Source organism: Corynebacterium sp. HMSC063A05, assembly GCF_001809695.1.
In the GTDB taxonomy this organism is placed as follows: Bacteria; Actinomycetota; Actinomycetes; order Mycobacteriales; family Mycobacteriaceae; genus Corynebacterium; species Corynebacterium amycolatum.
On the sequence record NZ_KV798489.1, the window covers coordinates 1 to 57671 of the forward strand.

A 57671-nucleotide genomic window follows, 5' to 3' on the forward strand; every position below is an offset into this window, starting at 1 on the left:
TCCCCATTATCAGGGACACTCACAAGGTAACGGGGGCTAGCGGAATGAGACGAGGCTCCGCCAGAGTCAGGGCTACTGTACATGGGCGAAGTTTGGACCAGGGGTTTGGGATCTCAACCCAGCTGAAGAAATGATCGAGATTAAGCCACATGCTTAGGGGGAAAATCCGAGACAACTCAGTTTGGCTCACCGGCTGGTGATGGCGGGCTGGACTTCAGCTCGGTCTAGGATTCATTAATTGTCTGCCGGCATTTCCTGTGTGTACTCCGTATTTTGTTGACCATGGTGTAGATGATGTTTGCACCGAGGCTTTGCTGGGTACGAGACGTTCTTTCCTCCTTGTTCATGCCCTGAATAAGCACTAGCGCCTAGACACCAACCCGATTTAGATGATTGGGTCCAGCTGGGTTACCCAAGGCGAAGGCAGAAAAATGATGTGACGCATATCACTTCGAAACAGCCTTGTGTTGCGCGTCTCTTTGTTACACTCGGTCGCACCGAGGATTAACCTATAGGAGAAACGGTATCGCTTATGCGATTGGCTATCTTAGGCGTTGGCGCTGGAGGAGTATTCCTCCTCAGCCGCTTGGCAGAATTGAGCTCTTCAGACTGGGCAGGAAATGAGATTTTTCTGTTTGAAAGTCCGGAATGCCTAGGTGCAGGATCTGCTTTTAATCGAGATCTAGAAGAGGCGGTTATTAATACAGGGCGGTACCGACTTAGTTCTCTGTCTCCTTCTTTTCTCTCTCTCGATGGATACCTTTCTCGGACTCCTTTTGAAATTTCCGACCTAAATAATCGACCTCTCCTCCGTGAAGTATACGGCGGGTTTCTGATTGAATCTCTTTCCCGTGCCCTTCGAATCTTGAAAAAGCATGGTGTGCGAATTGCTCTGGTACCCCAAAAAGCAGAAGAGGTCACCTTCTCAACAGGGAAAGCCAAAGTAATCACCGAAGGTAAGCGTCAAATTGAAGTAGATAAAGTGGTTCTATCTATTGGAGCGTGGGGTAGAAATTGCTCTGTTCAGAGTGGTGAAGTTCCTTATATACCCTCCCCGTACCCGCTGAAGAGGACGTTGTTAAGTCTTGATACTATTCCCGTAGTGGGGGTTCTCGGCTCGGGGTTGAGTGCGATCGATATTGCGAGCGTTTACGGGAGAAGAGATGCCAAAGTGCACTTTTTTTCTCCGAGTGGTCGGTTACCCTGGGTTCAAGTAGAATCGGATACTGATATTTCAGAGCCAAAATATCTTACAGAGGAGAGTATTAATAACCTCCATTGTGATGGGACTCTTTCCGCTTGCTCTGTAATGGAGCTACTTGATGCTGAGCTTGCCAGATTCGAAGTAACTCGTTCTTCCTTCGACGATGAAGATAAAATTGCTCAGAATTGGGAAAACCCATATAGTGACCCTGCCGATCTTTCATGTCATCGAACGATTAGTAGAACCAATCATGCCTTGAATACTGCTTTCGCATATCTATCTGACGATGAATGTCTCAAGATGAGAGAATTACTCGGTCCGGGATGGTCTCGTTATCGCGTACGAGTCCCACTTTCTCGTTGGAGACAGATAAAGAAAATGATTGATACTGGTCAACTTACCCTTCACTCAGGTGTGTGGGCAGATTCCTCTCAATTGGAGTCTGTTCTGGGAGCTGCCGGAGTGAAGGGGTTGGTCAATGCAACCGGATTTTCATCCGGGTACGCTGATGCCCCTCAGCTACTTAGAAAACTAGCAGAAAGGGGCCATATCGGAATGGATGAATCAGGAAGAGGGCGGTCAGACTACTTTACAGGGCGCGCTATTAATACCGAAGGGAGGGCCCAAGACAACCTGTTTCTCATGGGGCAAGCAGCGGCTGGAGGCCTTTTGATTACCTCGGCGCTGGATGTAATTCATTGTCAAGCAAAAAATGTGGCGTTAAGACTGTCCGAAGATTTTCGGAAAATAAAGTAACCAAGGAATTTAGTGATGCAGGAAAAACATCTAGTTATTATCAGCGGAAATGATTCGAGTTTGCCCAATATTTACCCTCCCAACACGAGAATCACCCTTATTCAAACTCCAGACAGGGCCACTGATAGGCAGAAGGAATATGTTGATTCATATATAGAAGTCGAGGAAATAAATGAGGAAACCCTTCTTGACATTCTAAGAGGTCTTGAACTAAACCACCCTATTACGGCATTGGTTTGTTTTCTTGAGCCTGTTATTCTAACTGCGGCACGCGTAGCAGACATACTTGGAATTCGTTCTAACCCCTTGGACGCAGTATCTACAGCGCGGAATAAGGTACTAACAAGGCAGGCGCTGGACTCCGCAGACATTCCGCAGCGTCCATGGCGTGTGTGTGGTAGCCCAGAAGAAGTATTAGCTTTCCAAGAGGATCTTGGGGAAAAACGCATAGTGCTCAAACCGATAACAGGGGCGGGGAGTGCTGGTGTTCGCCGTGTTGAAAATGAAGGCGAAATTCGGGCGTACCTTTCTGAAATTTCTGGCCTGCATAGTTGGGCGCTTCTCGACAACCCGGACTTTCTGGTTCTCGCGGAAGCGATCTTGCCAGGTCAGGAGTTCAGTGTCGAGGCGATGACAGTAGCTGGAACTCATGAAATTATCCAGATTACGGAAAAAGTTACCTCTAGCCCTCCTTATTATGTTGAGTTGGGACATTGGCAGCCTGCCGGGTTAGATGAGAAACAGAAAAACCTTATCTCATTTCGGGTTTCTGAAATTCTTGACGCTATAGGGCATACCATAGGTCCCAGTCACACAGAGGTAATGGTGGATGGTGAAGATGTGTGGCTCGTTGAAACGCATACTAGGTTCGGAGGTGGCCAGATTTGGGAACTTACAGAGCTCACTACGGGAAGGCATATGGCCACGGAAACCATTTTTGCAATCCTTGACTTTCCAATCCCAACGCCGACTTCTCAGTATTCGGAAGCTGCAATCGTTTTCATGGCATGGGCGTTTCATCAACGGAAACCGGAAATACCGGGCTTAATTCGCATCAAGTATCCGTCTCAGCAAGAGCCTAGAGGTATGGAAAATATACGTGATTCTTCCGATTTTACAGGTTATGTGCTGACAGCAGGGAAAAACGCTGCCTCCAATGCCTTTAAAGCGGTGAAGTTTCTCCAAAAGGAAAGTTAATGTGTGCTGCACCTGTTTTGCTTATGTCTCCCGGAAAAGTGCTGGATCGTTTAGGCGGCGCAATACTGTCTAGCATCCTCCCGAAGGGGTCAGTAATTTTCACCTCAGATAAGATTGACGTGGATTTTGAGAAAATTGCGACTTTAGAAGTTTTTAATAATTACACATCTAATGATAATATTCCTCTACTTGCTTCTATCGCAATCGATCAGTTCTGTTTAGAGCAGGTAGTTGTACTAGCTGAAGCTGACGTCCTTAGGGCAGCAGAGCTTCGTGCTAGACATGGTCTTCTCGGACAGCAACCTCAGGAAGCTATGGCGTTCCGTGATAAACCCTTGATGAAGAGCCGAGTTGGTCAAGTAGGGATTCCTGTCGCACCGCATCGGGTTGCAACAACAGCGCTGGAGCTTGTGGAAGCAATATATGAGATGGGATATCCGTGTGTCGTTAAACCGCCTCATGGTCGCGGGTCATCGGGAGTAGAAATCCTTGCAGACTCCTCAGACTTGGATAAGTACCTGCAAAAAGGCCCTTTCAGCGATCGGGGAGATACCTCTAGGATCCTTGTCGAGGCTTATATAAGCGGCGACCAGTATCGTGTCGACGGTATCTGCAGAGGTGGAAAGGTATGTTTTTCGACTGTAGCCCTTTATGTCGGAAGTCATCTTGACTACCTTGCAGGAGGATACTTAGGGTCTGTCATTCTGCCTGAGGAAGACCCTAAAAGTCTCGCGATTTCCTCCTTAGCGCAGAAAGTTTTGGAAGAGGCATTGCCATCCTATACTGGCGCTTTTCACCTCGAAGCCTTCTGGACAGATCAAGGGGCAGTGTTTAGTGAGGTGGGAGCAAGGCTTGGCGGAGGATCAATATCCGAGGAGATAGAAGTCTCACATGGTGTGAATATCACTGCTGAATCTATACGAATCCAGTGTGGAGAATCCAACCACATGAAAAGCAATCCTCAGCGCAGTCTTGCAGGGCAGGTGCATATCTCTCCACGCGAGGGAACATTACTCTGCGCGCCCGAAAAGTTGAACAACTCTTCCATAGTGAAGAGCGAAATTGCTGCCCCAGGGAAAACGTTTAGCCGAATGTCGCATACGAATAGTGAATTTGCAAGAGCTGTCTTTAAGGCGGGAAGTGTGGAGGAGGCGAAAATGACTATTGAGGAAATAGTTAACGAGATAGAAAACGCCACTGAATGGTCTGTCGAGTCAGAAAGGGGAGTATAAGTGTGGAGAAAATTGGATTTAGATGAGATGTCGGCGGTCATGAGCTTGCGAGAATGTGTCCTCTCTTGCCTGAGCAACCCTGACCAATATGTGCGTGAAGACGATGAAGGGGCTTTTGTCAGAGGGCATCTTGGGGAATTTGGTGTCTCCTTCGGTAAATTCGAAAACAACATTTTAGTGGCATATTGTGCTCTTACTACTGATCTCTATGAAAGTGGAGAAATAAGTGAATTTGAAGTGTGCAATCCCAACTCTGGGGATTCAGTATTTGCTGCAGGCATGGTTCATCCCGAATATCGAGGCCGCGGATTGCAGAGAGAATCAATACGGATTCGGATTGAAGAAGCAAAGAGGGGCGGATTTTCACGGTTACTAGCTCAAGTATCACCACGCAACTTTAATTCTCTGCAAAACCTTTTCGCCGAGGGTTTTCAATGCACTCGAGTAGCTTCCTATGAGGATGGCCGCTCTCGTCTAATCCTCTCTTTAGAACTGGACAATCAGTCAACCGGAGATGACGTAATCGAGGATATGGAGTTAGTTCCTGTAAGGGAATTATCTGTAATTAATGATGAGCTAAGAAATGGAAGGAAAGGGCGCCATATAGTCCGTTCGGCATCGGAAGAGTTTATGGTGGTCGGTTCATGAGTCGCATACTTATTACGGTGGATGTGGATGCCGTAACTCCAATGCTGGACGAGCTAACGTATAGTGAAGCGCGCGCACATATTGATGAAATAGAGCAGAGAATGTTTGGCTTAGAAGTCGGTATTCCGCGTATACTTGCAGCATTCCGCAATTATGGTATCTCAGCCACGTTCTTTATTCCTGGTATAGTGGCGGAAAAGTTTCCCAACATTGTTGGGGAAATATATTCAGATGGCCATGAGATAGCTGCACATGGCTGGCGTCATACGCCACCGCGTCTACAACGTAAAGACGACATTAGGCGTGATCTTCAAAAAACTATTTTCGCATTAAAGGCAGCAGGAGTTAGCAAGATTTATGGCTATCGATCTCCCGAGTGGCAAATGACAATGGAACTTCTCGAAGTTTTAAATTCGAGTAATCTTTTGTACGACAGCTCAATGTCGAGGAGAGAGTCGCCGTATCAACTATGTGGGAGGGAGCATCCTTTGCTAGAGCTACCGGTGAGCTGGTCTCTGGATGATGCTCCTTACCTTCTATGCACTTCCCGCTCCTTTTCCCGCCCTGTAAGTGGAAAGTATTTGGGGGAAAAATGGTGCTCAGATCTTTTTGCGATTACTCGTAATGGAGGAACAGGAATTCTTACCGTCCATCCATGGCTAATAGGGAGAGCGTCGGCTTTTACGGCTTTGGAAATGGTTCTCGATTACATGGCACGTAATCCTGAGATTTGGACTGGAACTGCTGTCCAACTAATCAAAGACTCTGATACCTTGGGGTTTCCTCTCGTCGATCCCCGACAAGAAATTTCTTGGTGGGAGGTCCAATGACTGTAGTTTTAGCGGTAGGAGGGATTTCTTCTGCGCACAGCGTGGCACTCTCACGAGGAGCTCAACTCGTGCATGTCCGAACGCACAGGCATCATACTATGCTTGCCCCTGACCAGTACGCCGAGGTTATAGACGTTAGCCATCTCGCAAATCGGCCGTTGAGTCAATTTCGGTATGCGCTTAAGGAAATTGCGGGTATGTCGTTCGATGCCATGTTGTGCTTGCATGATGAATCGGTCGTCCTCGGTGCCCGATTAGCCGAGAGTCTTGGACTTGCTTTTGCTTCTATAAATACTGCGATGGCTACAGTTGACAAAGCCTTGATGCGTAACGTTCTTGCCCAGGATGGATTAAATTCAGTGAGGTATGGGGTCGTTGCTGATGGAGACATCATTTGGGCCACTGCTGCCCCTAAGGGGCCAGTAGTTCTGAAGCCTTCCAGCGGGCGCGCTAGTTTGGGAGTCCAACTGTTACCGGATGTAGATAGCGTTCTACATATTATTAAAAAGCATCCACTGGAATATGAAGGTTTTCTGGTTGAAGAGCGTAAGATAGGGACGGAGTATAGCGTTGAATCGGTGCTTCTATCTGTAGGAGAGTGGCACGGAATAACGTCCAAAATAACGTCTGGAGCGATTGAAACGGGGCATATCCACCCCGCACCCATCGATGAGATGTCGGCTCATACCGTTCGCTCTACAGTAATCATGGCTCTCGAATGCCTTGGCATTAAAAGTGGGCTTCTGCACACAGAAGTGATTGTCGATACTCACGGAAGCGCGCATATTGTCGAAACTCACTTGAGAGGTGGGGGCGACGGCATTTTGGATCTAGTGGCTCTTTCGACCGGTATAAATTTGACGGAGCTCTATGTGGACGACGTGCTTAAACGACTGCATGAATTCCCCCACAGTAGCCTAGAAAAAGTCGCTTGCTGTCAATACTCGCTTCCTAGCTGCTCGGGAATTCTCACAGGGTGGTCGGGGTTAGAGCGGGCTAAACATTGTGACGGAGTCGTTGATGTGGGAACAATCCCGTCTATAGGGGACTGGATACAACCTGAGCAAAAAAGTAGTTATACGCGTTTAGCATGGGCGATTGCTACTGCGGATGACGCACAATCAGCTCAAGACCGGGCTCTGGGAGCGGTTGACGGCATCGTTCCTCATGTGGTTAAGGCGAAAGAATGAAGTTACATCGTATACCGGGTGCTTCTCTCTTACTGGGATCAGGGTTTTTCAATTTTGCCTCTGGTTGCTACACAATCGCTTTAGGGCAATCCCTATTTGAAACGACGGGATCTGTCGGTGCTTTCACGGCCGTTGTAACTATTGAATATGTGGGTCCGATACTCCTGGGAATGCTTGCCGGGAGTCTATCGGATAGAATAAATGCGGCGTTGCTTTGTATGTGGGCCGCGCTGCTGGCTGCTGTATCTTTGTGCGTGTATTTATCAATTCCTGGGACGCTAAGCTCGGCAGGCATCGCATTGGGTCTGGCCATCAATATCCTTAGACCTTTTTATCGCGCGGGTATCTTTGCTGCAGGACCACGAAGTGTTTCTCCAGATAGTCTGGTTGATTACAATCTAAGGTGGACGGTATCCGTCCAAACTGGGCAGATTGTTGGTGGAGCCGTCGGAGGGCTCGTCTTGTCGGTCGCAGGGAGCAAGTTAGCTTTTGGCGTAGCGGCCAGTGCTTTTTTCATTTCTTCTGTGGCGATGTATTTTGCGAAATCTCAAGTAAAATGGGTGCCTAATTCATCTTCTACTGTGAAAAATAATTGGCTTGACGTATTGCGCTATTTTGCCGGCTGGCCTAAGGTTCTTTCTTTGCTTCTTGTGGGCGTTGATTTCGTGACTATTTCTATGTTTACGGTATCCTTAGCGCCCCTCGTGGGGGATATCTTTAATAGTGCTATTTGGTTAGGCATATTAGACGCGTTTTTTGCCTTTGGTGCAATTCTTATTTCATCTATGTCGGGCAGGGTATTTAGTATAAAAAGACGTTCTCATAGGAGGGTAATTTCAGTAGGATATATAATTCAAATCGCCGGGCTTTTGATGGTAGCTATCGGAATAAGGTGGGGTGCAGTCGGTCCTGTTTGTGCTTGTTTAGGATCTGTTGTTTTAGGGGCGGGGATGGCGCTCTCGGCAAGCCAGCAAGTAAGCTTCCTGCAAGATTCTGTCGGAGGTGAAGCTGCTGGTAAGGTTGGGGCACTTCGTCAGGCAGTTATAGGCTTGACTACAGCATCGGCACTTCCACTACTTGGTATGGCTATTGGTCTTAATCTTTTGGCGGCCTACTTAGGGCTGGCTGTTTTCCTAGCGATATGTATTTTTCTCAATTTTTCCCTTAGTAGGTTCGACAATGTTGCGTGGAAGAACTGCTCATAATGAGTAAGGTAAACAAGCGTTACTTTTGGTACAGGGCTGCAGCTTGGTTAAATAGGTCATCATAGTTCGACGATGAACGGTTTTATCCGTCACTGACTTTTCTGCCACCTAAAAATCCAACTCCATACCCCGGTTCGATTCCTGTATAGCAGTAGCATCGAATGGAATAGCAGCAGATTCTCCCTCGGCTACCCTGTCGGCGACAGCCTCAGCAGTGGTCACACCCACGCGGCTACGGAAAACATCGCCCGCAACAGCTCACGAGGCAACCCCACAGACTCCCCACGGACACCAATCCCTTTCCTCTAGTTTCATCACAGTGGCATACTATGGCTCCACAGCCTCGGCCAACTCCACGGCAAATGCGTGCAACCGCATGTCCGTCACTGACGTCACCGGCGGCATCATCTCCCGAGCACCATCCGGCTGCGGGCCACGAGGCGCAATCACCGCACCCAAATCCCGCTCCGGGCCGGCATCGCGACACACCTCATCAAGGAACTGGCGAGCATCGACCCTGCGCACGACGGCTACGTCGGCGTAGTCATCTCTGCCAGAGCCCGCACCGCACCGCCGTAGAGGGTTCCGGCTAGCTGTGGGTTCGCCTCATCTTCCATCAATTACGCGGCAATGTTGGTGGCCGTGACATTCGAACTCACAAAAATAAGCACCCAAAAACACCCTGACCAGCCTGAACGCTAAGCCGTACCCCGTTTTTGGCTCACTTTTGGCTCACCTAAATTCAAGTGCGCAACCTCCATCGCATCCGCCACCGCATCCAAATCCCCATCGAACAAATCAGCGTAAGTATCCAACGTCATCGCCGCCGACGCATGCCCCAACTGACGCTGCACAACCTTCACCGACGCCCCCCGACGACACCAACAAACCCGCCGCCACATGCCGCATCCCATGCACCGTCACCACCGGAAAACTCGAATCCTCCGCCCGCACACGCTCCAACGCACCATGAAAAAACGAACCATGCCCCGGCAACCTCAACGCACCACCATCCGCGCCAGGCCACACAAACTCCTCCGGACCACGCCCGGACACAATCGGCTCCAGCAAATTACACACAAAACGCGGAATGGCAACACTCCGACTCTCATGCGTCTTCAAAGAACCAATCTCAACCCGCCCACCAACAGTCACCGCAGCACGCTGCAAATACGCACGCCGACCACTCAAATTCACATCCCCAACCTGCAACCCAGCCAACTCCGACCACCGAACACCCGTCGTCGCCAAAAACCACACAATCGCCGGCTGACTCGACTCCTCCGCCAACGTCCGCACCTGCTCCATCGTCAAATACACCTTCACCGGCCTAGGCTTCCTCGGCAACCGTACCCCCTTCGCCGGATTCACCGCCACACACCCATCATCAACCGCCAAATCAAACACCTGCGACAACGCATTATGAGCGCGCCGGGCTGATGTGCCACCGAGGGGGAATGTGGAGATCCATTCTTGGATTTCGGAGCGTCGAACGCTGCCGACAGTGCGGGCTCCCCAGGTTGGTTTGACGTGGTTTTTCCAGACGCTTTTGATGGAGCGTAGCCCGGAGGGTTTCAGGTGGGTTTGCATGGCGAGCCAGCGTTCGCCGAGGGTATCGATACGGGTGTTTTCTTTAGTGGGGTCTACCCAGGAGCCTTTGCGGCGTGCGGTGTTTTGGCCTTCGAGCCAGGCTTGGGCGGCGATTTTGGTGGGGAAGCCGCGTTTGCGGGTACGTCGGCCATCGGGGCGGGTCCATTGGACTTCCCAGCGTCGGCCTTTCTTGGTGTTGTACGGGGAAACGGTGGCCATGGGTTTTCACCTTTTATGAAGACTCAGCGGTGTTACCAGACCGAATTTCTCTAATTTTTTGCCTAAACTCGGGCGAAGTAGCGTCGAGGACGCGCTGCTGCATTTGGTGGTTGCGTTCTTTCTTGCGTTGCTGCTTTGCTTCGTGGGAATTTCGTTTCTGCCAGAATGGGGCAGCGCTTCGGAGTTTATTGGGAAAGCATTTGTAATCGTGATCTGTGGAATTCGTCCAGATAATTGAGTTATTGGTAGATCGCAGGTTTTTCCAGACGTTGTTGGCGAGGTCGACTGACCAGCTAAATTCCGATGGGCTTGCGAAGTGGTAGTGAGTAAGTCGAGAGAGTAGTGCGCACGTCCAGTCTGCGAGTTGTACGGTTCCGTACATCTTGCTGTCAGCTTGAATAGGAACTTCAATCACGCTGTTCGTGTCAGGAATGGACCGAGAGTAGATCGCTTTGCCGAGCGTTGCGACTGCTCGTTCTCTGTTGTGAGCGTCAGTGCCGTCCATGATGACAAGCAGCTCTTCACTTCTGCTAGTTGCGTATGAACCGAGGCGTTGGATGGTCTGGAATAGGCAGTGCTGTTCACGATCTTGTGACGATTCGTGAGTTTCCTTTACAGAGCCGAGCGGTTTTTCCTGCCCGTAGAAGAATAAGCGACCTTCAAGCTTCTGCATGTAATGATAGATGCGTCCCAGAGCAGGAACAATTTCAGGACCGTAAAGCTCGATGTTTTTTGTGGTGAGAAGGCTGGCACCTTTCTTCTCCCATCGGCGTGGGTGGACGTCAGCCTTTTCTATCTCCCAAGATAGAAGGTTCTCTTTTGTGAACTCGAAGAATCCGCCCATTGATCGGACACTTGAAGAGGGGAGGATATACCCGGCATAGCCGAAGATAGGATGTTCGTTGTACTTCGGGTGGTTAGGTTCGATGAAGGGGCCTTGATGGCCGAACTCGTCGATGTATGCAATGAGCATTTTTCCGCCTTGATGTGCTCAACGGCCAGCGCTTAGAGCGCTGGCCGCCGGAATTAGCGCGTAACACGTGTTTCAGTGCCGCCACTACTGTAAAAATTACAGTGTTTCTAGGTGTTCCGCAAGCAGGGGGGCTAAACTGGGGCCGCTTAGTCGGCATCAAAAAGTTGAATGACATCGGCATCCTGGCCTGTTTGGGGTTCGTCCGGTGCAAAGGAAGGGGCCGGTAGTATCTCGTCAGTGTTAGGTATCCCTGCTGTGCGTTCGACTGCGGTTCTGACGGGTTCGTTAGTTCTCCAGCCGCGTGAACTGACGCATGGATAAACCTCCGATGTTTCAAATAGGGATATATTATCCACCGGCAGGTTATAGTTTTCCCAAGTATGAAACATCTACTGCCGAGATGCCTTATTGCTTCATGAATCTCACAGCTCGTCGATCTCGATGCCGTTGTCTTCAGCGAAGTGTGGTGTGAACTTATCGCCAAGCTATTTATCTGTTTCTTGCAGGTGTTTGAGGTTGCGTCGGAGAGCCGACTGGAGCTGTGAGTAGTTCTCTGCCTGCGTCACGATTGGAGCGATGTAGGCATTAACTGCTGTCGCGTAGCTGCGAACTGTGGTGATGTTCGGCCTCTTTGCTCCGAAGATTGCTTTCTCGAATCGTGTAACAGCAGACCTGTCGACGCCCATCGATTCGGCTACCTGCGCTTGTGACAGGCCTCGCTGCTTGCGAATAGCGATGAGTTGCTCGATGAGATCTACTTCCGCATCGGCTAGGTCGATGCCCAGCTGATCTTCTGGGGTAATCAAATCGTCCAAGAACATGCTATTCCCCCGTGTCTTCGCCTGCTCTTGGCTAGCAGCAGGCAGGTAGACATATGTGGTGTATCGGCAAAGTAGTCACCCATACCTACGTTCCTCTCTGTTCATCGCCACGTTGTTCAGCCCAATCTTCGTCGCTGCTATCAACTCCGTGCCATAGGCTGTTAGGAGTAGTCGATTTTGGGGGCGGCGTAAACGCCAGTTGATGCCTCCATCGTCAAGGTTCCAGAGATTCGTTGTATTACGCCTTCGCAAGATAACGTTGTTCCATCTCTGAACCATTTCAACAGCTCATCGAAGTATGCGTCTGCTATGGACCCTATTTTCACATCAACATGTGCATCTCGGCCGTTGCGCTTCGTTTTAAGCGTAATCGTGCTTCTGCCATCATCGTCTCGTGCTAGCGCTCTAATGGTGCCCTTGATGAATTCGGAAGAAGGGCATTCAGTAACGAAACGTTCGGATGCTTTTGAAAGGAGTTCGTGTGCTTCGCGTGGAACTACGATTCTTTCAGGCAACCCCTTAACGGGTTCTACCTCTGCGTGTGAAGGCGCCCATTCGAAGGTTGTTTCTGAATCGCCAGACTGAGTTCCATGGACTAGCTCTTCAATACCGGAGAGGAGTTCCTTTGAAACTCCAGCTTTGATGAGCTCGCGCACTTCACTTTGAGTCGGTACTTTCTCAGGTTGGATGATGAGCTTGTCGACTAAGTCAATCGATTGTGCAACCGTTCGGGTGATGGAACGCTCGGGAGAAGGGACTGAGATTCCTTCTTCAGGTGCCATTGGTTCTGTGACAGGTACGTACACGGGGAGAATGTAGGAGCCGCGTTCGGTGTAACCAGCTCTGATGTGTTCGAATCTCTGTCGGCTCGCCTTATCGAGGTTGCTGCCAATGTGGGCTCGCCTTTTCCGTGAGGTGAAAGCTGCTGACTGGAAGATTTTCCGTGTGCCTGACAGAAGTGTGCTAACTACTGACAGCGGTGCGCCGAACGTAATCTCGGGGTCTAATTCAATGTATTGGGAACGTATACGAGTGATATCGACGTTCCAGTGTTGAATCTGGGCATCAATGGTGCGGTAATCGGAGTTTAGAGCCGATGCGATGCGTTTGATTACGCCTTCATACGCAACGGGATCATCGCTGAGCTGAAAAGGAATCCCGACACGGGTTGGTTCTTCAAGATCGCCATTAGGTGCCCAAAGCTCTCCCACGGAACCTTGTGACGCCGCTGTCCAACCGTGCTGCGTGAGCAGCGAATGGATGGTCGTGACGAGTGGGTCGTTATCCACCGTATCCTCCTTCCAATTCCTTGATTGCCCATTGCCTTAGAGTGTCCTCGTGAATCCGATTCGTGTTTGGAATCAGAAGACTTCTGGTTCCGTCTGCGAGATTTGAGACGTTATACCAGTAGGCTTTCCCTTTTAAAACTGTCTGTTGTGCCTGATGCTCTACCCAGCTGTCAACTGAATCGAGCACTAGAACGATCAGATAGACAGGGAGTGCGGACCGATTCCACTTCTCGACCCACTCTGGTTTTATTTGAAATCTTAGCCCTTTATCGGTCGGCTGGATTGCACAAGTTGCTTTCAACTGCACGCGCAGAGGAGCCTCGACAAGGTCGATGGTTGCATCGACTCCGCCTATATCCTCGTCGATTGAGGTCTCTGTGCATGGATAACCGGCATCGGCGCAAATTGCTCGGAAAAAGCTCGCGCTCAAGCGACTCTTTCTGAGATTGCTGTTTAGGCGAGTGAAACTTGCATCAACCATCACGCGCCCCTGATGCTGGGACTTGACCCGCTTATCCCATACCCGGAATCAGCGTCAGGTGACGCCGCCGAATCGCCCGCCTCGCCTGCGGCATCCGCATCTGGTGACTGTCCTGTATCGTCTCGTTGATTCGATAGCGCCCCGCTGCTGAGAAACATATCCACCATCTCGGCAGCATCCACCCGCCGGCCGACACATTCCCGCTCGATGTGCTCCACGACCGAAGTGGGCATCTCATCCAAAGCGCCAAAGCGCTCTTCAATCATCGTGCTAGGCATTGGCCCGCCAACCCTGTCGGGAAACGGAGCATGCCCCGGCTCTGCATACAGGCTTCGAATCATCACCCAGCGCCCATCACCACAGAATTCCCACACGCGCGTACCGTCTCCGAGCGTCACCGCCAACCGCAGAGCAGAAGACTCCACATCTCCCATCTCATCCCACAACCCGAACGCAAACCGCACCAGCCGACCGCGACGCCCGCTATCCAACGCAGCAACCGCCCGCGGCAACTCATCAACCGCCTGATCTAAAACCACCCGCTGCGCATACACCGGCAACGAATCCAAATGACGAATCGACTCACGCAACTCACCCAAATCATCAACACCACCACCCGCGCTGGGCTGGGGTAGCGGTTGCTTAACGACGGGTGGCGTCTCAGATGGCTGTTGTAACTCCGTTGGCTCGCCGCCTTTGCGGATTGCGTCGAGGCTTCCTGGCTCCCATTGCAGAGCGCGTTCAATCGCAGGCCGATTCTTAGCTAAAGGCCAATTCTTGCCGGATTCAAGATTCTGAATAGACCGTGCTGATACCCCTGCGAGTTCAGCGAGGCGCTTTTGGCTAAGCCCAAGATGTCCTCGGCGCTCCTGAATTAGCGCTGCTGTCCGTTCGCCGTTTTTCATGCTTTCAGTGTGGCAGGAAACACTACGAAACAACAAGTGCACAGATATGCGAAAAACGACCTAAATATGCGAAAACCAAGATTGAAATTACGGCTTTGTGCGTTTCACTTGACCTGCATGTTTACGTACATTTCGCCATGTTTCGCATATTCTTCTTGCAGGTGTTTCGTATTGTTGCGCTAGTGTTGTGGCGTGAAGGGCGAAACGAGGTGAAAAGTTATGACGCCGGAAAAGAAGCGTGAAATGCGCCGTCGTGGTGCGACGATTCGTGCACTCCGTGAGGCACGCGGAGCGAGTCCGCAGCAACTCGCAAACAAAGTCGGTATTGCTCGCCCAACGCTTGCAAATATCGAACTAGGCCATAGGGACATTCGACCGGAGCTACTTCCAAAGCTTGCAGATGCGCTTGATGTTCCTCCATCGCAATCATGAGGGCTGATTACATGGAAACTGATCAGGGCAAAACAGCCGCCTAGCCAGCAACACAAACCGCGCCGGGCACTGGGGAAGGTGCCGGGCAACAACCGTCGACAAACGAAAGGAGGGAGGACGAGAGTGGACGATCTAGGAAACCTGAGAAAAGATAATGGCTCCGAGCTTGTCCTCGCGACAGCGCAGGCGGCGCTTAATAATGCCACCGCGCTCGCCACCACCGGGTGTTTTCCACGACATGACAGCAATGACGTCAAAAGTGATGGGATTGCGGCCGTTGTATACGACGCTGTCTCCGAACATTGCGACGATGTGGCGCTTCTGGGCTCGCGCCTTGGGAATCAACTGAGGGTAAATGCTCTCAATCTTGAAGAACAGTTGCGCACCGTAGGACACGTTATCAACGTGCCGATAGTGGGCATCAGCGGGAGCTATGGATTTGCCCGCGTGTTGAACCTCAACAAACAAGGTGAAGTCAACAGCATCGTGGGAGCTTTCGCTGGAGATGCAGATAACCCCATCGTTTTCGATCCGGAATCCCCAGTTGTACTCGAAGTCCTCGCTAGAGACTCGGAGCGCTCTTTCACTGACCGAGTTCGCATCCTCAGCCAGTTTGTTTGCCTGTATTGCGATGCGATTCGATTCGGCGGCTTCTTGAAGTGCCCGCTTAGCGATGCTGTTGGACTTCTTCGCCTTGCAATTAGCGATATGCGCGTACACGAGACCAGCGACACCGATGGGTACTCCGAGGATATCGATTCCGACTGACAGCCAATCCATACCAATAAATCTATGGAACCGAATACAGGGGTGGCGAAAAATGCCAGTCAAACAGCAGCCAGCAAACGAAAGGAGGAAGTAGCGGTGAAGTACATGGATTTAGCCAACGCTAGGGGTGAATTGCGTCAACGAATGTTGACCAGGCTCCATGACAGTGGCTTAAGCCAGTATCTCGTCATCAATGATGAAGAGTTGCTCGAAGATCTCGATGGTCTTACTGAGATACATTTCTGCGTTGGCCATTCGGTCATCGAGGCTCCAATCGCCGTAGCTGCGGGGAATTCGTTGGACCCAGTCGGCTACATCGAATTGGAGACGCCAAGTGATGTCTACTCCGTCATTCGAGTTGAGTTCGATGCTGTGGCGGAGCGCGATCCATGCGGCTTCCAACTCCTCATCACCCCGGATGAAAGCCTCGAACTGATTGCATACACCACAGCGCGAGGTGTCGATGGCTGGGCTGTTGGAATTGACCTGCAGGTCGATGATGCGCCACACGAGGGAATGCCCACGTCGATGGCGGTCAATTCGAGCGAGCTCATGAATCCACCACGGCGCACTTCCGCTGAATCCTTCGGTGGCGTGATAGGGCTGCGTGCGTTCAATAGTTCGGCGAATCCTATCGGAAACCCCATAGGTATTGCACGAGGCGAAAACGTCGGCAGATCTGCACAACGGGTAGGAAATCCGGCCGGCATTTGGCGGAGGGTCCAACTTGGTTTCACCGACAACGATTTCGTACATCAGCCCGTCGAGGGCGGCACGAAGTTGGTACAGCCACTCTCCGAAGATGAGGGACAGCTCGGTTGGCACAGGTGCGGTCGCATGGAGGCGAAAGGAACGGATATCGCCGTCGCTTACAACCCGGCGCTCAATCGGGTTCGCCTTCAGATGTTCGGCACCAAGACTCCACAGCTCGTGGCGGTGCGAAGTCGCTCGCTCTACTCGAGCGACGAGGCGCCTGAATTCGTTTTCACTCATGGGCAAATCGTAGCGGCTGACACTAATCCAACAGCGGCAACAAAACAGGGCAGTAAAGGGGGCCACACATGGAAATAAAAGCAGTAATCGGACGCATGAGAATCGACGCTAGCGAAAGCGGAATCACAATCACGAATGCGGACGACGATGCATCAGTGTCGATTCCTTATCGGGCAGTCGGCACCGTTGCCGAGGTATTGGAGCTCGCAGATAGGTGCATTGCTCCTCCTACACATCCATGGGGAACCAGAGCGGCCCCTTGGTCGGACACCAGCATAAAGGCAGATAAATAAATACAGCCCGAATGGTTACTCAGAGGTTCGATTCCTCTGCCGGGCACTGGCGCGTAGGCGATATGAGAATCGGTCGCCGCAAGCCAGCCACAATGCCGTGGACCTTTCGCACGGCGGTTTGGCTGCGCGCCTCACAAACCAAATAGAAGGGCCCGCCCCCGCTAGCACCAGGGACAGGCCGAAAGTGTTGAAAGGAACACTGCCATGAAGCATACCGCAAGGAACGAGGTCACCATGCCAACGCAAGACCAAGTGATGTGGACGCCCAAGGAAGTCGCCACGCATTTCCGAGTACACGTGAACTATATCTACGCGCTCTTAAACGCAGGTCGCATGCAGTACGTGGGTCCTCGCCGGCCACGGAAGCGATGCTCCGTGTGGAGGAAGACCGGACGCATCTTCTTCGCCGTGGTCTCACGGACGCGATCGATTGTTTGCGTGAGTTCATTGACTGGGCGCGTTGTGGTGCGGAGGGTGCTGCTCCGGAGCCGGACTTGGCGAGGCTGACTGGGCTTGTGGGGGATTCACATGCACTTCCGAATGCCCGGAATCCACCGACCGAGGAATAAATCAAGCATCTTTGCCCCGCTGGGTGGAGCTGTTCGGTATTCCCGAACGGTTCGCCGGCGGGGCACTTTTTCATGCCTCGAGTCTGACAAGAGGGAATCGTAAACAGGTTCGAGCTGCCCATGATTGCAAAACCGCAGGACTCAGCAGGCAATACGTGGTGCATTTTTGGTGCAAAATACCCGTAAAAGTGTGTGAAAAAGAGTGAAAGATAGTGAATACTAACCCAAGCAAAAACCCGCCCCCACCAGGCTAAAAGTCAGGTGAAAGCGGGTTTTAAAATCGTGCCCCCGGTGAGACTCGAACTCACACTGGACGGGTTTTGAATCCGTTGCCTCTGCCAATTGGGCTACAGGGGCGCAAAGCCGTCGATAAGCGAAAATGCTCTATCGAAGCAACTTTGACTAGTCTAGTCCATCGACCCCGAATTAGAAAAACGGCGCTGCGCATAAGCGACGACGCTGACGATTGCGGCGCCGAGAATGAACAGTCCGAGGGCGAGTCCCCAGTCGGAGCCGATGCCCTGGAGCTCGTTGTTTTCGGTCTGCCATGGCCAGAGAGCGCGCAGCGAACCGAGCATCAGGCCGGACATGGCGACCAACGTGAGCGCCTGGTGTGTACTCAGCAGCCATTCGAGGAAGCGGATGAACAGCACGATGCCAATCAGCGCGCCGACGAAGAACGTGCCGATGTAGGCGAAGTTGCGGTCGTGAATCGCGCCCATGGTCGGTGCGTAGAGGCCGATGACCAGCAGGAAGAAGGAACCGGAAACGCCTGGCAGGACCAGCGCACACACGGCAATCGAAGCGGCGATGAGCACGAGCCAGAGAGGCGGCTGCGTCGGTGCGGCCTGGGGGAGGGAAGTCAGCGCAAACAGGGCGATGCTGAAAAACAGGAAGACAGCGATGGCCTTGCCTCGCATGCCCGGCTGACGCAGGGCACCCGGCTGCAGCTCGTTCAGCGGCATGGTGATTGAGGCGGCAATCATGCCCATGAACAGTGCTCGGGAAGCGACCGGCTGATTGGTGACGAAGTCCTCCATGATGCCAGCCATGGAGAAAACTATGGCAACCATGCCGATAGCCACCGGGATGAGCAGCCACCAGTCAATCCTGCGTAGGTCCTCTTTGAAGGTGCCCTTGGAGATCGCCCGCGGCAGGTCGGTGATGCGCTTTGCCGATTCAATCAGGCGTCCGTAGATGCCCGTAATCAGCGCAAGCGTACCTCCGGAGACACCCGGAATCGTCTCGGCGAGACCAATGAGGCCACCACGAACTGCGTTAGCGATGACAACCAGCGGGGTCGGCTTCGGGATTTCAGAGTAGGGGCTCGTGGTCGGCAGCGTAGTCGACTCTGCACCAGGAGCGCTCATATTTTCAGTAGACATCGCAGGCCATTGTATGTCTTCCACCTGAGAAGAAGCGTATTTCCGTGTGTGTATTAACAGCTTCGGGGTGCGATTAAGAACACAAAACAAAAAAGCAGCGCCTGGGGAGGCGCTGCTAATTCAGTGAGTCACGCAGGAGTAGGCGGTATGCGGTGGGTGGTGGAGCTGCTTCCTGAGCTGTTGAGCCGTGCTCGGACCCTAGCCGTGCTCGATAATCTGCTGCAGGCAGCTACCTAGGGCCTCCACCGAGATTTTCGGCGCGTTGGTCTCGTCGATCAAACCGGTGTCGGAAAGAACTAGGTATCCGACGCAGAGGGAAATAACCATCTGGCTGCGGTACACAGCAGTTTCGTGGCTGATGTCCTCTGGGCCGTCTTCTTCGACGCGGTGAATCAGGTCGTCGGCGATAGCTTCATTGAACCGTTCGGCGATGACTTTTGCAGTTTCCTCGGAGTCAAGGGATCCGACGATCAGCGGAATCATGGACTGTCCGGCCATTCCTTGACCAGTCAAAATAGCGCTGGCCATCCGCTGGCCAAGTTCATTGAAGGGAGCTCGGCTGAGCGTGCCTTTGAACTGGCTGAAGTCAATCAGTTCGGCCATGAGGCCTTCTTTGGAGCCGAAGTACTTGATGATGAGCGGCGCGCTAACGCCCGCATCGCTGGCAATCTCCTTCAGTGGCACGCTTCGCAAAGGCTTGCGCGCGAAGTGCCGAGCTGCAGCCGCGATAATGCGCTCGCGGGTGGAATGGGCACTCCGTTGGAAATTGGTCGAATCGAACTCACTCATGCTGACGAGTCTAAAGCCATGAAAGCGTAACTTCGCCAATTGCTTTCAGGCGCACGCGCAGGACGTGGCGATATGTTTTCGCGGCCACCTCAAAGAGGGGGTAATTTCTAGATGCCTCATTTTGGGCAGGTTCTATGCATGTTGTTGAACAATCGTTGGAAAATATGGAAAAACTCCAGGAAAATAAGGCGAATATTAAAGTTGGATTACAGCATTTCGGAAACTGAAACCAAGTGCCAAGCGACGCTCGGGAGGCTCCCTCTTGCGAATCACTGTTCAGGTGGACTAAGGGGCTGCTGAATCCGTTTCAAAATACAGCCTGATTACCGTAATTATTGTTCACCGAAGCTGGTCGGCCAACAGCTCATCCTGCGCAGCCCGCGAGTCCCCAGCGCGAATCTCAGTTTTCCTACGCTGTTCAATATTTTCCTACACTGGGATGTCATGAAGAAGACCCTCATGCTTATCGACGGTCATTCCATGGCCTTCCGCGCGTTTTTTGCCCTTCCGGTGGATAATTTCTCAACCACCGGCGGACAGACAACGAACGCGGTGTACGGCTTCCTTTCCATGCTGTCCAATATCCTCAGCGAGGAAAAGCCCACACACGTGGCGGTCGCCTTCGACGTCGCCCGCGAGACCTTCCGCAACGAGATTTTCCCGGAGTATAAGGCCCAGCGTGAGAAGACTCCTGAGGAATTCCGTGGTCAGGTGCCACTTATTCAGCAGGTGCTGAAAGAAATGGGCATTGTCACGCTGGAAAAGGACAACTACGAGGCCGACGACATCATCGCGACGTTGGCTACCCAGGCCAAGCCCGAGGGCTTCGAAACTCTCATTGTCACCGGCGATCGCGACTCGTTCCAGTTGGTCAACGACACCACCACCGTGCTCTATCCAATGCGTGGCGTCACTACGCTTCATCGCTTCACGCCAGAGGCTATTGAGAAGAAGTACGGTCTGACACCGACGCAGTACCCGGACTTCGCGGCACTCCGCGGCGACCCCTCCGATAACCTCCCGGGCATTCCGGGGGTCGGCGAGAAGACCGCGACCAAGTGGATCGTTCAGTACGGCACACTGGAAAATCTCATCGATCACGTCGACGAAATCCGCGGCAAAGTCGGCGACAACTTCCGCGAGCGCGTCGCAAATGTCCAGCTGAACCGTGACATCACCGAAATGGTCAAGGACCTGCCCTTGCCGTACGGTCCGAACGAGCTCGAGCTCCGGCCCGCTGATGCCCAGGGAATCATCGACTTCTTCGACCGCCTCGAATTCGGCGATAACCTCCGCGAGCGCGTCTTCCGCACCCTTTCTATCGAAGGCGCGGGCGTCACCGCCTCCACCAGTGACAGCGCGACAAAGCTCGAGGCTGTCTCGCTTGACGACGGCGCCCTGGCTGTCTGGCTCGATGAACTGCACGAGCCGGCCGCGTTGCAGGTCGGGGAGCATACCTTGATGATTGGCTCCGCTGATGAGAAGGGCAAGACCTCCAGTCAGGCCGTTTCTCTCGACCTCGGCGAGCTATCCGCAGAAGATGCCGACACACTGCGCGAGTGGCTCGCAGGCGACCACCCGAAGCTGGTGCATGACTGTAAATCGGCCATGCATGCGCTCTGGAACTATGGCTTCGAGCTGGCGGGGGTTATCCACGACACTTTCTTGGCCGCGTACCTGCTGCGCCCAAGTCAGCGCAGTTACAGCTTGGACAACGTCGTCCAGCGGCACCTGGGGCAGACTCTTTCGCAGGCCGACGGTCAGATGACCCTGCTCGATGGCCCGGCCGAAGACGCTTCCCATGTCGCCGCCGTTATCGACCTGGCTGAACGACTGGCGGTCGAACTCGACGAGGCCGGGCTCTACAGTGTGTACGCCGACCTGGAAGTTCCGCTTGCTCCAGTGCTTGGCCGGATGGAACGCGTCGGTATCGCTGTGGATGTCGATGCGCTCGAGGAGCTTCGCAAGCAGGCGCAGGCGGCTACCGATGAGGCGGAGAGTGAGGCTCGCAACCTCGTCGATAAGCCTGAGCTGAATCTCGGATCGCCGAAGCAGTTGCAAGAAGTCCTGTTTGACCAGCTGGGAATGCCCAAGACGAAGAAGACGAAGACTGGCTATTCCACGGCGGCGAAGGAAATTGAGGGGTTGGCGAAGGTCAACCCACATCCGTTCCTGGATTACCTGCTGAAGTTCCGCGAGTCGCAGAAGATGAAGTCAACCGTCGAGGGGTTGATTAAGGCCGTCGCCGATGATGGCCGTATTCATACGACTTTTAATCAGACGGTCGCGGCGACGGGGCGCCTGTCGTCGGCGGAGCCGAATCTGCAGAATATTCCGGTGCGCACGGAGTTCGGGCGACGGATTCGTGAGGCGTTCGTGGTGGGCGATGGCTATGCGCAGCTGATTACCGCGGACTACTCGCAGATTGAGATGCGTGTGATGGCGCACCTGTCGCAGGATCCGGGGCTGATTGAGGCCTACCGACAGGGCGAGGATCTGCATAACTACGTCGGCTCGAAGGTCTTCGGTGTCGGCATTGATGAGGTCACGCCCGAGCTGCGTCGTCGTGTGAAGGCGATGAGCTACGGTCTGGCTTACGGTCTGAGCGCTTTTGGTCTGGCTCAGCAGCTGGATATCCCGCAGCGCGAGGCGAAGAAGCTCATGGAGGACTACTTCGAGCGCTTCGGCGGCGTGCGCGATTACCTGCACAAGGTTGTTGAGCAGGCGCGCAAGGACGGCTTTACGGCCACGATGTTCGATCGGCGCCGCTACCTGCCGGAGCTCAACGCCGACAACCGCATCGCTCGCGATAACGCGGAACGCGCGGCATTGAACTCGCCGATTCAGGGGTCCGCTGCAGACATTATTAAGATTGCGATGCTCCGGGTCGACGATGCTTTACGACGCGGCGGGTTGCGCTCGCGTGTCCTCCTGCAGGTTCATGACGAACTGGTTGTGGAAGTTGCAGATGGGGAAGAGGCGGCAATCAAGGAGCTGTTGCATCGGGAGATGGACTCGGCGGCTGAATTGCTGGTACCGCTGGATGTTTCCATCGGTGCTGGTGTGAACTGGGATGCTGCTGCGCATTAGTGGTGCGAAGGCGGGGCGGAGGTCGCGGCCGGCGGACCTTTTGCGGACTCACCGAGGGCGTGTTGCGGACTTGAATGTCGCAGCTCAAATCGGTATTGTTCGCTAGGTATGCATTAGCATGCCGACTTTGCAGCCTCGAGTTCCGGGGGACATCGGGTTAACTAATTGCCAATGGCGAGATTCGCCGAAAGCGGATTTGGCCCGGTTGTCCAGGAGTTTCTTTGAGGGGCAAGGCCGAAATTGTCCGTTTTTCGATTTCTATCCGCTTCGGAGCACATCTTATATGTCCACTTCTAACGTCCCTCAGGTTGCCATCAACGACATTGGCACCGCTGAGGATTTCCTGGCCGCTGTCGACTCGACGATGAAGTACTTCAACGATGGTGACATCGTTGAGGGCACCGTCGTTAAGGTTGACCGCGACGAGGTTCTTCTCGACATCGGCTACAAGACTGAAGGTGTCATTCCTTCCCGCGAACTGTCCATCAAGCACGATGTCGACCCTGACGAAGTGGTCGAAGTTGGCGATGAGATCGACGCGCTGGTCCTGACCAAGGAAGACAAGGAAGGCCGCCTCATCCTGTCCAAGAAGCGCGCTCAGTACGAGCGTGCTTGGGGCACCATCGAGCAGCTCAAGGAGAACGACGAGCCGGTTACCGGTACCGTCATCGAGGTCGTCAAGGGCGGCCTGATCCTCGACATCGGCCTGCGCGGCTTCTTGCCGGCTTCCCTCGTCGAGATGCGTCGTGTCCGCGACCTCCAGCCGTACATCGGCCAGGAGATTGAGGCCAAGATCATCGAGCTCGACAAGAACCGCAACAACGTCGTTCTGTCCCGCCGTGCATGGCTCGAGCAGACCCAGTCTGAGGTCCGCTCCGAGTTCCTGCACCAGCTGCAGAAGGGCCAGGTCCGCAAGGGTGTCGTTTCCTCCATCGTCAACTTCGGCGCATTCGTCGATCTCGGCGGTGTTGACGGCCTGGTTCACGTTTCCGAGCTGTCCTGGAAGCACATCGACCACCCGTCCGAGGTTGTCCAGGTTGGCGACGAGGTCACCGTCGAGGTTCTCGAGGTCGACCTGAACCGCGAGCGCGTTTCCCTGTCCCTGAAGGCTACTCAGGAAGATCCGTGGCGCGTCTTTGCCCGCACTCACGCAATCGGCCAGATTGTACCGGGCAAGGTCACCAAGCTGGTTCCGTTCGGTGCGTTCGTCCGCGTCGAGGAAGGCATCGAGGGTCTGGTTCACATCTCCGAGCTGGCTTCCCGCCACATCGATGTTCCGGACCAGATCGTCTCCGTCGACGAGCAGGTCATGGTCAAGGTCATCGATATCGACCTCGAGCGTCGTCGTATCTCCCTGTCCCTCAAGCAGGCTGACGAGGACTTCACCGAAGAGTTCGACCCGACCAAGTACGGCATGGGCGACTCCTACGACGAGCAGGGCAACTACATCTTCCCGGAGGGCTTCGACCCGGAGACCAACGAGTGGATGGAGGGCTTCGAGACCCAGCGCGCAGAGTGGGAGGCTCGCTACGCAGAGGCGGAGCGTCACCACCAGCTGCACGCTGCCCAGATCGAGCGTCACCGCGCTGCAGCTGCCGAGGCTGCAGAGACCGCTTCGAACTACTCCTCCGAGTCCGGCGAGGCAGCTCCGGCTGCTCCGGCCGCACCGGCTGCAGACAACGCAGGCGGCACCCTGGCTTCCGACGAGCAGCTCGCTGCTCTGCGTGAGAAGCTGGCTGGCAACTAAGCTAGACCGCTAAGGGCTTATACGTCCCTTTGAGAAATGGCCCCGGCGAGGTTTTCCTCGCTGGGGCTTTTTCGTGCCTTCTTTGCTTTACGACGGGCACCCGCTCGGCCTTTTTTCTAGTGGCGGCTTGGGTGCTTGCTGCATTTTTGGTCCTGGTGTTGGGACTTTGGGCCATGAAGGTGGCACCGCTGTTGCCTAAGGCGGGCTTGCGCTTCACCAGAAGTGGCTTGCTGCACAGTAACCGGCTGCTGGCGAAGCTCAAGCCGTCCTAATGGCCTTGGTGGCCCTTATGGCCGTGGTTGCCCTGTCGATTTTGGTGGCTCTGTCTGTTCTGGCCGCCGTTGACAGCCTGTCTGCCTACCCATATGGTTGATGATATGACAACAAAGTATGAAGCTAACCAGATAGAGGACTCCTCCCATTCCACCGGCGGTGTGTACTCCCAGGAGGGCAAAGACTTTAACCGCGATACTCGCTATATCAATGACCGCATTGTTAAGAACGGTCGCGAGGTAGGCGAGGGGATTAAGACGTGGCCCGTTGAAGCCGGGCGCTACCGTCTTGTTGCGGCTCGTGCGTGCCCGTGGGCACACCGCACGCTTATCGTTCGCAGGCTGCTCGGCTTGGAAGATGCAATTTCGGTCGGAATTCCAGGGCCGGTTCACGATGCCCGCTCCTGGACATTCGACAAGGGGCCAGGTGGCCGCGACGAAATACTCGGCTACGAGCGCCTGCAGGAGGCATTCCTAAAGCGCTTCCCGGACTGCCAGCGGGGCATTACCGTCCCGGCCATCGTCGAGATTGAATCGGGCGAGGTTGTGACCAACGACTTCCCCTGGATCACCTTGGATTTCATTACCGAGTGGACCGAGTTTCATCGCCACGGCGCCCCGGATCTCTACCCGGAGGAGATGCGTGAGGAAATGGATGAGCTCATGGGGTTCATCTATACCGAAATCAATAACGGCGTCTATTGCTGTGGCTTCGCGGGTTCGCAGGAGTCCTATGACAAGGCTTACGACCGCCTGTTCAGCGCCCTAGACAAGGTATCTGAGCGCTTAGAGACCCGCCGCTACCTCATGGGCGACCACATCACTGAGGCCGACATTCGCCTTTACACGACCCTCATCCGCTTCGATGCGGTCTACCACGGCCACTTCAAGTGCAACCGGAACACGATCTCCGAGATGCCGGTTCTATACAACTACCTGCGCGATCTCTTCCAGACACCTGGCTTTGGCGACACCACTGACTTCGTCGACATCAAGCGCCACTACTACGAGGTCCATCGCGACCTCAATCCTTTAGGTATTGTCCCGAAGGGCCCGGAGCTCTTCGACCTGCTCCAGCCGCACGGTCGTGAAGACCTTGGTGGCAGCCCATTTGGTAACGGTACCGCTCCGGATTCAGTCAACCCGGATCCCGTTGAAGAGGGCCACCGCATCGAGGATCTCGTCGTAAAGCACTAACGTGCCGGGGCGTGTCGACGTACCCTTAGAGACATGCTCAAAGTAGGACTAACCGGTGGCATGGGCAGTGGAAAATCTACGGTCGCCCGTAGGTTTGCCGAGCTCGGTGCCGCCATCATCGACGCTGATCAGATTGCTCGTGACGTCGTCGAACCCGGCGAACCGGCGCTGGCCGAACTCGCCGAAGCTTTCGGCGAGGGCATTTTGCTTGACGACGGCTCCCTCAACCGCGGTGAGCTTGCGAAGCGGGCCTTCGTATCCGCGGAGAAGACGGAGCTGCTGAACTCCATCACTCACCCGCGTATTGAGCAGCGCACCGAAGAGCAGTTCAACGCGGCAGGTGACGCCATCATCGTGTTCGACTCGCCGCTGCTAATTGAAATGGGGCAGTCGGAAGTGCAGGACCTCGTCGTGGTTGTGCATACCCCGGTGGAGGTCCGTCTCGACCGTCTGGTGGAAAGCCGCGGTGTAGACCGAGAGGATGCGAAGCAGCGCATCGCTAAGCAAATCAGCGACGATAAGCGTTTGCAGTTCGCCGATGTGGTGCTGGAAAACTCAGGTACCGAGGAGGATCTCGTGCGCCAGGTCGACCGGATTTGGGAGCGGATTATTCAGCCGCTGAACCAGATTCGTCAGCTACAGGCCGGGCAATAGCAGTCCGACCAGTAAACAGTTCCGCAAGCAGACTGACCAGCGGAAGCCCATCTAGGAGGAAGACCGACCGGCAAGATAATCCCGCAGCCGCGCGATCGCCTCCTCAATCACCTCGGCGCGCTTGCAGAAAGCGAATCGCACCAGGTCGCGGTATTTTTCTGACTCCGGGTCATCCACAAAGGCGGTGACAGGGATAGCTCCGACTCGGCATTCCTTGACCAGGCGGGTGCAGGTCTCCAGTGCGTCGCCAAGCCCCCAGCTCGAGACATCGGCGACGACAAAATACCCTGCCTGCGGCGTGAAGACGTCGGCGCCAAGGCCCTCCAGCCCATCGGCGAGGAGCCGCATGTTGCCCTCGAGTTGGCTCGCTAGCTCATCCACCCATGGAGCACATTCTTTCAGGCCACGGGCGACCGCCGGCTGGAGGGGAGTAGCACCGACATAGCTCAAGAACTGCTTGGCCTTGACCACGCCATCGAGCAACTCGGCCGGAGCGAGCGTCCAGCCAATCTTCCAGCCGGTGACGTTGAAGGTCTTTGCGGCGCTGGACACGACAATGGTGCGCTCACGCATGCCCGGCAGAGTGCTGATGGAAGAGTGTGACAATCCGTTGAAGTACAGGCGTTCGTAGACTTCGTCGGCAAGCACAAGCAGATTGTTTGCGATGGCGACATCGGCGATAGCCTGCAAGTCCTCGTTTGTGAGGATGGTGCCGGTGGGATTGTGCGGCGAATTGATGATGATCATGGCCGTTTCGGCGGTGACGGCATCGGCAAGTGCACTGCGGTCGAGCGACCAGAAGCGTTCGGTGTCCGAGGCCGTGGGAATGAGCGGCACCGCGGTATATGTGCAGTTAGCCAGTGCGATGGCGGCTTTGTACGAGTCGTAGTACGGCTCGATGACGATGACGTGGCTGCCGGGTTCGAGATGCCCCAAGGCGGTGGCGGCAATCGCTTCCGTGGCGCCGACGGTGACCAGGCATTCGGCGTCGGCATCGTAGACCTGTCCCGTGCGGCGGGCGCGATCGGCGACGATGGCCTCGCGGAGCACCTTCATACCGCGGCCGGGTCCGTACTGGTTATTTCCGCCAGCTATCTGATGCTGCGCCTCAGCGAGTACCTCCGCCGGCCCGTCCCAATCGGGGAAGCCCTGCCCAAGATTGATTGCATCGTACTCAGTGGCGAGGCGGGACATGGTGGCGAAAATGGTCTCGCCGAAAGGGCGCAAGCGGGAAACGGTCATGGTATCTACTGTAGGTGGAATCTCATGAGTTCGAAGCATGAAGCTGCAGGATGTGATGGTCGTCAGTCCGCGAAGCTGTGTACACCAGCTTTGGCGTGCCATCTCTGAGCGCTACAAATCGAAGCGACAATTCTAGATAAGAGCTTCAGATATTCTGTGCATTCTCTTCCTTTTAAAAAATAGTCTTTACCGCATGCAAGATTGGTCGTGGTACGCCCTTGAGGCTGCCAAATTGGTACAGCTGCGTGGCAGAGTTCCAGAAATTATCGCAGTTATACTAATGCTGCTGACTCTCGGGTTTCTCCTTTGGCTGGTTGCAAAGGGGAACAGCTCTAGAAAACCGGGACTAATTCAAGTTTGCGCGATTGTAGTGGCTGTCTCTGTGGTGAGCACCATCGGCTGGTATGTGCTTAATAAGGTGTGGCGACCGATCCCGGACTACATCGGTATTGAAGTTTTCGGACCATTCGCATCTGGCTTGTCCGGCATCGTTGCTCTAGTTGTAATTGCGTCTTCCAAGAAGCCTAGGCGCATCATTGCGGGTCTTCTCGTCTGCTCACTATCAGTACTCGGCGCCTATGCCGTTCCCAATATTCACTATGGCACGTATGCAAACTTGGCCCAGGTGCTACGCGGACCAGGCAAAGTGCAGGCTTTTGGCGAGGTAGATGGGCTCGCGCCGGTCGCGGATGTTTATCGTCCCGATGACAGTGGTTCGGCAAAACAAACATCCTTGGAACAACGGTGGCGGCCACGCCAAGCCGAAAATATAGGTACTGATAGTAGCGTTCTCGTTCAAGCCGATATCCCTGCTACTAACTTCTCTCCGCGCCCCTCCATCGTCTACCTTCCTCCGGCATATTTTACTCGACCGCGTCCGCTGCTGCCTGTGCTTGTGCTAATGCCAGGACAGCCGGGTACGCCTAAGGATTGGTTGGTAAACGGTGACCTAAAAAACACTATGGACCGCTTTGCTGAGCAACACAATGGATTGGCGCCGATTGTGGCGATTGCTGATCAGCTTTCTTCGAGCTTCAAGAACCCGCTCTGCTCCGATACTGAAAATGGGGCGGTCGCAACCTATCTGGAACATGACGTACCGGCGTGGCTAGAGGAACACTTCCAAGTAGACACTCGACCGCAATCGTGGGCTGTTGGCGGATTGTCCAATGGAGGTACCTGCGCAATGCAGGTTCTCAGCCGTAAAGGTGGGCCGTACCGCACCGTTTTGGACATGTCGGGTGAGGAGTTTCCAAATCTGCACAACCTTGAGACGACTATCGACAAGGGATTTGACGGTGACAAGGCCGCATTTGAGGAAAACAATCCACTTTCGATTTTTTCCTCGGGGGAGGATTTCACCGGGTATTCCGCATTTTGTTCCATTGGCGATAAGGAACCTAGAGACGTCATCGAAGGGCTCTGGAAAGTCTGCCGAGCCGGGCATAGCCAGGGAATGGACGTACAGGAGCGCACCTATTCTGGAACGCACGAATGGAAGGTGTGGGAGAAGTCGCTTGACGACGAGCTTCCCTGGCTCGCGGCGAAAATGAATCTTATTCGGACGCCGAGCCACTAAGTCGCAAGACTACTAAATATGTTTCCCAATACGCCATTAAAAGTGGGCTGTCTGTTTAGATCAACTTCGAGATAAAAGATTGGATTTCAAGGATATGGCGCTACAATCGTTATTTCAGTGGCTTAGGGCGCACGGAAAAATCTTAAAGATTGTTTTCTATATTGCGATAATCTCCATTATCGTGCTTGTCGCTCGTGACCAGTTTGCCGCTATTTCAGGAAGCCAACTTCGAGAAATATTTGTTGATACGTCGATGCACGTAAATGCAATCATCATGGCATTGGGACTGATTGCGTTCAGCGCGACGGGGCTCTACGATTTGGTCGCTTCCAAATACGCCGGTGTGGAGGTGTCACCGCGCGAAGCGTTGAAAATCGGTTGGATTGCGCAGGCCTTTAATAATTTTGCCGGATTTGGCGGTCTCACCGGAGGCACAATTCGCGCAAAATACTATACCTGGGCGAGTGCGGACCGAGATAAGTCCATTGGAGTTTCGGCCAGTGTGTGGGCTGCCAACCTACTTGGATTATTCGTACTGTTGGCAATAACTTTGCCGTACGCAGTGCATTTCGATGGCTGGTTAATTATCGTCGCGATAATCTCATGTATGTATCTACCGCTGTTTTTCTTGGCGGACAGATTGAAACTTGGGGTGATCGATTTAAGAAAAACGACGTTTGCGCAGATAGGAATGCGCGAAAAATGGAATCTTCTCGGCGCCTCTGTTATCGATTGGGCCGCAGCTGGGCTATTTTTCTGGGCATGTGTTCGTGTCTTCACACCGGATTTCTCATTCCCAATTGCTATCTTTATTTTTGCAACCGCGACTTTGGCCGGATTGCTATCTTTCCTGCCCGCGGGTGCCGGTAGCTTCGACCTCACGGTGATTGCACTGTGCGCCAAACTTGGCCTCGACACTAATCAAGTTTTGCTTGGGCTGGTACTGTATCGCGTTTTCTATTACATCGTTCCGTGGCTGTTGGCCACGGTCGTGTGGGTCGCCGACAGCGTGAAAGAACTCGAGTCCGATTTTCCGCACCGTGTCATGGCGCGGGTGCTGGCTTTAGTAACCGTTTTTTCTAGCCTCCTGCTCTTTATCTCAGCGCTAACACCTGAAATCGCCTCTCGTATTCAAATCATCCAAGAGGTTTTGCCAAGTACTGTGCGGAAGGCATCGCACTTGACAGTGTTATTTACCGCAGTCATGTTGCTTATCTTGGCGCGCGGGATTAACCAGCGAGTTAGGCGTTGTTACCAGCTGGTCTTGGTCTTGCTCGGTGTGGCAGCTGTTGCTTGTTTAGCCCGCGGAATCGACTATGAAGAGGCTATTTATCTCGGGGTCTTTGCACTAGCACTATTTGCATCGCGCAGTGCCTTTGACCGAGATCCACTCCCATTAAAGTGGAGTAGTTTCGTGCCGACGGCAGCTCTGGCGATTGCTATTCCAATCGTGCTTTCGAGTTGGCATGCGCTTCGGGTAAACAAGGTGGTCAATGTACCCGCACCATCCCATCATGCCAATACCCACTGGCCAATGATTCTTTTCTACGTAATGCTCGCCTGCGCAGTGGCAATTGCGGTATTGTTTTCTCGTTGCCGCGCTCCAGAGTTTGAGGAGCCATGCGAAGAGCAGACACGTCGTTTCGAGAAGCTGATTGCAAAATGGGGTGGAAATGCTTTCTCGCACCTATATTACCTAGGCGACAAGCAGGTCTTCTTTACCGTCGATAAGCGAAATGGTGCGGATAGAGCAGCACTGTTGTATCGCCCGCAGGGTACGACATTGATTGCACTCGGTGACCCATTTGGCGACCCGGATTCTTTCAATCAATTATTCGCGGACTTTATTGATTATGCAGACACCTTTCAGTGTTCCGTCGCATTCTATGAAGTGGGCGAAGAGCATTTGGCGCGGTGCGTCAATGAGGGGATGAGCCTGGTCAAATTAGGTGAAGATGCGACGGTTGATATTTCTGGCTTCACGAGAGTCGGTAGTAAAGGCAAGACCTTCCGGCGCATGCACAACAAGTTGGAAAGCTCCGCTTGTACTTTTGAAATTGTCGAAGCACCGTACAGTCCAGACCTCATTACGGAATTGCGAGATGCATCGCAGGCGTGGCTCGGAAAGCGCACAGAAATGAGTTTTTCTCTCGGCTTCTTCGACGAGAATTATCTATCTCGTGCACCGATTGCCATAGTCCGATCGGCAGACTCAGATCGTATTGAAGGGTTCGCATCGCTAATGCCGCAGGGGTTAAGCGTTGCGTCGGTGGATTTGATGCGCATTCGCCCCGATGCGCCAGATGGCGTGATGGATGGCATTTTCGTGAATCTGATGGAGTGGGCAAAGAACCATGGATATACCGAGTTCAATTTTGGCATGGCACCAATGTCAAACACAGGTGCCCGACCGCATTCTAGGCTCAGCGAAAAAACGATCTATTTGGTGTACAACTACGGCGGACGGATTTATAACTTCCGCGGGCTGCGCAATTACAAGGAGAAGTTCAAGCCTGTATGGAAGTCTCGGTACTTGACCTACACCGATGTGAAATCGTTGCCTGCCATTACCGCAAGTCTGTCGAAACTGATCAATCGGCCAGGGCAGTATTCAGCAATTGCGCTGTCAACGAGTGAAGACGAAATGCCTGCTCCCGAAATGGCAATCAACGCTAATTGATATAAATCCGTGCGTCGTTTCCGCCGCTGCACGCCACGACACCATCGCCCTGCGTGCCGCAGCTGACATCGTAGGTCTGGCCGGTCGCAGGGCTCGTTGCCTGAATATTCGGCTTCAAATTATCGCGAATGTTATCAGCGGTGGCGTTGAGACCGTCGGTCTGCTGATGGAAGACCTCGGTGGCAAACTCACAGCTGGTATTCGGCCCGGCAACGACCAGATTCGTGCGGTAACCATCGCCATACACGCAAACAGTCATCTCCTCGCCCCCGGTAAACGTGGTCCCCGGCGACGAGTTGCTGTAGATGATGTCCCTCATCGCCTGGCCGATGTCTGCATTTTCGCTTGACGACGAAGACGTGGTTTCCGTATCCCCATTGGTTTGTCCACCATTTTGTGATGGGGCCGTCTCGGAAGAATTTGCATCGTCGGAGGTGTCGTCGGAGTTTCCGGCAGCGCCACCGTTATTGCTGCCGCCAGCATCAGAGTTTGAGCCGGTTGGGTTCGGCCTATTCTCTGAGTTTGCGTTTGATGCGTTGCCGTCAGTCTGAGTCATGGTGGCGGTGTCAGCTGCCGATTGGCTAGTTACTGCGCCGTCGTTTTGAGAGCAGGCGGTGAAGGTCAATGCGGTTGTGGCGAGGATACCGGCGATGAGTGCACGTCGTGAAGCAAAGGTGTGGTGGGTGTTCGTAGGCGTCACGCAGTGGGCAGTAGGGAGTTTTCGCACTATGAAAGTAATAACGATTCGATGAAAATCAGGGCGGTATTTCGACCTGTTTTCTAGAGCCAACCATTGTCGCGAGCAGTTTTCGCGGCCTCGACGCGGTTTGAGGTATTCGTCTTCGTGATAATTGACGACACCTGATTGCGCACCGTGCCCTTGGCAATGAAGAGCTGGCCGGCGATTGTGCCCGTATCAGCGCCTTGGAGAATCAGTCGAGCGATCTCGACTTCGCGGTCGGTCAGGGGAGAGTCGGCCGTGAAAAGTGAGGCCTCGGCCAAGGCCGGATCGATGACTCGGAGGTCGGAGTGGATGCGTCGAATAGCTTCTGCGAGCTGCTCAGGAGGCGTGTCCTTTGCCAGGAATCCGCTGGCACCGGCCTGAAGTGCGCGTTTGAGGTAGCCGGGGCGAGCAAAAGTAGTGACGACGAGGCAGCGGCAGTGGTCAGAAATTTTCGCGATGGTGTCAATGCCGTTGAGGCGCGGCATTTCGATGTCAATAAGCGCGACATCGACGTCCTGCTCGATGACTTTTTGCGTTGTTTCAATGCCGTCGGCGGCTTCAGCCACGATGTCCAAGTCCGGTTCGGTTTCCAGTAGAGCCTTTAAAGCCCCTCGAACTAGGTGCTGATCATCAGCTATGAGAACGCGAATCATCTATTCTCCCGCGCATATTCGGTGACGGTTGTGTCAGTGAGGTGGTTTTTGGAGCTTGTGGTGGATGAACGGCCCGCGTGGTGGGAGCGGTGCGAGCGCTGCAAGCGTGACTGCGTCATCGTGGCCACAAGGCGAGTGCCGCGACCTGGTGCGGACTCGATAATGAGGTCACCGCCAGCATCCTGGACACGCTGCTTCAGCCCAGCCAATCCACCAGCGGCGACAGTTTGGCCTTCGCCCGTGGTAGCCGCGGAGGAATCGCAGCCTAGGTCGGAAATGTCGAAGCCGATGCCATCGTCGATGATTTCCACGCTGGATGGTGTGAGTTCGATTGAGACATTCTCCGCCTCAGAATGCCGAATGATATTGGTGGTGGCCTCGCGAATCACCCAGGAGAAGAGTTTCGCATTGGTGGTTACACCGCTGGAATCGTCGGGAAGCGAAGCCTCAATGTGTGCGGTGTGGAATGCCCGCGCGGCGGCGGCGAGCTCGCCTGCGAGATCCGGCTGGCGCATGCGTGTGACTGTTGAGCGGACTTCGGCAAGCGATGTGCGCGACAGAGCGGTGATGGCCTCGAGTTCGGCAGCGGCGGCATCGGGGTTGGTGTGGACCAAACGCCGCGCGACTTCAGATTTGAGCGAGATGACCGTCAGCGAATGGCCCAGCACGTCGTGGACATCGCGGGCGATGGAGTCGCGCTGCTGGCTGAGCTCAATTTCCTGGTTGAGCTGGGCTCGTTCCTGGGAGAACCTGCTGAGTTGAACAACGCAGCAGACAACGACGGCCCAAAACAGGGCATCGATGGGTAAGATGAGACCGCTTTCCGGAGCCAAGAAATGACTAATGGTAACGATTGTTGCGCCGAGCACGCCAATGCTGAGGATGGCGGGGATGATGGGCAGCATCCAACTGAGCAATGCTGCGACAAATGGCAGGAATGCGCTGGCGCCGTTTCCCACAAGCGGGATGGAGAGCAGGCCGAACGCTGCGACTATGCACAGGGCAAGTATGTTGCGAGCTCGTTGCAACCAGCCGCGAGGATAGTAGTGAAGTGAGCCCCAGATGAAGATGTACACCAGCGCAAAGCTGACAATCAGCGCAGTTATCTGAGCGACCTTTTCGGCGCCGAAACCGAAGAAGACGAAGGGTAAAACCACAATCCAGATGCCAGCCGACAGTGCGGAGTAGACATGGAATCCCTGGAAGGGATGGCTGAAGCTGCGTCGCAAAGTGGTTGTCATAGATGCCTAGGCGGTCTCGGTCGGTGGCAGAGGGAAGTTGGTCTAGTTAGTCACAGGTTAGATGGAGGCGATGGCTATCGCTTGGGTTTGCTATCTAGCCGTGTTTCGCCGCGCTATTTACAGCCGCGACTTCTCGCGCTTGTTCAGATATATGCAGAAGCCGATTAGCAGGATGCTCCACACTGCAACATTGACAATGGGCACCCACAGTGGCTCGGTGTAGAGTCCTGCACCAGTATCCGTGCTGGGAGTAAGACCTGCGGTCAGCGGATACCTCGACAGAGTCACAGAACCGAACAGCGGCGTGAAGCGGCTGATTGCCAGCAACGTGCCCTGCATCGGGATAAAGAGGTTACCGAGGTAAGACAGCACGACAATCGAGCCCGACGCGATACTGAGCGCTGACGGCTTCGGCAGCAGCAGTGCCCAGGCATAGCCGTAGAAACCAAACGGCAGACAGGTTACAACACAGAGAATGAAGCTGACAATCCAGGCCCGTGGCTCCATCTCGGCGCCGATGACGAGGCCGAGAAGATACATTGCCGCAATCGGCAACACTGCGGCGAAGAGCACCAGAATTGCCTGGCTTAGTACAATACGCGACGTCGACATTGGTGTCAGCGCAAGCTGGCGACCCCATCCCGTGGTTTGCTCCATAATCGTTTGTCCGGCGCTGGCCACCGCTGCTGTGACGCCGCCGTAAATAGCCATGCCAATCATCACGTAGGCGGTGACATTGCCGTGAGGGAAGGCATCGCCGCCGCGGTCGAGCGAGGCACCGAACACCAGAAAGAACAAGATGGGCAGGCCGATGGAGAAGAACAGGTTCGACCAGTCGGACAGATAGCGTTTGATCTGAATGGCGATGTATGTCGACAGGCCGTGGGATTCGGTTAGCTTTGTTGCGCTGGTACCAGCAGTCGCGCCGGGTATGTCGGACGAAGTTTCAGTCGCGGTGTACGTCATGGTAATCCTTTCCAGTTATTTCCTTTAGTTCCCAGCAGCCACGGCGACATCGGGCGTGGCATCAGCTGCAACATCTGCGTCACGCTGCATAGAAATGAAAATGTCATCAAGCTTCGCGCGCTGGACCGTGAAGTCGGTCGCATCCGTCTCCGTTACCAAGTGACGAAGCAGTGAGTCCGAATCCCGTGTCCGCAGCCGCACGCGCCTACTGGTCCCGGCCGGTTCCCCAGCAGCGCTACTCAACCAGGTGACCTCATCGACCTCAGTGCGCTCTGAAAGCTCCGGTGCCGCACCCGGAAAATTAGCCTCAACCAGCACTGATTTACTCAGCGCAAGCATGCTCGGCGTATCCAAGTCCGCCATGATACGCCCCTTGTGCAGCATGATGATTCGCTTCGAAAAATCCTCCGCCTCATCCATGTAATGCGTGGTGAACAACACCGTCGTGCCACGCTCCGCCCGGGCATGAATATCCGCCCAAAAATTGCGCCGCGCACTCGGATCCATCCCCGCTGTCGGCTCATCCAACATAATCAACTCCGGATCACCGAGCAGGGCCAACGCAAACTTCAATCGCTGCTGCTCACCGCCCGAGCACTTACCGACTTTCCGCTTCAGCAAGGGTTCCAGCCGCGCTTGCTTTACGACGTCCGCCAACGCCACATGCTCCGAATAGCCACTGGCAATCATCTTGAGTGTGTCCTCGACCGTTACGTCGGGAAGCAAACCGCCCGTCTGCAAGATAGCGCCGACCTGCTGAGCATTGACCGCGTTCCTGGATGATTGGCCGTTGACTTCGATGCGGCCGGCGGTGGGTGTGGTCAGGCCGAGGATGAGATCGATAAGTGTGGTTTTGCCTGCGCCGTTTTCACCGAGGATGGCGACGACCTCACCGCGGCGGACGGTGGCGCTGACATCATCGAGTGCGGTTACCTGGCCTTTGCTGAATTGCTTGGTGATATTGGAGAACTCGAGAATTACGTCCGGATTCATAGTTCCAAGTTCAGCGCGGATTAGAGGTATGGACGTATAGGTAATGTCACGAATTGCCCATGACAGGTGTCATTGCTTGTTGGCGTAGCCAACCGTTGGATTCCACTCCCAGACTTTCTGGCAGGCAGGCCATCCTGGTTTATAGTCCACGCGGGGACGGCGCTTTTGTACCCATCGGATTGCCTGCTCGATTTCGTCGAGGACGCTGTCGAGATTCCAATTGATGCATGAGTCTGTGAACCGCAGGACTATCCAGCCGTGCAGCGTGCCGGAGTTGGTCTTCCAACGATCTGAGATGAATGAGTCCTCGTTCGCGTGGTACTTCTCGGAGTCGACTTCGATGGCTATTTTCCACTGGTCAAGTAGGATATCGAAGCAGTAGGGGTCGATGAAGTGGTTCATTCGGATCCGGTACCCGCGCTTAATCAATGGGCGAGCCAGCTTGCGCTCGAGTTCGCTGCATGCGCCGATCGGCGTGGTGGCGATGGTTTCACGCAGCCATGCGGGGACTTTCCGCATCCGGCTGAGGTCGTGGTTGAGTCGCTTCTCGCCGTCCCGGCCGGCGTAGTGTGTTTCCAGGATTCTGCGTGCATAGTCTTTTGAAGCTCGTGCTGCCCAGAGTGCTTCGACAACTGGAAGGCCATTGATGCTGGTGCAGGCCGGCAGGCGGCTATGCCTAATAGAGAAGGTTTCGGCCTGAACTGATCCCGCGCCTTCCGTCTGGATAGGAAATGTCAGGGGAAGTCTCAAGTGGATTTGAGCTGCGCTTTTACCGCTTAGAGCAATCTTTTTGTAATGCCCTGTGATTGCTCGGGCGACTGAGGCGGGAGAGTGGTCGTCAATGTAGAGGCCACGTACTAATTTAGTTAGTCTGCCTTGTTGTAGGAGGGCTCTGGTCTTTTTCTCTCCGATGCCGAGTGCACGTAACTCGGCCGTGGTGAAACTTCCCATGGTCGGGACTCTAAGCCTTTTTGATTCAGGGGCTTTTCTTTGAGAGAGGCTCCGCGTCCAATCTGTGGACAACTTTCAAGGTGTGGATAATCCAGGCCGCCCGCAGCCGCGCAGCCGCAGCCTCAACCTCAACCTCGTACCCGCGGACCATCGATAAGACGGCTTGCGCTTCACCAGGAGCCAGTCGCTGCGTACCAAGGGCCAGCTGGTGAAGCGGAACCCCGCCTGCGGTGCCTGCGGTGCCTGTGCTGGCCCCAAATCCCCACAGCCACCCCAAAGCCCAGGGAAGCGAGCATAACCAGCCCATGTAAAGCAGCCTTCGCTACGCTGGGAACTATGGCATTTGCAGCAGAGCAACCCGTCCTCGCGCACTCGGAGTTCCGTCCCGTCGGTGAAGTCGAGCGCGCGGAGGGAACCTTCGAGGTCATCAGCGAGTTCGAGCCCTCGGGCGACCAGCCGCAGGCAATCGCGGAACTGTCGGAACGCCTGGACAGAGGCGAGCGCGAGGTCGTCCTGATGGGTGCCACGGGTACCGGTAAATCAGCCACTGCGGCGTGGCTGATCGAAAAGGTGCAACGGCCAACCCTCGTCATGGCGCCGAACAAGACTCTGGCGGCTCAGCTGGCCAATGAGCTCCGCAGCCTGCTGCCAAACAACGCGGTCGAGTACTTCGTTTCCTACTACGACTACTACCAACCAGAGGCCTACATCGCGCAGACCGATACCTATATTGAAAAGGATTCCTCCATCAACGAGGATGTGGAGCGCCTGCGCCACTCGGCTACTTCAGCGCTGTTGTCGCGTCGCGACGTAGTCGTCGTCAGCTCTGTTTCTTGCATCTATGGCCTGGGTACCCCGCAGTCTTACCTCGACCGTTCGGTGTGGCTGAAGGAGGGCGAGGAAGTCGATCGCGACCAGTTCCTGCGCCTTTTGGTGGACATTCAGTATGCCCGCAATGATATCGCCTTTACCCGCGGCACCTTCCGAGTAAAAGGCGACGTGGTCGACATCATCCCGGCCTACGAAGAAAAGGCCGTGCGAGTGGAGTTCTTCGGCGACGAGATTGATTCGCTGTACTACCTCAATCCAGTCACAGGCGACGTCATCGACCAAGCCCCTGAGCTGCGCATTTTCCCTGCTACGCACTACGTCGCCGGCCCGGAGCGCATGGAACGTGCCGTCGCGGACATCAAGGCCGAGCTCGCCGAACGCCTGGCAGACCTAGAAAACCGCGGTAAGCTGCTGGAAGCACAGCGTCTGCGCATGCGCACGGAGTACGACCTCGAAATGATCGAGCAAGTCGGCTTCTGCTCCGGTATTGAGAACTACTCGCGCCACATCGATGGTCGCGCGCCGGGCTCGGCCCCCGCGACGCTCATCGACTATTTCCCGGAGGACTTCCTCACTATCATCGATGAGTCGCACGTCACTGTGCCGCAGATTGGCGGCATGTTCGAGGGCGATGCCTCCCGTAAGCGCAACCTCGTCGACTTTGGTTTCCGCCTCCCGTCGGCGCTGGATAACCGGCCGCTGACGTTCGATGAATTCGATGCCCGAGTGGGCCAGGTCGTGTTCATGTCCGCAACGCCGGGTGACTATGAGCTCGAGAAGGCCGGTGGTGAGTATGTGGAGCAGGTCATTCGTCCGACTGGGCTGGTGGATCCCAAGATCGTCGTTAAGCCGACTGAGGGACAGATTGATGATCTGATTGGCGAGATCCGAAAGCGCACCGAGCGTGACGAACGCGTCCTCGTGACCACCCTGACGAAGAAGATGGCGGAGGACCTGACCGACTACCTGCTCGAAAATGGCGTGCAAGTGCGGTATATGCACTCGGATGTGGATACGCTCAAGCGCGTTGAGCTGCTGCGACAGTTGCGTCTCGGTGAGTACGACGTGCTGGTCGGTATTAACCTGCTGCGCGAGGGCCTCGACTTGCCCGAGGTTTCGCTGGTGGCAATCCTCGACGCTGACAAGGAGGGGTTCTTGCGTTCGGAGCGTTCGTTGATTCAGACGATTGGTCGTGCCGCGCGAAACGTTTCCGGCGAGGTGCACATGTACGCCGACAAGATCACCGATTCCATGCAGTTCGCCATCGATGAGACGGAGCGGCGCCGCGAAAAGCAGATCGCGTACAACACCGAGCATGGTATCGATCCGCAGCCGCTGCGCAAGAAGATTGCGGACATTCTGGATCAGGTTTACGACAACGCTGACACTGATTACGAAGGCAAGACCGGTGCGCCCGCCGATGCGCTGCTCTCGCGTGCCGACGGCTCGGGCGCGGCCGATGGTGCCAGCGGTAAGCAGATGCCGCGGGCTGAGCTCGAGGTTCTTATTGCAGATTTGTCGGAGCAGATGGCCGCGGCTGCGCGTGAGTTGAAGTTCGAGCTCGCGGGGCGCTTGCGCGATGAGATTTTCGACCTCAAGAAGGAACTTAAGGGGATGATTGAGGCCGGTGTCGAGTAGTTTTTTGCTACTGTTGTGGGAAGTAAAACAGTGTATTCGCGAAAGTGCCTCTGGCCAGTGGGTTCGGGGCAACGACGGCGTTACGCACGATGAACTGTTTTAATGCAACTTCCACAGTGAGGGATAGTTTTCATGAGTGATTACAAGACCATTGTTGTCGGCACGGATGGTTCTAAGTCGTCGCTGCTCGCAGTAGAGCGCGCTGCCTCGATTGCTGCCGCTTTCGATGCCACCCTGGTTATCGGCTGCGCTTACTACGAGACTGCAGAGGATGCGTCCAAGACCCTGCGCCAGGATTCGGTCCAGGTCCTCGGTGATGACCCGGCTCAGAAGAACCTGGCTGCTGCTAAGGAGGCCGCAGAGGCCGTCGGCGCGACCAAGGTTGAGACTGAAGTTCGCTCGGGCTCCCCGGTTGAGGCTCTGATGTCGCTGGTCACTGACCGTCGCGCGGACCTGCTGGTGGTTGGTAACCGTGGTATTAACTCGCTGACTGGTCGTCTGCTGGGCTCCGTGCCGGCGGATGTTGCTCGTCAGTCGGACTGTGATGTCATGATTGTTCACACTGTGAGCTAATAAAACCGTGAGCTTACAAAACGGTGAGCTAACAATTTAGCTTTCGTTTTAAACCGGCGCCTCTGAGTTGAGGTGCCGGTTTTTCTATTGCCGTCCGGTGATAACTCCTTCTTCAACTACAAAAGGCCAGCTAATTCCATTTCTAGTTAAGACCTGGTTGCGAAGGGATTCAGGAAGAACTTCGGTACGGCTGCCATAGCCCATGAGGTACTCGTCAAAAGCGGGCAGTCGAAGCGTCAGTGAAAGCGCGGCTTCAAGCTCGGCCTCAGTTACGTTCTGCTGCCATGCCGGCATGAAGTACTCATTTTGCGTGAGGGGTTCGCCGGTGAATTCTGTGTCAGTTGGCGCGTGCGAAGAGGCGGAGGAATCGAGGGAGAAAGGAACTATTAAGTGGTCGATAAGCTTAAGGGCCTTTTTCGCTTGAGTTTTCGTCAGTCCCAGCCACCACGCGAAGTCAGCTACACAGATAGGTCCGCGGGAATCAACATAGCGCCAGGCAATGTCGGCCAGCGTGGATTCAGCTGAGTGTCCTGTGCTGGAGCCCTCTGTGGTTTTTTCTGAGAGGCCGCCTTTGAAAGTTACGTCGGTAAGCAGGACGAAGGTATCTTGGGCTCCTTTTCGTGGCCCTTGGATGACAGCGCCTTCGCCGCCGAATGTGCGCAGTAGGTGAGGGCCTCTTTGTTCCGTGGGGTCTATTCCATGATCTGCGAAAACCTCATAGGCTTCGGTCCGAGTCAGCGGGTCGGACAGACCACGTGAGCGCAATTCGGAATGAAATGCTGCCCGTGCGGTCTGCACATCATCTTGAGAAAGTCCGAGTGTCGTACGGCGTCTTGCTGCCGCCTTTTCGATGCGCGGATTCGTCAACCTCATAATTGCTTCCGCGTCTTGTGCTGAAACAAAGTGCAGGGTGCCTCGTTGAGACCAACAGCGAACGATGTCGAAAGAAGAAATGGCTGCTAAAACATCGTCGGAGGTGCTGCCACTGCGTAGGGCGATGGCATTAACACCGTTCGAATAATTCTGCCCTTGTAGAGCAACCATGCCATGCGTTGCTGATAATGCAGGCGACTTGAGATTTGTATTCCAATCGCTGCGTGCTTGACTTGCAGCTAACCTCTGGGCAATGAGACGGCGTGCGCGAAGTTCAGCTAACTGAGGTAGATAGTTTTGGGACATTATGTCTCACTCATTCTGTACGGCACTATCCTCGTCATTCTAACCATTGCAGCTCCGGCAAAACGCTCGACTGCTGAGGCGCCACAACAATTAGTCCCTGGGTCGCACGAGTCAGTGCAACATACAGGTCCTGTAGCCCCTGCGGAGATTGCGCCACAATCTGGTCGGGCGCGACGACGATGACCTCGTCGAATTCCAGGCCCTTTGAGGTCGTGATGTCGTAGACCGCGCAGTTGGTGAGTTTGTTGGGGCGAGTAGCAGGTGCGTCATTGGCGCTAGTCGCGTCGGCAGCATTAGAGCCACCAGCCCCGCCATCTTCGCCATCTCCACCAGTTCGACCAGCGAGAAAATCCCGCACCTCCGCGCGCGTGGCTTCGAGCAACTCTGCCGGGGCGATGACCGCGACCAGGCGATCCGGTTGTGCAACCCGCTCCACATGTGCCAACGCCTCCGTCACGGTGCGAGCCTGAACAGGCTTGCGGCCGGTCGCGCGAATCGACTGCGGCGCCTCCAGCTCCGAATCAATCTCAGCCAGGACGCTGGCGGCAACCTCCATCACCTCAGCAGGGGTGCGGTAGTTGACGGTCAGCTCGTGGAGATGCCACCTCGAGCCGATGATCGGTTCCAGCACATCGTCCCAGGTCGCGGCACCTGCGGGTGAGCCCGTCTGGGCCACGTCGCCGACGAGGGTCATCCAACCATTGGGGCTGCGGCGGCGCAGCATGCGCCAGGCCATCGCGGAGAGTTCCTGAGCCTCGTCGACGATGACATGGCCGTAGGCCCACAGGCGATCCGCCGCCGCCCGCTCGGCGGTGGATCGCAGGTCGCGCTCACGGTGGCGTTCGGCCAGTGCCTCGGCATCGATGACGTCGTACGCAGATAGAATCTCGGCCTCGAAGCCGTCGTCAAGGTCCTGGGACGCAGAGCTGGACAGGGTATCCAACGCGCCCTGCGCCTCCTCGACGCGGGCCTGCCAATTCTCGTCATCGGTCTCCGCTTCACCAACCGGACCGAGGAGCTCCGCCAGCTCGTCGAGAAGCGGGGCGTCGGAAGGCATCCAGTCGGTGCCTTCCGGCCGGTAGAGAGCCTCGCGCGTCAGCTCGTCGTAATCGCTGGCGGCGTAGTCGATGGCCTCGCGGGAACTCAGCAGTTCCGACAGCACCTGCTCGGGTGTGAGTGCGGGCCACAGCTCGTCGAGGATGTCAGCGACTGCTCCGGATTCGTCAATTTCGTCGCGCAGGTCGGCAACGTCGGTCACGGACAGCAGGTTTTCGCCGCCCAGCGGGTCGGCGCCAATGACCTCGGCCATCTGTGCGGCCAGGAGTTCCACCACGTGATCCCGGAAAATCGGACGTGCCAGATTGTGTGGTTTACGAGTCCGCCGCGCACGCGTTCGCGCGGCTTTCACCATCTCTGGCGTGATGGTCAGGATGATGTTGTCGTTATGGACTTCAAGCGACTCCGCGGGGAGCTCCTGGTAGGCCCGCACGGCTTCGCGCAGGATAGTGAGCATCTCAATCGAGCCCTTAACTTCCTGCGCAACCAGGGGTTCGGGGTTGTGCCCGTCGATAAGCGCGTCGGAAGCGTGCACGCCGGGGTAGAGATCGGCGATGGTGGTCAGCACCACGCCTGTTTCGCCGAGGCTCGGCAGCACGCGCGAGATATAGTCGAGGAAGGTCGTGTTCGGGCCGATGATGAGGACACCGGTTTTCGCCAGCTGATCGCGGTAGGTGTAGAGAAGCCACGCGACGCGATGCAGCGCCACCGCCGTCTTGCCCGTGCCGGGACCGCCCTGGACGACCAGGGTGCCGCGGGTGGAGTCGCGGATGATGAGGTCCTGCTCGCGCTGAATGGTCTCCACAATGCCGCGCATATGGCCGGTGCGCGCTTGATTCATGACCTCGCGCAGCACCGATTCGCCACCGACACCAGCCTCGACTTCGGTTTCGTGTGCGCTGTCGGCTTCCTCGCCGGAGAGCCATTCGTCGTCAATGCTGCGGACCTTCCGGCCGTGCGTGCGCAGGTGTCGACGCAGGCTGACTCCCTCGGAATGCGCGGTCGTGGCCAGGTAAAACGGGCGCGCACCGTCGGCACGCCAGTCCATGATGACCGTGCGGTAGTCGTCGTTTTCATCGGACAGGCCGATTCGCCCGATGTATCGCTTATCGACGGTCGCCCCCGGCCCTTCCTCTGCCAAAGGATTGTCGGGGTCTGGGTCATCGATATCGATTCGACCAAAGACCAGGCCAATCTCGGCTGAGCGGTAGCGGTCCAGGTTAGCCTGTAGTCGGTGGTATTCCACCTCGCGTTCAACGCGGGCTTGCGGGTCTGGGTCGTCGATGAGCATGACCTGTCGCAGGTACTCCTGGTCGCGCTCGCGTGCCCGGTCGAGGAAGCTGAACGCACGATCGACGTAGGCCTGTTCTGCAGCGAGGGTGCTCTCTTCTTCTCGCTGTGGTGCTGAACTTGCCTGGTCCGGCAGACCTGCCTGGCCAGTGCGGCCAATGCGGCCTGTCTGGTCCTGCCCGGGCTCGGATGCGAGCGACGCCAACCTGGTCTCCTCAACAGTTCGTTAAAACTAGTGCTAATTGATGTGCTGAATGAATATAAAAATATGAAAACGCCCCCGCACGCGTAGTGGCGTGGGGAGCGTTTAAGTATACCGCTTTAACTGCGGCAGCAAACTTACTGCAGGCGCTTCTGCGCCTTCTTTGCAGACTTCTTGGCCTCCTTGGAAGCCTTGGCTGCGCGCTTGCGCAGTTCCTTGCGCTGCTTGCGAGTGTCCTTCTTGAGATCCTTGCCCAGGTCCTCGGCGTAGTCGCGAGCGTCCTCAGCGAGCTCGCTAGCCTTGGCAATCCAGTCGTCCTTGTTGTCCTCGACGTAGCTCTTAGCGGTGTCGAAGGCGCCGGTGAGCTGCTCGCGCCAGCTGTCCTTGTTGTCCTCGACGTATTCACGAGCCCCATCGGTGGCCTCAGAAGCGCGGTCGCGGAGCAGGCCGGCCTTTTCTCGGACGTTCTCGCCGGCGGAAGCGAAAGCTGCGCTGACTTCCTCAGTGCGCTGCTCGGTTTCAGACTTGGTCGGCAGGGCAGCCTGAACCTTCTTGTTCAGCTGCTTGCCAGCCTTCTCAGCGCGCCAAGCGACACCCGGCTTGCCGTCGGTGTCAGCGGTAGCCAGGAAGAGGCCACCCAGCAGACCGATGTCGGTCAGGAATCCAGTGCGGCGAGCCGCCTTCTCCTTCGAGTCCTGGGTCTCCCAGAATGCGTGGCGAGCCAGCATCGTCGGAATTTGTGCAGCGACCAGAGCCGTGGCGGACAGGCGTGGGGCCTTACCCAGAGCGTAGAGGGAACCGGCGGCAACCTTGGTACCAGCGACGGCCTGAACAACCAGCTTCTCGCTATTTGGCACGTACTTGTTGTACTGGTTCGGGGTTACGGAGCGGACGCGGGCAATCAAGTCGCGTGCGCCCTCTTCATGATCCTTCTGGTTCATCAGCGTGTCGACACCGTCGGCAACGAAAACCGAGGCCAGCATTGGTCGGGCAAACTTGCGAATCATCTAAATTCCATCTCCTTTGTCGTCCAGGTGAAACCGTGTTTTTGGCCACCTGGTCGCTGTAATTCACTATTAATCCTACGCAGCCTGGCCTATTTATGTCGTGGGAATGACGAGTTTTTCAGACGCTGCGACTGCATCTAGCGCTACCAACCACGCTCATCCAGCACTACCAGCCGCGCTGGCGCCAGTTCTCCACCTCGGGGCTCTCGACGCCAACTGTGGTGTCCTTGCCGTGGCCGGGGTGAATCACCGAGTCGGCGGGGTAGACGTGGAAGACACGGCTCTCGACATCGTCGATAAGCTGCGAAAAATCCTCGGGCGAGTACGTTTTACCGACTCCGCCTGGGAAGATGCTGTCACCGACGAAGAGGTGGTGTGACGGGGTGTCGTCGGAAAGCGCGCCGGTTACCTTGGCGGACAGGTCGAGACAGAGGCCGCCTTTGGTGTGCCCGCGCAAGATGAACGTGGGAAGCGTGATGCCCTCGCCGAAAGTAATGGTCTCGCCGCCGTCGAGTTGCTGGTCGGCGGGTTCGGGAATGGCTGCAGCGTCGAGGCATGACGTGATGTGGCGAGCCGGGAATGCCTGCAGGAGCTCGCCGAGCGCCTGGACGTGATCGCCGTGGGAGTGCGTGGTGACAATCGTGCGGACCCGCGCGCCGACGTGCTCAACCAGGCGGACTAAATGGTCGGCGTCGGTGGCGGCATCGATGAGTAGGGAATTGTCGGGCTCGCGGGAGTCGACCAAAAGGTAGACGTTGTTTTCCATCGGTCCGACGGAGGTTTTATAAATAGTGACATTGCCGTAGTCAATGCGCTCAACGCCGCGCGTGCTCGGCGCGTTGGAGTAGGGGCTAATTGTAATGACGTCGTTCATGCGCCCCAGGGTAATGAGGTGTCTGTCGGTGCGCTAGGAACGCGACTTAACTGCGAGTCTCTGAACACATGTGCGAAAAATTGGTTATGGACTGTAGACTGGTCGGCAGTGAATCGTCGACGAATTGAGGTTTCCCACTGTGGCTGAACGTCTAGTGGTCAGAGGCGCCCGCGAGCATAACCTGCAGGGTGTTGACATCGATTTGCCCAGAGACAAGATGGTGGTTTTCACCGGTCTGTCGGGGTCGGGTAAATCGTCACTGGCATTTGACACAATTTTCGCCGAGGGCCAGCGCCGTTACGTGGAGTCGCTGAGCTCCTATGCGCGCATGTTCCTGGGGCAGATGGAAAAACCCGATGTAGAGATGATTGAGGGGCTCTCGCCGGCGGTGTCAATCGACCAGAAGTCGACGAACCGCAACCCGCGCTCGACCGTCGGAACCATCACAGAAGTGTATGACTACCTGCGTCTGCTCTACGCACGCACCGGTACTCCGCACTGTCCGACCTGTGGGGAAGTAATCTCCTCACAGACTCCACAGCAGATTGTCGATCAGGTCATGGAGATGCCGGAGGGCACCAAATTCCAGGTCCTCGCACCCGTCGTGCGTACGCGCAAGGGTGAGTTCGTCGACCTGTTTGAACGCCTCGCATCCGAGGGCTACGCGCGTGTCATCGTCGACGGCGAAATGCATCGCCTGACGGATCCGCCGAAGCTGAAGAAGCAGGTCAAGCATGACATTGACGTGGTTATTGACCGCCTCCAGGTGAAGGAGTCACAGCAGCGCAGGCTCACCGATTCCGTCGAAACGGCGCTTCTGCTTGCCGACGGCGTCGTGGTCATCGACGCAGTCGGGCTAGAGGCAGATGACCCGCGTCGAACCCAGCGTTTCTCGGAGAAAATGGCCTGCCCGAATGGGCACCGCATCGCTATCGATGAGCTGGAACCACGGTCGTTTTCGTTTAACTCGCCGTATGGTGCCTGCCCGGAGTGCGACGGCATCGGCACCAAGCTGGAGGTGGACACGGACCTGGTCATTCCAGATCCGTCGCTGCCGACGATTGAGGCGATTGCGCCGTGGCGGCAGACGCTGAACAAGAAGTACTTTGAAAAGCTGGTCGAGGGGCTCGCCACCGAGATGAGCTTCGACCCGACCACGCCTTTCGAGGATCTCACAGCGCCGCAGCGTAAGGCCCTGCTGCATGGTTCCAGCCACAAGGTCACGGTGCGTTACCGCAATAGGTACGGCCGTACTCGCCAGTACACCGCGCCGTTTGAAGGCGTGATGCCGTACCTGCACCGCAAGCTGTCGCAGGCAGAGAGTGACTCTCAGAAGGATCGCTTCCAGGGGTACATGCGTGAAGTGCCGTGTCCTGCGTGTAATGGCACGCGTCTGCGGCCAGAAATTCTTTCGGTGACGCTGGATTCGGCGGAGTTCGGGCAGAAGAATATTGCCGAGCTCACAGAGCTGTCGGTCCACGATGGCTCGGCATTCCTGAATTCGCTGACTTTGGGCAAGCGCGAGGAAATGATTGCCGGTCGCGTTCTGCGTGAGGTGCAGGCTCGTCTGAAGTTCCTGCTGGATGTGGGGCTGGACTATCTGTCCCTGTCGCGTTCGGCGGGCACGCTGTCCGGTGGCGAAGCGCAGCGAATTCGTCTGGCCACCCAGATTGGTTCGGGGCTCGCTGGCGTGCTTTATGTCTTGGATGAGCCGTCGATTGGTCTTCACCAGCGCGATAACAATCGTCTAATCAAGACTCTGAAGAACCTGCGCGACCTGGGCAATACCCTGATTGTGGTCGAGCATGATGAGGACACGATTCGCGAGGCCGATTGGCTGGTCGACATTGGGCCAAAGGCCGGTGAATACGGCGGCCAGATCGTCTACCAGGGTGACCCGTCGGGCATTGTTGACTGCGAGGAATCACTGACAGGTGCGTATCTCTCGGGTCGTCGGGTATTGGCAGTGCCGGAGAGCCGGCGTGCGATTGATAAGTCGCGCATGGTGACGGTCAAGGGCGCTCGCGAGAACAACCTGAAGAAGATTGACGTGAAGTTTCCCCTCGGTGTGCTGACCTGTGTGACGGGGGTTTCCGGATCAGGCAAGTCGACCTTGGTCAACGAAATTCTGGCCAAGGTGATGAGCAACGAGCTCAACGGAGCTCGTCAGGTGCCGGGTCGACACAGCCGCGTGGAGGGGCTGGATCACCTGGACAAGCTGGTGCAGGTTGATCAGTCGCCGATTGGCCGCACCCCGCGCTCCAACCCCGCGACGTACACCGGCGTGTTCGACAAGATTCGTAACCTCTTCGCCGAGACGCAAGAGGCCAAGGTCCGCGGCTACAAGCCCGGTCGCTTCAGCTTCAACGTCAAGGGCGGTCGCTGTGAGGCGTGTAAGGGCGACGGCACCATCAAAATCGAAATGAACTTCCTGCCGGATGTCTACGTGCCCTGCGAGGTCTGCCATGGCGCGCGCTACAACCGCGAAACGCTGGAAGTTCGCTACAAGGGCAAGACCATCGCCGAGGTGCTCGACATGCCCATCTCCGAGGCAGCGGAGTTCTTTGAGCCGATTCAGTCGATTGCGCGTTATCTCAATACGCTTGTCGACGTCGGCCTGGGCTATGTCCGTCTCGGACAGGCGGCAACCACGCTCTCGGGTGGTGAGGCTCAGCGCGTGAAGCTGGCCAGTGAGCTGCAGAAACGCTCTAATGGTCGCACCGTTTACATCTTGGATGAGCCGACCACGGGTCTGCATTTTGAGGACATCCGCAAGCTCATGCTGGTATTGCAGGGTCTGGTGGACAAGGGCAATACCGTCATTGTCATTGAGCACAATTTGGATGTCATCAAGTCTGCGGATTGGATCATTGACATGGGACCGGAGGGCGGATCCGGCGGTGGCACCGTGGTTGTAGAAGGCACGCCGGAGGACGTCGCGAACTGTTCCAGCTCCCACACCGGGCAGTACCTGAAGCCGCTGCTTAAGTAGCTTAGGTAGTCGGCTCGTTTCCGTCGGAAATTCCTGGACCGTCGGTGCGGGTGACGCCTTCCAGTCTGTCAGCAACGGGGTCGGCATCGGCAGCATTGGCATCGGCGGCAGCGGCAGCGCCGACAGCGGTGGCAGCGTCAGAATCGCTGGCGGTGCCGTCACGGTCCGATGCCGCTGGTTCCTCGGCATTCTTCTGCTTTGCTCCGGAGACCGCCATGGCTAGCAGAATTAGACCACAGCCGAGGAACGCCAAGGCGCGGATAACGCCATCGAGTGTTGCCATGTCGTAGAAGATCAGCTTGACGATAGACAGCGCCGCAATGGTCAAACCCGCTGCCAGTCGCGCCGGAATGTGGTGGAACCTCTTCGATAGCACCAGCATGCCAGCTATCGTGGCCCAGAAAATACTCAGCAACATGTGTGCAGCGTTGAAGCTCACGCCAATAGTTGTGAGCAGCACGATAAATGGCATACCCAGCGCAGCCAGGCCAATCAGTGCAAAAGCTGGCGGCAGCTGCGACCTTGCCGCCGTCACGGCCAGGCCGACGTCGGCGCACAGCAGGAACAACAGCGAAAGCATTTCTGCCCACGTTGCCGAGTAGTCAGCCGCAGCACCGGCATTCAACGCTGCGGGCAGGATGTAGAGGTGTACTACCGTTGCGCCGAGCAGCCAGGTCAGCGCCGCAATCTTTGTATAGGGTGCGACGGCATCCCGCGTTGGCTCAGGAGCTTGTAGTCGGGTGCCAAGCGCGCTGTGCTTCGGTGCTGTGGCCAGCGCCCAGACAAAGAGCGCGGCACCGATGGAGATTGGGATGAGACCCCAGGCGTGGGTTCCAGTACCGGCTCCTGCGTCCCCTTCTGGGCCCGCTACCGCGAGTGCAAGCCAGGGCAGAATTGCCGTGGCCAAGGCCATTGGGGCGAGATAGCTGAAGATGGCACGGTTCCAAAGGAATATCGCAGCAATTGCGATGAACAGCACGAATCCGCCGTAGAACAGCAACCAGAGGCTGGAGGTGGACTGTGCGGCGTTGACCGTTGGGACTGCAGCTATAACCGGAGTCGAGAAGGCAACTACTGACGTGGTGGTGACCAGATCGTCTTCCCAAGTGCTGGTCTCCGAAGGCTCGTCGTCAAGCTCGGGAGTGAGTTGGCGAGCCAACGCCAGCGGGCCGAACTGGGCAAACACGAAAAGGGCAATGGTGAGTGCGGCGATTGCAGGCAGCACCAGTGCATTGTTGGTCGTGATCGCGCCGATGAGAACGTTTGCGCCGAGCAGGAATGCGACTACGTACTTCCGGAAGGGGATGTTCAAGAAGCAGACGGTAGCGGCGATAACCATCAGTTGAAGGGTGATTTGCGCGAGCGAGGAGCTCAGCGGGCGGGCGTGGAAGTTGAGGCCGATCGTCGCCCACAGCATTAATCCGGTGTTGATTGTGATGGCCCACGCGGCGGTTGCGCTCGACTTTGTCCACCGCGCGCCGTATAGGCCGACGGCGGCGAAAGGCAGCATGATGACCAGCGTCGCCGCCACCGGAATCCAGTCGAGGAGGTAGGACATCGACATCGTTGTCAGGTGTGCAGCGGCTAGCGATGTCGCAATCAATGCCGTTACGCCAGCAGGCGGTGCTTGACGACGGTGCGCTCGCACAGCCGCGACCGCGAGCACGGCGGCCAACAAGTAAGCCAGGACCACACGCCCGGCCGGTCCAATCAGGCCGGATTGGATTGCGACCGCGACGAAGAACGCGATACCGGCAGCGGTGATGAGACCGCCAAAGATTGCAATGATTCTGATGATTGCCTTCTCGTTGCGCCACCAGGGTTCGCGGGGCTCGCGAGGTTCACGCGGTGCCTCTGGCAGTTTCGGCGGCGGGGCGGAGCCGGTTGGGGAAGACTGCGGTGAGGGAGAAGACTGCGGCGACTTCGAATCCCGCCGCCACTGGTGGGCAGAGGGGAAGCCGAACATCGGCTGCGCACCTGCGTCGCTCTGTGGCAGGGGAGCTGGTTGATTCCGCCAGTCCGCTTGTGTTGGCGGTGGCTGCGGATTGTGTTGATGTGCCCCTTGGGGCGCAGCATGGGGCGGCGCTTGAGGTGTCCGCTCAGGCGCCGATTTAGGTACCGCTTGAGGTACCGGCGCAAATTCCGTTCCCGTAGTTTGAGGCGCGCTCGGTACAGTCGGCGCTTGTCCGCTTGCCTGCGAAAGGCGCACCTGCCAAGTTCGGGTGAGTTGAGCCAGCCGAAGCGAGCTGGCCTCCAAATCTGCCAGAGCATGGGAAAGCTCTGAGACGGAGTCGCCGGTCAGGACAAAATCTCTGGTCGGGGGCTTGTCGTATCGGGCGGAATGCTGATTAGGGTTGGTGTTCTCGGCTTTAGGGCCAAAGCCGTTGGAGCCAGTATTCATGGTGACGACTTTAATCGTGTTTGACCTAAAAACTATGGAGAGAATCTACCAATCTGATTACAATTCCGATTGCACTTTTTAACGCTCGGTAGTGCGCCGGGGGAGCTGATGGCGAATAACCTGGCGTAAGAGTCGGTTTTGGTATGCGAGAACGCTTGTGTTAGCATCTCGTGTACGACCGCCAGAATGTGATGCTTCTTGCTGCCTTCGGGGAGCATTTAGTTGCATTCGGCAGCGAAGAGGATTTAAGTCCCACCCTAGGTGCGCCAAAGAATTACGGTAGCGCCGGGGTCCACCCTAATCGGTGATGTCACATCGCACGATTGGAAGGCGTCCTTATACAGTGTGTAGTAATCCGCTGTAGACGCGTGGCTTTTCTTCCTTTCCCGCTTGCTATCGCGGTTTGAAACGAAGATTGTTCAGGTTCAACCTAGGAGGCCACATCAGCGCTGAAGCTCGTATTAACGAGGATATTCGAGTACCGGAAGTCCGCCTTGTAGGACCGAATGGTGAGCAGGTGGGCGTTGTCCGCACCGGTGACGCACTCAAGCTCGCTTACGAAGCAGACCTTGACCTGGTTGAGGTTGCTCCGCGAGCAAAGCCGCCGGTCGCCAAGATTATGGACTACGGCAAGTTCAAGTACGAACAAGCCCAGAAGGCACGCGAGGCTCGAAAGAACCAGCAGCAGACTGTGGTCAAGGAGCAGAAGTTCCGTCCGAAGATTGATGACCACGACTACGAAACCAAGAAGAACAACGTTGTTCGTTTCTTGGAGAAGGGTTCGAAGGTCAAGGTCACGATTATGTTCCGTGGCCGTGAACAGTCTCGTCCAGAACTGGGATTCCGCCTGTTGGAGCGTCTGGCCGCCGATGTCGAAGAGTACGGCACCGTCGAGTCTCGCCCGAAGCAGGACGGTCGCAACATGACTATGGTCCTGGGGCCGGTTCGGAATAAGGGTAAGAAGTAACCGACCTGACCAGAAATGGTTGTAAACGAGATCTTTGCGCCATGAGCGTCAAAGATCGGTAGGGGAGAGTTTTAACATGAAGCAGAAGACCCACAAGGGCACCGCAAAGCGCATCAAGGTTACCGGTTCCGGCAAGCTGCGCCGCGAGCAGGCTAACCGCCGCCACCTCCTGGAGGGCAAGCCGTCCACTCGTACCCGTCGCCTGAAGGGCACCACGGACGTTGCTAAGTCGGACGTCAAGCGCGTCAAGCGTCTGCTGGGCAAGGCTTAATTTTTCAAGTCTCGTCCCAGGGCAATCGCCCTCTTAATTTCACTAGTTCTTAAAGACAACGAAAAGGAAGTATCACCGTGGCACGTGTGAAGCGGTCTGTTAACGCTAAGAAGAAGCGTCGCGAAGTTCTCGATTCCGCAAAGGGCTACCGTGGTCAGCGCTCTCGCCTGTACCGCAAGGCCAAGGAGCAGATGCTCCACTCCAAGACTTACGAGTTCCGCGATCGCCGCCACCGTAAGGGTCAGTTCCGTCGTCTGTGGATTCAGCGCATCAACGCTGCTGCCCGCGCTAACGACATCACCTACAACCGCTTCGTCCAGGGCCTGAACCTGGCTGGCGTTGAGGTTGACCGTAAGAACCTGGCTGAGCTGGCTGTCAACGACCCACAGGCATTCGCTGCTCTGGTCAAGGTCGCTAAGGACGCTCTGCCGGAGGACGTCAACGCTCCTGCTGCTAAGTAAAGCAGCTACGAGGTAACTCGTACGTAGCGTCGGCAAGCACCTGCGACTCGCAGTGCGGTCTTGCCAACATCTTTGAAAAACCACCGTCGATTGGGTTAACGAATAACCTCGGCGGTGGTTTTTCGTATCCGCGCTGGCAGTTATGAATCCCGAGCCGCATCACTAGGATTAATCACTATGAACTCTGCGCTGTACTTCAACGACGAGCCGTTTACTCCTCGCACTCCGCGCGTCTCGGCGGCTATTCAGCTCCACCGTGCGGCCAAGCGGAAGAAGGCCGGGCGCTTCCTCGTCGAGGGCTTCAATTCCGTCGATGCGGCTATCCGCGCAGAGGCCGTCGTGGAAATCTTCGTCACGGTAGCCGCCGCCGAGCAGTTCTGCGAGCTGCTCAGGGGGTATCTCGAATCTGGGACGCAGCGCAAGTCTGTTTCGCTTATCGACGACTCCGCCGCCCGCTCTTTAAGCGAAACCGTCACCACTACCGGGCTTTTCGCCGTCTGCGACACTGGTGCGGTGTCCACTTCGTTGGAGGAGGCCATTGAGGTTGGAAAGCAGTCCGGTTGTCTGGTGATTCCGGTGGAGTGCAATGACCCGGGCAATGTTGGCACGATTGTGCGCATGACTGATGCCCTCGGTGCTGGTGCGGTGATCCTTGCCGGCGATTCGGTTGACCCTTTGAACTCGAAGGCCGTGCGTTCCTCTGCGGGGTCTGTTTTCCATACACCGGTCGCACGCGAGCGCGATATCGATGTCGTTGTGGAGAGAGTCAGGGAAGCGGGTTTTACCACCCTCGCTACGGCGATGGATGGCGCTCTCACGCTCGGTGTTGATGTGCTTCCCGACGGTCCCGTCGCCTGGCTTTTCGGCAACGAAGCACATGGCCTGTCGGAGGAGATTACGGCCTCGGCGGGGGCGAGTGTGGCCATCCCGATTAAGGGCGAGGCGGAGTCGTTGAACCTCGCCACCGCAGCGGCTATGTGCCTGTGGGAGACAGTTCGGGGTAACTAGGAAACCTCGATGGTGAGGTGCGTGCACGTGTGCAGTTATCCTCGACTATGATTGTTCCATCACAAGAACTGATAGTCCTATATAGAAGTGGTTGACACGTGAGCGATTCGCCAAATCCTATCGATCTTTCCGAGGACGCCCTCCAGGCGGCTGCGCAGAAGGCCACGGATGCCTTTGACGCTGCCGGCAACCTGGATGAGCTTTCTGCCGCCCGTCGTGAGCACTTGGGGGATGAAGGTTACATTCCGCAGGCTCGCCGCGCGCTGGGCTCCATTCCGAAGGCTGAGCGCAAGGATGCTGGTCGTCGCGTGAATGTTGTTCGCGGAGCCGTCGAGAAGCACTATGCAGAGCGTCTTGCGGTGCTGGAGGAAGAGGAAAACGCGCGCCGTCTGGTCGCGGAGCGCATCGACGTGTCGGTGGACACCACGCGAGGCCAGCGTGGCGGTATGCACCCAATTACTATCCTGTCCGAGCAGATCGGTGACATCTTCGTGGGCATGGGTTGGGAAGTTGCCGAGGGCCCGGAGGTCGAAGCCGAGTACTTCAACTTTGACGCGCTGAACTTCCTGCCGGATCACCCGGCTCGTACCCTGCAGGATACTTTCCACATTGCGCCGGAAGGATCCAAGCAGGTGCTGCGTACGCACACCTCTCCGGTTCAGGTTCGTACTCTGCAGTCGCGTGACCTGCCAATTTACGTTATCTGCCCGGGGCGTACCTTCCGTACCGATGAGCTCGACGCCACCCACACCCCGGTCTTCCACCAGGTCGAGGGGCTCGCTGTGGACAAGGGTCTGACCATGGGCCACTTGCGCGGAACGCTGGATCACATGGCAAAGGCGCTGTTCGGTCCGGAGACCAAGACCCGTATGCGCACCAACTATTTCCCGTTCACCGAGCCGTCGGCTGAGGTTGACGTCTGGTTCCCGAACAAGAAGGGCGGTGCCGGCTGGATTGAGTGGGGCGGCTGCGGCATGGTGAACCCGAACGTGCTGCGGGCCTCCGGCATTGACCCGGAGGTGTACTCGGGCTTCGCGTTCGGCATGGGCCTGGAGCGCACCCTGCAGTTCCGCAACGGTCTGACCGACATGCGCGACATGGTCGAAGGCGACGTTCGCTTCACGCAGCCGTTCGGTATCCGCGGCTAATTCACTGACCTACAGATAGGAGTTTTACTTACATGTTCATTCCACAGTCGTGGGTCACTGAAATCGTTCGCGGCCCAGAGAACACCATCAACCCGGACTGGTCCGTCACCCCGGACGAGCTGGATGAGGGCTTTGTCCGCGTTGGTTTTGAAACCGAGGGGCACGAGCCGCTGGAGAAGATCGAGGGTCCGCTGGTTTTCGGTCGTGTCGATCACATTGAGGAGCTCGAGGGCTTCAAGAAGCCAATTCGCTTCTGTCAGGTCAACGTCGGCGATGCCAATGGCACCGGCGAACTGCAGGAGATTATCTGTGGTGCCCGCAACTTCGAAGAGGGCTCGATTGTCGTCGTCGCACTGCCGGGCTGCGTGCTGCCGGGCGGTTTCGAGATTTCCGCACGGAAGACCTACGGCAAGGTTTCCAACGGCATGCTCTGCTCCGAAGCTGAGCTGGGCATGACCGATTCCTCCGCCGGTATTCTCACGCTCCCGTCGGCCCCGGCTGAGCTGGGTTCGTGCGCCAAGGAGTTCATTGGGCTCGATGATGAAAAGTTCGAGGTCAACATCACTCCGGACCGCGGTTATGCGCTGTCGGCCCGCGGTCTTGGCCGCGAGATCTGCTCCGCATTCAACCTCGACTTCGCCGATCCAGCCAAGGTCAAGGAGCTACCGGTCGATGGTGAGATCCTGAACGTCACCATCGACGAGGACACCGACACCCGCCGCTTTGGTCTGCGCCGCGTCACCGGCATCAATCCGAACGCCGAGACCCCATGGTGGATGCGCCGCCGTCTGCTGCTGGCTGGTCAGCGTCCGGTCAACGTGGCCACGGACGTCACCAACTACGTGATGCTGCTGCTCGGTCAGCCGATGCACGCCTTCGATGGCTCCAAGATCGCTGGTGGCCTGCACATCCGCAACGCTAAGGCCGGCGAGACTCTGACGACTCTCGACCACGTGGACCGCAAGCTCGACCCGGCGGACGTCGTCATCTGCGACGACAACGGTATTCAGTCACTGGCCGGCATCATGGGCGGACTTACCTCCGAGATTGCCGACGACACCACCGATGTGGTCTTCGAGGCCGCCAACTGGTCGCCGCTGCACGTCTTCCGCAGCGGTCGCCGCCACAAGCTGAGCTCCGAGGCTTCACGACGTTTCGAGCGCGGCGTGGACACCGCCCTTGTCGAGCCGGCTCTGGACTTGGCCTGCCAGCTGCTCGCTGACATCGCCGGCGGCACTATCGACACTGGTCGCACCCTGCTCGGCGAGGTTGCCACCATGCCGACTATTGACTTTGCCGTCAACCGCGCCAGCGAAGTTGCGGGCGTTGATTACCCGCGTGAAACCGTCATTGGTCGCCTGCGCGAGGTCGGTTGCGAGGTCGTTGACAACGGTGACCGCCTGGCTGTCACTCCGCCAACCTGGCGCTCGGACCTGACCATGTCCGCTGACCTGGTTGAGGAAATCCTGCGACTGGAGGGTCTGGAAGACATTCCGGTTATCCTTCCAATCGCTCCGGCCGGCCGCGGTCTGACCGAGCGTCAGCTGCGCCGCCGCTTCGTCGGTCACGCGTTGGCCCACAATGGCTACCTGGAGATTCTGCCGACACCGTTCATTGCCAACGATGTATTCGACGTCTGGGGCCTGGACGCTGATGACCCGCGTCGTAACACCGTCAAGGTCATCAACCCGTTGGAGTCCGACCACGCTCAGCTGGGCACGACTCTGCTGCCGTCCATGCTGGAGTCGCTGAAGCGCAATGTTGCTCGCGGCCAAGTCGACCTGTCGCTCTATGGTGTGGAGCAGGTATCCATCGAGCGCGGTAACGGTGTCTCGCCGATGCCGTCGACTGCTGGCTTGCCGAGCGAGGCCGAGCGCGCTGAGCTTCTGGACTCGCTGCCGGAGCAGCCGCTGCACGTCGCCACTGTCGCCTGTGGGCGTATCCGCCTGGATAGCCCGTGGGGTGACGAGGACGCGTACACCGTCGCCGATGCCATCGAAGCCGCGCGCATTGTT

Annotated in this window: 47 protein-coding genes and 1 tRNA gene (1 of these 48 running past the window's edge); 24 read left to right on the forward strand and 24 right to left on the reverse strand. The window is 56.2% G+C overall.

Going from position 1 to position 57671, the window contains the following annotated elements:
* The first annotated feature begins 532 nt into the window (after positions 1-532).
* The 7 genes from HMPREF2651_RS10705 to HMPREF2651_RS10860 all read left to right on the forward strand — a co-directional run bounded on the left by HMPREF2651_RS10705 (position 533) and on the right by HMPREF2651_RS10860 (position 8262).
* On the forward strand, positions 533-1960 hold the full coding sequence (locus tag HMPREF2651_RS10705) for an FAD/NAD(P)-binding protein (protein ID WP_080972829.1): 1428 nt from the start codon (positions 533-535) through the stop codon (positions 1958-1960).
* A 15-nt stretch (positions 1961-1975) separates the two neighbouring features.
* On the forward strand, positions 1976-3157 hold the full coding sequence (locus HMPREF2651_RS00015) for an ATP-grasp domain-containing protein (protein WP_049180945.1): 1182 nt from the start codon (positions 1976-1978) through the stop codon (positions 3155-3157).
* Positions 3157-4389: an ATP-grasp domain-containing protein gene (locus HMPREF2651_RS00020; RefSeq protein ID WP_049180946.1), complete on the forward strand. Its 1233-nt coding sequence runs from the start codon at positions 3157-3159 to the stop codon at positions 4387-4389. Before HMPREF2651_RS00015 ends, HMPREF2651_RS00020 begins: the two co-directional genes overlap by 1 nt.
* Entirely contained in the window at positions 4390-5037 is a 648-nt protein-coding gene (locus HMPREF2651_RS10855) for a GNAT family protein (protein WP_141746469.1), read from the forward strand.
* Positions 5038-5054: 17 nt separating this feature from the next.
* The gene (locus HMPREF2651_RS10710) at positions 5055-5867 is read left to right on the forward strand and encodes a polysaccharide deacetylase family protein (RefSeq protein WP_161798945.1); all 813 of its coding nucleotides are present in this window, start codon (positions 5055-5057) and stop codon (positions 5865-5867) included.
* A 197-nt stretch (positions 5868-6064) separates the two neighbouring features.
* The gene (locus tag HMPREF2651_RS00025) at positions 6065-7057 is read left to right on the forward strand and encodes an ATP-grasp domain-containing protein (protein WP_161798946.1); all 993 of its coding nucleotides are present in this window, start codon (positions 6065-6067) and stop codon (positions 7055-7057) included.
* A complete protein-coding gene (locus HMPREF2651_RS10860; RefSeq protein ID WP_141746470.1) occupies positions 7054-8262 on the forward strand; it encodes an MFS transporter in 1209 nt (402 codons plus the stop codon). The genes HMPREF2651_RS00025 and HMPREF2651_RS10860 overlap by 4 nt, the downstream gene beginning before the upstream one ends.
* A gap of 327 nt (positions 8263-8589) precedes the next feature.
* Here HMPREF2651_RS10860 and HMPREF2651_RS00030 read toward each other — a convergent pair whose 3' ends face one another.
* The 7 genes from HMPREF2651_RS00030 to HMPREF2651_RS00060 all read right to left on the reverse strand — a co-directional run bounded on the left by HMPREF2651_RS00030 (position 8590) and on the right by HMPREF2651_RS00060 (position 14540).
* Positions 8590-8787 carry a hypothetical protein gene (locus tag HMPREF2651_RS00030; RefSeq protein WP_049180948.1) on the reverse strand — a complete coding sequence of 66 codons (198 nt, stop codon included), beginning with the start codon at positions 8785-8787 and terminating at the stop codon, positions 8590-8592.
* Between the two features lie 273 nt (positions 8788-9060).
* Positions 9061-10071, reverse strand: a complete 1011-nt coding sequence (locus tag HMPREF2651_RS00035; RefSeq protein ID WP_049180949.1) for a tyrosine-type recombinase/integrase — start codon at positions 10069-10071, stop codon at positions 9061-9063.
* 13 nt (positions 10072-10084) lie between these two features.
* Positions 10085-11044, reverse strand: coding sequence for a DUF3800 domain-containing protein (locus HMPREF2651_RS00040; protein WP_049180950.1), 960 nt, complete (start codon positions 11042-11044; stop codon positions 10085-10087).
* Positions 11045-11529: 485 nt separating this feature from the next.
* Complete coding sequence (locus HMPREF2651_RS00045; RefSeq protein ID WP_049180951.1) at positions 11530-11865, reverse strand: helix-turn-helix domain-containing protein; 336 nt, start codon at positions 11863-11865, stop codon at positions 11530-11532.
* Between the two features lie 161 nt (positions 11866-12026).
* A complete protein-coding gene (locus tag HMPREF2651_RS00050) occupies positions 12027-13154 on the reverse strand; it encodes a hypothetical protein (RefSeq protein WP_049180952.1) in 1128 nt (375 codons plus the stop codon).
* Positions 13147-13635 carry a DUF4365 domain-containing protein gene (locus tag HMPREF2651_RS00055; RefSeq protein ID WP_049180953.1) on the reverse strand — a complete coding sequence of 163 codons (489 nt, stop codon included), beginning with the start codon at positions 13633-13635 and terminating at the stop codon, positions 13147-13149. The genes HMPREF2651_RS00050 and HMPREF2651_RS00055 overlap by 8 nt, the downstream gene beginning before the upstream one ends.
* A complete protein-coding gene (locus tag HMPREF2651_RS00060) occupies positions 13635-14540 on the reverse strand; it encodes a helix-turn-helix domain-containing protein (RefSeq protein WP_049180954.1) in 906 nt (301 codons plus the stop codon). The genes HMPREF2651_RS00055 and HMPREF2651_RS00060 overlap by 1 nt, the downstream gene beginning before the upstream one ends.
* A gap of 219 nt (positions 14541-14759) precedes the next feature.
* On the opposite strand from HMPREF2651_RS00060, the gene HMPREF2651_RS00065 reads away from it, so the two are divergent.
* Positions 14760-14972 (forward strand): helix-turn-helix domain-containing protein, encoded by a 213-nt coding sequence (locus tag HMPREF2651_RS00065; RefSeq protein WP_049180955.1) that lies wholly within the window; start codon positions 14760-14762, stop codon positions 14970-14972.
* Positions 14973-15104: 132 nt separating this feature from the next.
* Here HMPREF2651_RS00065 and HMPREF2651_RS00070 read toward each other — a convergent pair whose 3' ends face one another.
* Together HMPREF2651_RS00070 and HMPREF2651_RS00075 are read right to left on the reverse strand one after the other, a co-directional pair.
* On the reverse strand, positions 15105-15752 hold the full coding sequence (locus tag HMPREF2651_RS00070; protein ID WP_049180956.1) for a hypothetical protein: 648 nt from the start codon (positions 15750-15752) through the stop codon (positions 15105-15107).
* A 159-nt stretch (positions 15753-15911) separates the two neighbouring features.
* The gene (locus tag HMPREF2651_RS00075) at positions 15912-16733 is read right to left on the reverse strand and encodes a hypothetical protein (RefSeq protein WP_049180957.1); all 822 of its coding nucleotides are present in this window, start codon (positions 16731-16733) and stop codon (positions 15912-15914) included.
* Between the two features lie 670 nt (positions 16734-17403).
* Here HMPREF2651_RS00075 and HMPREF2651_RS00080 point away from each other — a divergent pair.
* On the forward strand, positions 17404-17595 hold the full coding sequence (locus tag HMPREF2651_RS00080) for a hypothetical protein (RefSeq protein ID WP_141746471.1): 192 nt from the start codon (positions 17404-17406) through the stop codon (positions 17593-17595).
* Between the two features lie 283 nt (positions 17596-17878).
* Here HMPREF2651_RS00080 and HMPREF2651_RS00085 read toward each other — a convergent pair.
* The 3 genes from HMPREF2651_RS00085 to HMPREF2651_RS00095 all read right to left on the reverse strand — a co-directional run bounded on the left by HMPREF2651_RS00085 (position 17879) and on the right by HMPREF2651_RS00095 (position 19769).
* Positions 17879-17952: transfer RNA gene (locus HMPREF2651_RS00085), tRNA-Leu, on the reverse strand.
* 50 nt (positions 17953-18002) lie between these two features.
* Entirely contained in the window at positions 18003-18980 is a 978-nt protein-coding gene (locus HMPREF2651_RS00090) for a DUF368 domain-containing protein (RefSeq protein ID WP_049180959.1), read from the reverse strand.
* A gap of 198 nt (positions 18981-19178) precedes the next feature.
* The gene (locus HMPREF2651_RS00095; RefSeq protein WP_049180960.1) at positions 19179-19769 is read right to left on the reverse strand and encodes a TetR/AcrR family transcriptional regulator; all 591 of its coding nucleotides are present in this window, start codon (positions 19767-19769) and stop codon (positions 19179-19181) included.
* Between the two features lie 459 nt (positions 19770-20228).
* On the opposite strand from HMPREF2651_RS00095, the gene polA reads away from it, so the two are divergent.
* From polA to coaE, 4 genes are all read left to right on the forward strand, one after another.
* Entirely contained in the window at positions 20229-22859 is a 2631-nt protein-coding gene (polA, locus tag HMPREF2651_RS00100; RefSeq protein ID WP_049180961.1) for a DNA polymerase I, read from the forward strand.
* A gap of 283 nt (positions 22860-23142) precedes the next feature.
* Positions 23143-24606, forward strand: coding sequence for a 30S ribosomal protein S1 (rpsA, locus tag HMPREF2651_RS00105; RefSeq protein WP_005510285.1), 1464 nt, complete (start codon positions 23143-23145; stop codon positions 24604-24606).
* A 377-nt stretch (positions 24607-24983) separates the two neighbouring features.
* Positions 24984-26075: a glutathione S-transferase family protein gene (locus tag HMPREF2651_RS00115; protein ID WP_246817319.1), complete on the forward strand. Its 1092-nt coding sequence runs from the start codon at positions 24984-24986 to the stop codon at positions 26073-26075.
* A gap of 33 nt (positions 26076-26108) precedes the next feature.
* A complete protein-coding gene (gene coaE, locus HMPREF2651_RS00120; RefSeq protein ID WP_038625675.1) occupies positions 26109-26729 on the forward strand; it encodes a dephospho-CoA kinase in 621 nt (206 codons plus the stop codon).
* Between the two features lie 51 nt (positions 26730-26780).
* On the opposite strand, the gene HMPREF2651_RS00125 is transcribed toward coaE, so the two are convergent.
* Positions 26781-27971 carry an aminotransferase class I/II-fold pyridoxal phosphate-dependent enzyme gene (locus tag HMPREF2651_RS00125; protein WP_049180963.1) on the reverse strand — a complete coding sequence of 397 codons (1191 nt, stop codon included), beginning with the start codon at positions 27969-27971 and terminating at the stop codon, positions 26781-26783.
* Positions 27972-28164: 193 nt separating this feature from the next.
* On the opposite strand from HMPREF2651_RS00125, the gene HMPREF2651_RS00130 reads away from it, so the two are divergent.
* Both HMPREF2651_RS00130 and mprF read left to right on the forward strand, forming a co-directional pair.
* On the forward strand, positions 28165-29550 hold the full coding sequence (locus tag HMPREF2651_RS00130) for an alpha/beta hydrolase (protein WP_049180964.1): 1386 nt from the start codon (positions 28165-28167) through the stop codon (positions 29548-29550).
* Positions 29551-29644: 94 nt separating this feature from the next.
* Positions 29645-32230 (forward strand): bifunctional lysylphosphatidylglycerol flippase/synthetase MprF, encoded by a 2586-nt coding sequence (gene mprF / locus HMPREF2651_RS00135; protein ID WP_049180965.1) that lies wholly within the window; start codon positions 29645-29647, stop codon positions 32228-32230.
* Here mprF and HMPREF2651_RS00140 read toward each other — a convergent pair.
* The 6 genes from HMPREF2651_RS00140 to HMPREF2651_RS00165 all read right to left on the reverse strand — a co-directional run bounded on the left by HMPREF2651_RS00140 (position 32223) and on the right by HMPREF2651_RS00165 (position 37758).
* Complete coding sequence (locus HMPREF2651_RS00140) at positions 32223-32930, reverse strand: hypothetical protein (RefSeq protein WP_038625670.1); 708 nt, start codon at positions 32928-32930, stop codon at positions 32223-32225. The genes mprF and HMPREF2651_RS00140 overlap by 8 nt on opposite strands.
* An 80-nt stretch (positions 32931-33010) precedes the next feature.
* Positions 33011-33607, reverse strand: a complete 597-nt coding sequence (locus tag HMPREF2651_RS00145; protein ID WP_016422917.1) for a response regulator transcription factor — start codon at positions 33605-33607, stop codon at positions 33011-33013.
* Positions 33604-34848: a sensor histidine kinase gene (locus HMPREF2651_RS00150; protein WP_016422916.1), complete on the reverse strand. Its 1245-nt coding sequence runs from the start codon at positions 34846-34848 to the stop codon at positions 33604-33606. Before HMPREF2651_RS00150 ends, HMPREF2651_RS00145 begins: the two co-directional genes overlap by 4 nt.
* Positions 34849-34965: 117 nt before the next feature.
* Entirely contained in the window at positions 34966-35814 is an 849-nt protein-coding gene (locus tag HMPREF2651_RS00155; protein ID WP_005511993.1) for an ABC transporter permease, read from the reverse strand.
* 24 nt (positions 35815-35838) lie between these two features.
* Positions 35839-36807 (reverse strand): ABC transporter ATP-binding protein, encoded by a 969-nt coding sequence (locus HMPREF2651_RS00160; RefSeq protein WP_038625667.1) that lies wholly within the window; start codon positions 36805-36807, stop codon positions 35839-35841.
* A 69-nt stretch (positions 36808-36876) separates the two neighbouring features.
* The gene (locus HMPREF2651_RS00165) at positions 36877-37758 is read right to left on the reverse strand and encodes a type IV toxin-antitoxin system AbiEi family antitoxin domain-containing protein (RefSeq protein ID WP_049180966.1); all 882 of its coding nucleotides are present in this window, start codon (positions 37756-37758) and stop codon (positions 36877-36879) included.
* Positions 37759-38094: 336 nt separating this feature from the next.
* Between HMPREF2651_RS00165 and uvrB the strand changes: the two genes are divergently transcribed.
* Both uvrB and HMPREF2651_RS00180 read left to right on the forward strand, forming a co-directional pair.
* A complete protein-coding gene (gene uvrB / locus HMPREF2651_RS00175) occupies positions 38095-40227 on the forward strand; it encodes an excinuclease ABC subunit UvrB (RefSeq protein ID WP_049180967.1) in 2133 nt (710 codons plus the stop codon).
* Between the two features lie 132 nt (positions 40228-40359).
* Positions 40360-40800: a universal stress protein gene (locus tag HMPREF2651_RS00180; RefSeq protein WP_005511992.1), complete on the forward strand. Its 441-nt coding sequence runs from the start codon at positions 40360-40362 to the stop codon at positions 40798-40800.
* An 84-nt stretch (positions 40801-40884) separates the two neighbouring features.
* On the opposite strand, the gene HMPREF2651_RS00185 is transcribed toward HMPREF2651_RS00180, so the two are convergent.
* The 4 genes from HMPREF2651_RS00185 to HMPREF2651_RS00200 form a co-directional block, all read right to left on the reverse strand.
* A complete protein-coding gene (locus tag HMPREF2651_RS00185) occupies positions 40885-41979 on the reverse strand; it encodes a DNA glycosylase AlkZ-like family protein (RefSeq protein ID WP_038625658.1) in 1095 nt (364 codons plus the stop codon).
* 34 nt (positions 41980-42013) lie between these two features.
* Positions 42014-44530, reverse strand: a complete 2517-nt coding sequence (locus HMPREF2651_RS00190) for a HelD family protein (protein WP_070585945.1) — start codon at positions 44528-44530, stop codon at positions 42014-42016.
* A 134-nt stretch (positions 44531-44664) separates the two neighbouring features.
* Positions 44665-45534 carry a DoxX family protein gene (locus HMPREF2651_RS00195; protein ID WP_049180969.1) on the reverse strand — a complete coding sequence of 290 codons (870 nt, stop codon included), beginning with the start codon at positions 45532-45534 and terminating at the stop codon, positions 44665-44667.
* Between the two features lie 166 nt (positions 45535-45700).
* Complete coding sequence (locus tag HMPREF2651_RS00200; RefSeq protein WP_049180970.1) at positions 45701-46408, reverse strand: MBL fold metallo-hydrolase; 708 nt, start codon at positions 46406-46408, stop codon at positions 45701-45703.
* A 139-nt stretch (positions 46409-46547) separates the two neighbouring features.
* Here HMPREF2651_RS00200 and uvrA point away from each other — a divergent pair, with 139 nt between their 5' ends.
* Positions 46548-49400 (forward strand): excinuclease ABC subunit UvrA, encoded by a 2853-nt coding sequence (uvrA, locus tag HMPREF2651_RS00205; RefSeq protein WP_049180971.1) that lies wholly within the window; start codon positions 46548-46550, stop codon positions 49398-49400.
* A 1-nt stretch (position 49401) separates the two neighbouring features.
* On the opposite strand, the gene HMPREF2651_RS00210 is transcribed toward uvrA, so the two are convergent.
* Positions 49402-51801, reverse strand: a complete 2400-nt coding sequence (locus HMPREF2651_RS00210) for a DUF2339 domain-containing protein (RefSeq protein WP_049180972.1) — start codon at positions 51799-51801, stop codon at positions 49402-49404.
* Positions 51802-52216: 415 nt separating this feature from the next.
* Between HMPREF2651_RS00210 and infC the strand changes: the two genes are divergently transcribed.
* The 6 genes from infC to pheT form a co-directional block, all read left to right on the forward strand.
* Positions 52217-52768, forward strand: a complete 552-nt coding sequence (gene infC / locus HMPREF2651_RS00215; RefSeq protein ID WP_005511730.1) for a translation initiation factor IF-3 — start codon at positions 52217-52219, stop codon at positions 52766-52768.
* A gap of 76 nt (positions 52769-52844) precedes the next feature.
* Positions 52845-53039, forward strand: coding sequence for a 50S ribosomal protein L35 (gene rpmI, locus HMPREF2651_RS00220; RefSeq protein WP_005511726.1), 195 nt, complete (start codon positions 52845-52847; stop codon positions 53037-53039).
* Positions 53040-53116: 77 nt separating this feature from the next.
* On the forward strand, positions 53117-53500 hold the full coding sequence (rplT, locus tag HMPREF2651_RS00225) for a 50S ribosomal protein L20 (RefSeq protein WP_005511721.1): 384 nt from the start codon (positions 53117-53119) through the stop codon (positions 53498-53500).
* Positions 53501-53677: 177 nt separating this feature from the next.
* Positions 53678-54508 carry a TrmH family RNA methyltransferase gene (locus HMPREF2651_RS00230; RefSeq protein ID WP_049180973.1) on the forward strand — a complete coding sequence of 277 codons (831 nt, stop codon included), beginning with the start codon at positions 53678-53680 and terminating at the stop codon, positions 54506-54508.
* Positions 54509-54606: 98 nt separating this feature from the next.
* The gene (pheS, locus tag HMPREF2651_RS00235; protein WP_070429629.1) at positions 54607-55656 is read left to right on the forward strand and encodes a phenylalanine--tRNA ligase subunit alpha; all 1050 of its coding nucleotides are present in this window, start codon (positions 54607-54609) and stop codon (positions 55654-55656) included.
* A gap of 32 nt (positions 55657-55688) precedes the next feature.
* A protein-coding gene (pheT, locus tag HMPREF2651_RS00240) for a phenylalanine--tRNA ligase subunit beta (RefSeq protein WP_049180975.1) crosses the window boundary here: on the forward strand, positions 55689-57671 show its 5' portion. The gene runs 510 nt beyond the window's last position; 1983 of the gene's 2493 nt are visible here — the first part of the coding sequence; it begins with the start codon at positions 55689-55691; the stop codon falls past the right edge of the window.

Bases quoted from the DNA above. Each gene is read 5' to 3' on its own strand.
- HMPREF2651_RS00025 (WP_161798946.1), top strand. From the start codon at position 6,065: ATGTCGTTCGATGCCATGTTGTGCTTGCATGATGAATCGGTCGTCCTC.
- HMPREF2651_RS00155 (WP_005511993.1), bottom strand. From the start codon at position 35,814: ATGACGTACACCGCGACTGAAACTTCGTCCGACATACCCGGCGCGACT.
- HMPREF2651_RS00165 (WP_049180966.1), bottom strand. From the start codon at position 37,758: ATGGGAAGTTTCACCACGGCCGAGTTACGTGCACTCGGCATCGGAGAG.
- HMPREF2651_RS00180 (WP_005511992.1), top strand. From the start codon at position 40,360: ATGAGTGATTACAAGACCATTGTTGTCGGCACGGATGGTTCTAAGTCG.
- rpsA (WP_005510285.1), top strand. From the start codon at position 23,143: ATGTCCACTTCTAACGTCCCTCAGGTTGCCATCAACGACATTGGCACC.
- HMPREF2651_RS00185 (WP_038625658.1), bottom strand. From the start codon at position 41,979: ATGTCCCAAAACTATCTACCTCAGTTAGCTGAACTTCGCGCACGCCGT.
- HMPREF2651_RS00095 (WP_049180960.1), bottom strand. From the start codon at position 19,769: ATGAGTGAGTTCGATTCGACCAATTTCCAACGGAGTGCCCATTCCACC.
- mprF (WP_049180965.1), top strand. From the start codon at position 29,645: ATGGCGCTACAATCGTTATTTCAGTGGCTTAGGGCGCACGGAAAAATC.
- HMPREF2651_RS00035 (WP_049180949.1), bottom strand. From the start codon at position 10,071: ATGGCCACCGTTTCCCCGTACAACACCAAGAAAGGCCGACGCTGGGAA.
- polA (WP_049180961.1), top strand. From the start codon at position 20,229: ATGCTTATCGACGGTCATTCCATGGCCTTCCGCGCGTTTTTTGCCCTT.
- HMPREF2651_RS00040 (WP_049180950.1), bottom strand. From the start codon at position 11,044: ATGCTCATTGCATACATCGACGAGTTCGGCCATCAAGGCCCCTTCATC.
- HMPREF2651_RS00015 (WP_049180945.1), top strand. From the start codon at position 1,976: ATGCAGGAAAAACATCTAGTTATTATCAGCGGAAATGATTCGAGTTTG.
- HMPREF2651_RS00075 (WP_049180957.1), bottom strand. From the start codon at position 16,733: ATGAGTGAAAACGAATTCAGGCGCCTCGTCGCTCGAGTAGAGCGAGCG.
- HMPREF2651_RS00060 (WP_049180954.1), bottom strand. From the start codon at position 14,540: ATGAAAAACGGCGAACGGACAGCAGCGCTAATTCAGGAGCGCCGAGGA.
- HMPREF2651_RS00070 (WP_049180956.1), bottom strand. From the start codon at position 15,752: ATGGATTGGCTGTCAGTCGGAATCGATATCCTCGGAGTACCCATCGGT.
- HMPREF2651_RS10860 (WP_141746470.1), top strand. From the start codon at position 7,054: ATGAAGTTACATCGTATACCGGGTGCTTCTCTCTTACTGGGATCAGGG.
- rpmI (WP_005511726.1), top strand. From the start codon at position 52,845: ATGAAGCAGAAGACCCACAAGGGCACCGCAAAGCGCATCAAGGTTACC.
- HMPREF2651_RS00150 (WP_016422916.1), bottom strand. From the start codon at position 34,848: ATGACAACCACTTTGCGACGCAGCTTCAGCCATCCCTTCCAGGGATTC.
- HMPREF2651_RS00065 (WP_049180955.1), top strand. From the start codon at position 14,760: ATGACGCCGGAAAAGAAGCGTGAAATGCGCCGTCGTGGTGCGACGATT.
- uvrB (WP_049180967.1), top strand. From the start codon at position 38,095: ATGGCATTTGCAGCAGAGCAACCCGTCCTCGCGCACTCGGAGTTCCGT.
- HMPREF2651_RS00090 (WP_049180959.1), bottom strand. From the start codon at position 18,980: ATGTCTACTGAAAATATGAGCGCTCCTGGTGCAGAGTCGACTACGCTG.
- HMPREF2651_RS00130 (WP_049180964.1), top strand. From the start codon at position 28,165: ATGCAAGATTGGTCGTGGTACGCCCTTGAGGCTGCCAAATTGGTACAG.
- HMPREF2651_RS00125 (WP_049180963.1), bottom strand. From the start codon at position 27,971: ATGACCGTTTCCCGCTTGCGCCCTTTCGGCGAGACCATTTTCGCCACC.
- HMPREF2651_RS00115 (WP_246817319.1), top strand. From the start codon at position 24,984: ATGACAACAAAGTATGAAGCTAACCAGATAGAGGACTCCTCCCATTCC.
- HMPREF2651_RS00210 (WP_049180972.1), bottom strand. From the start codon at position 51,801: ATGAATACTGGCTCCAACGGCTTTGGCCCTAAAGCCGAGAACACCAAC.
- HMPREF2651_RS00200 (WP_049180970.1), bottom strand. From the start codon at position 46,408: ATGAACGACGTCATTACAATTAGCCCCTACTCCAACGCGCCGAGCACG.
- HMPREF2651_RS00230 (WP_049180973.1), top strand. From the start codon at position 53,678: ATGAACTCTGCGCTGTACTTCAACGACGAGCCGTTTACTCCTCGCACT.
- coaE (WP_038625675.1), top strand. From the start codon at position 26,109: ATGCTCAAAGTAGGACTAACCGGTGGCATGGGCAGTGGAAAATCTACG.
- HMPREF2651_RS10705 (WP_080972829.1), top strand. From the start codon at position 533: ATGCGATTGGCTATCTTAGGCGTTGGCGCTGGAGGAGTATTCCTCCTC.
- HMPREF2651_RS00160 (WP_038625667.1), bottom strand. From the start codon at position 36,807: ATGAATCCGGACGTAATTCTCGAGTTCTCCAATATCACCAAGCAATTC.
- HMPREF2651_RS00020 (WP_049180946.1), top strand. From the start codon at position 3,157: ATGTGTGCTGCACCTGTTTTGCTTATGTCTCCCGGAAAAGTGCTGGAT.
- HMPREF2651_RS00145 (WP_016422917.1), bottom strand. From the start codon at position 33,607: ATGATTCGCGTTCTCATAGCTGATGATCAGCACCTAGTTCGAGGGGCT.
- HMPREF2651_RS00195 (WP_049180969.1), bottom strand. From the start codon at position 45,534: ATGATTCGCAAGTTTGCCCGACCAATGCTGGCCTCGGTTTTCGTTGCC.
- HMPREF2651_RS00045 (WP_049180951.1), bottom strand. From the start codon at position 11,865: ATGTTCTTGGACGATTTGATTACCCCAGAAGATCAGCTGGGCATCGAC.
- HMPREF2651_RS00055 (WP_049180953.1), bottom strand. From the start codon at position 13,635: ATGGTTGATGCAAGTTTCACTCGCCTAAACAGCAATCTCAGAAAGAGT.